This is a genomic window from Paenibacillus sp. FSL M7-1455 (assembly GCF_038004655.1).
Lineage (GTDB): Bacteria > Bacillota > Bacilli > Paenibacillales > Paenibacillaceae > Paenibacillus_AQ > Paenibacillus_AQ cookii.
Window position 1 is genome coordinate 4,721,848 of sequence record NZ_JBBORO010000001.1, and the last position, 57,671, is coordinate 4,779,518.

A 57,671-nucleotide genomic window follows, 5' to 3' on the forward strand; every position below is an offset into this window, starting at 1 on the left:
CGTGCCTGAACCCGTCATCGCAAGAGCAGACGGCGCAGCGCATGCCGGATTGCCTCGTTTTCCTCGCCTTATTCGCAGCCGTTTCCCCTGCTTTGGCCGCTCCGCGCCCAGGCTCGTAATCCGGATCTTACCGTCCAAGGCCGCCCGCGCGGGAGAGGTGCACGCCCGCTTTCTTGCTGAGCAACATGTCGCGGCCTTATTCGCAGCCGGTGTCGCCGTGGATGATAACGCTTCCACGTTTCCGCAGGAAACGGATGCCTTGATTGATCAAGCTTTCGCTGCGAATGCTCGCATCGATCAGCACCGCATCATAGAGAATCATCGATGCGGACCTTGACGTGCTGCGGTTGTGCGCCGGGTTCCGGCAGCTCCGCAAACACCGCTTCCCCGTTCGAGCTTTTGGCCGCTTTCATGATCGGCCTCCTGATTCCCGTCTGATCGACAAATACAGAAAAGTCACGTTACCTCGTTTTCTATTGATGTATTTCTGATGTATCGATTATACACACCCAATTTTTGGGATGTCAATATGAAATCAGAAAGTTCTGATGACGTTTATCCCTTGTTCGCCGGGATGCTCCCACCATCCATTTTTAATTTTTTGTAGGCTAACGGGGTGACCTTCTTCAACTTCCTGAATCTTTCGATAAAATAACTCGTGCTGTTAAATCCGACCTTATAGGCGACTTCCGTTACGTTGGATTCCGTTTGCTGCAGCAAGACTAAGCTTTTTTGAATCCTGTAATCGATCACGTAATTCAGCGGAGTCGTATTCAACATTCGTTTGAAATACCGGCAGCATTCCGAACGGCTCAATCGGCCAGCTCTTGCGATCTCATCCAATGTGACTTTTTCGGCGTAATGCGTATCGATCCAGCTTAACATTTCCTTCATCCGCCGATTCTTTGCCGCTTCCATCGGGTCGTGCTCGAGTTGAAAGCCGTTCATGACAAGGTTTTTCCAAATGAGCGCCAGATTTAGCGTCATATCGATTTCAAAGTAAGGCGGCTTTTGTTGAAGCCACTGATGAATGTTCCATACGGCATCCAAAATGTTTTTTCCCCAAGACGTCTTGGAATCAATATATAAGTAGGGCAAATTGGTCGCTTGAATATAAGGGACTACATACGTGGCGTAAAGCTCTGGCGATACGACGAAATCGGGGGACACGTTCAAACAGATATAAACGCAGCCCGATTCATTCAGCTCCTCCGCCATGTGCAGGCAGCCGCTATTGATAAAGAGCCCGTCGCCTTGTCGAACGACCAATTTCTCTTCATTGATTTGAAAGCTTGCTTCCCCTTGGACCATCCTGACAAATTGAAGTTCATCGTGCCAATGAAGCGGAATATATCCGTGTATATTTTGATGGATCGTCGTTTCGTAACAGGCAACCGGCAATACGACCGTCCGATGCTCGGTGAGTTCCTTTAAGTTTTGGCCAATCTTGAAATTTTTGATCTGCAAACGACCACAACCTCAATATATTTATATTTTTTCATTCAATATCGATATATTTAAACAGATTTTCCACCTATTATATCACTATCATTATATTTAAGGTGGAGAATCCCGTTCATGGACAAATCATCAGGAAAAAAAGGATTGTTTCTCGTGACCACGGGAGCGGTATTTTGGGGGATCAGCGGCACCGTTTCCCAAAAACTCTTCCAACAAACGGCGGTCGATATCGATTGGCTTGTAACGACGCGTTTGCTCATCGCCGGCGTGCTGCTTTTGGCCGTTCAATGGTTGGCGAAAGACCGCTCGCAACTATTTGTCGTATGGAAAAATAAAAAGACGGCCCTCCAGCTCGTTGCCTTCGGATTGCTGGGCATGCTTGCGGTTCAATATACGTACATGGCATCGATTAAATACGGCAATGCTGCGGTCGCTACGCTGTTGCAGTATTTAGCGCCGGTCATGATTATCATCTATTTAATTCTGCGAAAACAAACGGATTTCACGCGAAAGGATTTGCTGACCGTCCTCCTCGCTTTAGCCGGCTGTTTCTTCTTGTTGACCGACGGCTCCGTTTCCCGATTATCCGTGCCGGCCGCTGCCGTCTTTTGGGGTGTTTTGTCGGGAGCGGCGCTGGCTTTTTATACCTTGTACGCCGGTCCCCTTTTGAAGCAATACGATTCCCTCGTCATCGTCGGCTGGGCGATGGTCATCGGCGGTTTGGGACTAAGCGTGATCCATCCCCCTTGGCAGATCGATTTGAACAGCTTTACGCCGGAAACCTATGCATGCCTGGTATTCGTGATCCTGTTCGGCACCATGATCGCCTTTTGGTTTTATATCGAAAGCCTGCAAAGTCTTTCGCCCAAGGAAACAAGCCTGCTAGGCAGTTTGGAACCGCTGGCCGCGGTTTTAACGACGGTGTTTTGGCTGAAAGAGCCCTTTGGACGTTTCCAATGGTTGGGGGCGGCATGCATCATCGGACTGATGTTGGTTTTGGCATGGGATAAAAAGCCGCCTTCAACGAACCAAACGAAAAGAGCTCGGCAGAAGCGCTAGCCAGTTGACCGCGAACGAATCCCTCCGGATCAGCAAAAAATGCCCCTTGCCTCGTAGGCAAGGGGCACAAACGCGATGTCTCCTGCGTTAGTCCGGTTTTTGGGCCTATCGCTGCTTCACGGCAGCATTCCTGATCCTCTCGTGATCGGCCGCGGAGCCCAACCATTGTTCCAGTTTGCCGTACAGCTCCCGCACGTCGATCATGCCCGACCAATACTCCTTCAGGAACCGGCTGAACGTTTTTAACTCATGGATTTTCAGCCCGATTTCCTGGTGATAGGCAAAAGACGGAAACATTTCGCGGTACATGGAGTACCGGGACGGGCGATTCAAACCGCCGGCGCCGTCCGCGGTTTCGGCCGCTTCCTTGCGGGCCGGGATGCTGATCGTTTTTTGCCTGATCAGCCTCTGCGCATCGGACGAGGATAAAAACTCCATGAACCGAATCGCCGCTTCCTTCGCCGGGGAATGGCGGACCACGGCGGTGCCGATGGTCAGCATGAGCGTTTTTTGCGGATCGCCCAGACGGAGCGTCGGGAGCGGACAAATATCGTATTCCAAATCCATGTGCGCAAATTCGTTCAGGTTAAAATACGTCGCGAGGATTGCGGATACTTGCTCTTCCGCGAAGAGACGGATCGTTTCGTCGTTTCCCTGCGCCCAGTAATTCGGGAAGATCAGGCGGTTGTCGATCAGCTCGTGAAGCTTATCCAAACCTTCAAGCATATGCAGCCGGCTGGTGCCGTCCGGCAGCTCCTGCCTTCCCTTCCCCCCCTGCAGCAGGAAAATGGAGTAGCGGTTTTCGGAGGCGGGCAAAAAGTAAATGCCGTGCCGTCCGCGTTTTTCGGCGAGCAGCGACGTGACGCCGATCAGGTCGTCCCAGCTCCAGTAGCTGTCGGGTTCGGGAATGCCCGCTTCGCGGAAATGCCGCTTATTATAGCAGAGGACGACCGGCGAAAAAGACACGGGCCGTGCATATACCTTGCCGTCTGCGACAAAGGCCGCTTCCGTGATCGGGTACAGCCCTTTGTCGGGCGCCAGCCCCTCCAGCAGCGGCGTCAGCCCAAGCTCATGCCACTCCTGAAACTGCGGGCTGTTCAGCGCCACGACGTCCAGCAGCCCGTTCTGGATCATTTCTTCCGCGGAACGGACGTAATTTAACGGATTCAGCGTGATTCTCCGCACATGAATGCCCGGATTGTTTCGGCTGAATTCGGCAATCAGGTCGTCGATCATAAAATCGGTCGTCAGCGACAGCGGACAGCCGAAATGGATGGTGATGGTTTCCTTCGAGTGCGGCGTGACCATGCTTCCGACACGGTCGATTTTGACGATCAGCCCCTCCTCTACAAGCTGGTCCAGCCCTTTGCGGATCGATTTGTTGCTGAGCTGGAACTGCTTCGCGAGCGCGCTTTCCGAAGGAAGATACGTCCCTTCCTGACGAATTCCGTTTAATATATCCGTCCGGATCACGTTCACGAAATGGTCCAACCGTTCCTGGAACGTCGGACGATCTGATTTATAACTCATGTATATTTCTCCCATGTTAGTTCAAATAGACATCAGCTTCATTTTAACGGATTTACATTCATTGTCAACTTTTGGTTGAATGGAAGGAAGCTTGAGGCTGAGTGGAAAATGCTTCAAAATGTATATATGCAAGTTAAAACGGGAGAGGCAAGACACCGCCCGTTTCAGTGGTTACTGGAAAGCGATCCCCGTCAGGAGGCGTTGGTCCCGATGAAACTTCATATCACGTACGACAACCCCATTCCCATCAATGCTTTCGAATGGACGCCCGCGGCGCACAGGCAGCCGCCCCATGTGCATGAAAGCCTGGAAATCGGCCTCTGCTTGTCGGGCAAGGGCATCTTTTTCTTCGGCAATAAACGGTATGAGGCCGGCCCCGGCGATTTGTTTCTGGTCAATGGCGAGGAACCGCACATCGCCCAGGCGGATCCGGCGGACCCGAGCCGCTATCTTTTCATTAACTTTGACGCTGCATTGCTGCTGCAGGAAGAACCCTGCTTGCTGCTTCCTTTTTCTTATCGTGCCGCGCATTTTTGCAATCATATCCCAGGCGGGTCGGCGCTAGCGCGGCAGCTTGCCCCCTGGATGCTTGCCGTTGCGGAAGAATTTCAGGAGAAAGCCCCGGGCTATCAGGCAATGGCAAAAAGCGCGCTGATTCAGTTATGCGGCCGCCTTCTGCGCCATTATAACGACCAGCTTACGGATGAGGAGCGGAGCGGCATGGTTCAGTCTGCGCGCCATGCGCAAGCGCTGGCCGCTTTGGTCGAGCAGCGTTATCGCGAACCGGTCAGCCTGAAGGAACTGGCCGCTGTACTCGGACTGAGCGTCTCGCGTGTGAGCCGGGCGTTCCTGGAAGCAACGGGTTATCATTTTTCGGAATACGTGTCGCTGCTGCGCGTTCAGTCGGCCAAACGGGATTTGGCCGGCACGGACAAAACCGTCGCCGAGATCGCATTCGACTGCGGCTTTCAAAGCTTGGCAACCTTTTACCGGATTTTCAACGAAAAGGTCGGCATGTCCCCGAATGCTTACCGGCAATCGGGCGGAAACTTTTCCGAAAGCAAAAAATGAGAGGGGCGGCTGCACAATTTGAGAAGTCACGGCTTCCGGATGTAAGTTATAATGAGTGCAAATTTCGATTTGGCTGGCCGCCAATGAAGGAGGAGCACGCCCATGACGAAGTGGCATGGATTACGGGAATTGGCCTCGGCGGAAATAACGCAGCGCCGGGAAGAGGGATGCGACGTCGCAGGGTTCCCGGAGCATCTTGACGCTGCAGGCACCGATGAAACGCGGTTGATGGATGTCTACCGCGAGCTCGCGAAATTAGAACCAAGCACGGATTTTAAATATGATGAGCCGAACGATCTGGAATCGATTCGAAACGAACGCCCGACAGGCCCGCGAATGCTTGCCGCCAACAGGGGCGAAGGAGAATGGCAGGACAAGTTTTACGGGGCTTGGCTCGGCCGCGCGGCAGGATGCGCCCTGGGCAAGCCGCTGGAGGCTCCCGTCTTCATGAACGGGTCGGGCGGCAGACCGGGCTGGCACAATATTAAACTGTGGTTTGAAGGTGCCGGACAATGGCCGATTCGCCATTATACGCCGAGTGAATCTGCCGCCAAAGAGCAGTACGGTCTCGAAATTGCCCGCTGGAGCAGTCTGGGCAGCTGCGGGGACCGCATCCGTTTCATGGAAACCGATGACGACATTCGTTATACGGTGCTTGGCCTGCTTATGCTTGAGCGGCACGGTCTGGATTTTAATTCATGGGACGTCGGCAAGCTGTGGCACCGGCATTTGACATTTGGTCAGGTGTTTACGGCCGAAGCGCAATCCTACTTGAATTTTGCCCGCGTCACTGCGTATATTAACGGAGAGCAGCCGGAGGATTGGGAAAAACATATCCGCTGGTGCCGTTCCTATTTGAATCCGTTCCGCGAATGGATCGGCGCCCAAATCCGTGTCGACGGCTATGCTTACGGGGCCGCCGGCCGGCCCGAGCTTGCGGCTGAGCTGGCTTGGAGGGATGCCTCCTTCTCTCATGAGAAGAACGGTATTTATGGCGCGATGTTCTGTTCGGCTATGATTGCTGCCGCATTCGTAGAGAACGACGTGAAACGGATCGTTGAGATCGGATTAAGCGAAATTCCGAAAAACTGCCGTTTGGCGGAAGATGTGGCCTTGGCGGTACAGATCGCAGAGGAAACGGAAGACACCTTGGAGCTGGTCGCCAAAATATGGGAGTCCTTCAAGCACTATCACGCCGTTCATACCAACAATAATGCAGCCTTATGCGCGGCGGCGCTCATCCATTCCGGAGGCGATTTCGAAAAGGGGATTACGACCGCCGTGCTTGGCGGCTGGGATACGGATTGCAACGGTGCCACGGTCGGCTCGATTCTAGGCGCATTGCATGGAGCGGCAGAGCTGCCCGAGTCATGGACCGCGCCGCTGAACGATACGTTGTATGCGGATGTCAGCGGCTTCCACCCGATCGCCATCTCGGAATGCGCCCGCAGAAGCTACGACGTTTTTCGGAAAATTCAAGCAGAATAAAAGGCCCGCTTTTCATTAAACCGGCTTCAACAGGTTAAGTCCCTTCCCCTACAAAGGATCCGGAATGCCGGGCGACATGCAGTGTATTTATTTTACTGCGCCTCCCAAAATAAAACCCCCGTATGACCACATGTCATGCGGGGGTTAATGCGTGCGCCCGAACTAGAACAATTGCCGCTGGAATTCGGCGATGGCTTTATATTCTTCTTCCAGGTTCCGCGAAATTTTAATGAAAATCGGCAGCAGCCGGTGGTAAATTTGCGCGTGTTCCTTGATCGGCTTGTGCTGGTGGGTGGACCCGATCATGCCGGAAACGATGTCCAGCGTATCGGTTTTGCCGAGCGCGTACAGGCCAAGGACCACGGCGCCGAGGCAGGAACTTTCGTAGCTTTCGGGAATGACGACTTCCTGATCGAAAATGTCCGCCATCATTTGGCGCCAAAGCGGGGAACGCGAAAATCCACCGGTGGCGTGGATTTTGGTCGGACGCCCGATGATTTCCTCCATCGCCAGCAGCACCGTGTACATATTGAAAATAACGCCTTCCAGCACGGCGCGGATCATGTGCTCCTTGCGGTGATGCATCGTCAGCCCGAAAAACGAGCCGCGCGCGTCCGGGTTCCACAGCGGCGCCCTTTCGCCCGTTAAGTATGGATGGAACAACAGCCCGTCCGCCCCCGGCTTCACCTGCTCCGCGATCCGGGTCAGCAGGTCGTACGAATCAAGGCCGAGGCGTTTCGCCGTCTCCACTTCGGAGGCGGCAAACTCGTCCCGTACCCACTGGAACAGCATGCCTCCGTTGTTGACCGGTCCTCCGATGACCCACTTCTTGTCGGTCAACGCGTAACAGAAAATACGGCCCTTCGGATCGGTCACGGGCCGGTCCACGACGGTGCGGATCGCGCCGCTTGTGCCGATCGTCGCCGCGACGACGCCCGGCTGGGTGGCATCCACGCCGAGATTCGACAGCACGCCGTCGCTTGCTCCCACGATAAAAGGAGTGGAGGCCAAAAGCCCCATCTCCTCGGCGTAAACGGGATTCAGCCCCGAGACGGCATGGGTCGTCGGAACGGGAACGGAAAGATTGTCCGGCTTGACGCCGGCAAGCTCCAGCGCCTCCTTGTCCCAATCGAGCTGCTCCAAATTGAACATGCCAGTCGAAGATGCGATCGAATAATCGATGATGTACTGGTTGAACAGCTTCGCGAAGACATATTCCTTGATCGAAATGAATTTGTCCGCTTTGTTATAAATATCAGGTTCGTCATGACGCAGCCAAATCAGCTTCGACAGCGGCGACATGGGATGAATGGGCGTACCCGTGCGCAAATAAATCTCATGCCCGTTCATGTCCTTCTTCAGCTTCTCCGCCCATTCCGCGCTGCGGTTGTCCGCCCACGTAATGCAGTTCATCAGCGGCTTGCCGTCCGCGCCGACGGGGATCACGCTGTGCATCGCCGAGCTGAAGGACACGAACATGATCTGCTCGGGGGCTGCCCCGCTTTTTTCCATCGCCTGCTTCACCGAATGAATGACGGCGGCGAAAATCAGGTCCGGATCCTGCTCGGCAATCGATGACGTCGGGGTATGGAGCGGATAGCCTTCGCTGCCCTTGGCCACGACCTTGCCGTTCTCCTCGAAAATGACGGCCTTGGTGCTTGTCGTGCCGATATCGATGCCGATCATCATGTTATTGCTCATGCTTTAACCTTCTTTCTTGAATCGATGAAACTTCTTGTTTCATTATTATACAAACATACTGATGACGAGAATGAACGCAAGCCCCGCCACCGACAGCAGCGTTTCCATCACGGTCCAAGATTTCAGCGTCTGCGGAACGGACATGTTGAAGAACTCTTTGACCATCCAGAAACCGGCGTCGTTGACATGGGACAGAACGAGGGAACCCGCGCCCGTTGCCAGCGCGACAAGTTCAGGGCTCGCCCCGGGATTCAGCGCCAGCACCGGAGCGACGATGCCTGCGGCCGTCGTCATGGCCACGGTAGCCGAACCGGTCGCCACGCGGATCAACGCCGCTACGAACCATGCGAACAAAATGATGTTGATATTCGCGGAAGTGGCGATTTGCGCGATCGCGTCGCCGACGCCGCTGTTAATGAGCACCTGCTTGAACGCGCCGCCTCCGCCGATGATCAAAATGATCGTTGCCGTCGGAGCCAGGCATTCGCTCGTGAATTTGGAAATCTGGTCTTTGGTGAAACCGCGCGAGAAGCCGAGCGAAAAGAAGGAAAAGACGACCGCGATCAAAAGCGCGATCACTTCATGCCCGATAAACTCGCAAAATACGGTAAATCCATACTTGGCATTCGGATCGATAATGGTGGCGATCGAACCGATCAGCATCAGAATAACAGGAAGCAGGATCGTAAACAAGGTAATGCCGAAGCCCGGCAGCTTGCGCTCGCCGCTGGACGAAAACTGCTCCGCCAGCTCCGCCGGCGGCTCGACCTTGATCCGTTTGCCGATCCATTTGCCGAAAAGAGGTCCTGCCACGATCGCCGACGGCAGGCCGACGATCAAGGAATATAATATGGTTCTACCCAAATCGGCTTTGTATGCATCAATCGCGATCATGGGTGCCGGATGCGGCGGAACCAGACCGTGCACGGTGGAAAGCCCCGCCAAAATCGGAATCCCGATTTGCAGGAGCGACATTTTGGTTTTCCGCGCGACCGTAAACACGATTGGAATGAGCAGAATGACGCCCACTTCAAAAAACACCGGAATCCCGACGATAAAGCCGACGATCATCATCGCCCAGTGCACGCGTTTTTCGCCGAAGCGGTTAACCAGCGTCGTGGCGATTTGCTCGGCACCGCCGGACTCGGCCATCATCTTGCCGAGCATCGTGCCGAGGCCGATGACGATGGCGATCGTGCTTAACGTTCCGCCAAGCCCTTTCGTTACCGAGTCGACGATATCAAGCGGTTTCATGCCCGTCAAAAAGCCGAGGATCAGCGCCGACAGCAGCAGCGTAACGAACGGGTTCCACTTGAATTTGGCGATAAATACGATCAAAAACGCAATCGCGACAAGCGTCCAAACGATCAGCGTCCAATTATGGCTCATACCGAAAATACTGGACATCAAGACAACCTACCTTTCTTCACCTGGTTTTTCTGGATGATTTATGAATTCCCTTCAAATTATCATGCCCATTTGCCAGCATTTAATTTAAGTATTGGTATACTTGTCGACAACTTTGAGCGGCAACGTCCGCGTAGGGACATGTGCCGACCGCTTCAGGATGTACGGCCGGGGATGCTGCTGTGAAGCGTTTTCCTGGAATCCGCGAAATATTCCCTGACCACCTGTTCGATGACGTCTCTTTTGCGGGATTCCAAGCCTTTCATGATCGTATAATGTTTGTCGATGACCGAGTGCAGCTTTTGTTCGCCTTTCGAAAAAATTTCGTCGGTCGTGAGCAGCATGACGGTCATGACGATCGGCCGGATGCTCTTCCAAAGATGCAAAATCCGGTTATGGTTCGCGGCCGTAATGATCGTTTCATGAAAGGATAAATCCTGGTAAGAAAATTCCACGGCGTCGTTATGTTTCATCGCCAGCTCCATTTTGTCCACGATCCGCTGGAGGCAGCCGAGCAAACCGGTCACATCCGATTGGGCCAGCCGCTGCTGGGCGAAGCTTTCAATCAAAAAACGAACGTCGTACAGCTCTTCGACATCCGTGACATCCAGACCGACCACGACGGCCCCCATGCGCTCAAGCCGGATCAGTCCTTCGCTTGAGAGCGTTTTTAAAGCCTCCCGCACCGGGGAACGGCTTGTGCCGAACTCGGAAGCCACCCAATTTTCCGAAATGGTCTCGCCCGTCTTGATCGTTCCGTTGATGATTCGAAGCCTCAGCTCGCACGCGATGGTTTCCCCAAGGGATGCGTTCTGCAGCCAGGCTGAAGGATACTGCAACATCAGACAACTCTCCTATTTCAAGGATTGTTTATCAATCCCGATTCGTAAGCATACTAATAGGATTTTATCATATCCGCGCAGTGCCGTTCCAACCTTTCGCAGTTTTTCATCCTGAACCGATTTTCAATATCACAAGTATACTTGTCGACAACTTAGAACCTTTTTTATTTTAAATCAGAACCCGGCATCTGTAAACCTTATTTTGAAAGCGCTTCAAAGCAATGTTTTCCAGCTATTTTGACCATGAAATTTCCTTCCGTTTCTTGATCTGCGCCGGGTTCGGGCTTCGTCCCCCTCCTTTCATGCATGCTTTTAGCTGGAATATTTTAGCCGTCATCAAAAAGAAAGCTGCTAAAAAAATTATTTTACGTTTCGTTTTCATAGCTGTTTTCAAGGAATTGATCGCATAAAAACGGAAATGATTCGCAGTCCAGGCAGCCGTTATATGCAGGGATAGAGCCCGGAGATTTGCTCCGGCTCCATCCTTGGTTCGCGCAAAGCCAAGCTCCTTCCTACGACCCCAAATCCCAGGCCGAGTGGATTTTCGGGACGTCGTTGATGAGCTGCCGGGTATACCCGTGCTGCGGATTCAGGATCATGTCCTCGGCGGGGCCGCTTTCGACGATTTTCCCCTTTTCCATAATGTAGATCGTATCGCTTACGTAATAAGCCAGCCCTACGTCATGCGTAATGAAGATGATCGTCATTTCGTTTTCGTCCCGCAGCTTCAGCAGCATATCGAGAATCGTCGAACGGGAGCACGCGTCCACCATGGACGTCGGCTCGTCGGCGATGAGCACCTTCGGGTGCAGCATGAAAATCCGGGCGATCATCAGCCGCTGCATCTGGCCGCCGGACAGCTCGAACGGGTATTTGTTGTGCAGCTCCTCGAATTTGAGATTGACGAAGGAACAGGCTTCCTGCATTTTGCGGTACCGCTCTTCCTTCGTCAGCTTGAGCCCCTGCAGCTTAATGCAATCGAGCAGCAATTTTTCCACCCGGTAAAACAGGTTAAACGACGAAAACGGATCCTGAAAAATCGCCTGGATATCTTTCCAATACCGTTTCCGGTCGGCATGGGACTTCAAACGGCGGGGCTGCCCTTTATATTCGATGACCCCGGAGGATTCCTTCAGAAGGCCCATGATCATTTTGGCCAGCGTCGTTTTGCCGCTTCCGCTTTCGCCGACGATCGAAATGATTTCCCCTTTATGAAAATCGAAATCCACCGCATCCACGGCGGTCGTCTTTTGGCTGCCATAACCGAACACTTTTGTGAGGCCTCTGCCGCGGATCAACAGATCACGATGGTTCATTCGCATACCACTCCTTCAGCGTTTCCGTTTCAAACAGGCAGCGGTACAGATGGTTCCCGCTCGCGCGAATCGGCACCTTGCCGGTTTTGCATTCGCTTTGCGCAAAGGAACAGCGTTCCGCAAACCGGCAGCCGGGCGGCACCTGCTTCAGATTCGGCGGAGCTCCGGGAATCGCGGCCAGCTTTTGGCCTTTCATGCCTTCCTCCGGAACGAGGATGGAACCCATCAATTTTTTCGTATACGGATGGACGGGATCAAAAATCATCTGCTCCGCCGTGCCCCGCTCGACGATTTCGCCCGCGTACATGACCATGATTTCGTCCGTGACATGATAAAGCAGCGGCAGCTCATGCGTGATAAAAACGAGCGACCGGATATACTTTTTGTCCAGCAGATCCTTCAGCAGCTTGATGACCGCTTTCTGCGAAGTGACGTCCAGCGCGGAAGTCGGCTCGTCGGCGATCAGCACTTTCGGATTCAGGATGGTGGAAATGGCGATGACCGTCCGCTGCTTCATCCCTCCCGACAGCTCGCTCGGATACGATTTCAGCACCTTTTCCGGCAGATTCAGCGTCTTAAACCGATCCGCCGCCAGCTCCCATACCTGCTTTTTGGACAATTCGGGCCGGTGCTCCTTCATGATGTCTTCGATAAACCGGATGATTCGCAGCGTCGGATTAAGCGCGTTCATCGCCGCCTGCGGGATATAGGCAATTTCGCGCCCGGATACTTTCGACCTCAGCTGCTCCTTGCTCAGCTTCATAATGTCGTTGCCGGAGATTCGGATGGAACCGCTGCCGTAATGAAGGGGCGGGAAATAAAAGCCCATCAGGCTGAGCGCAAGCGTCGATTTTCCGCAGCCCGATTCTCCCGCGATGCCGAGCGTCTTCCCCTCCTCCAGATTAAAATCGACGCCGTCCACCGCAAACACCTTTTCCTTCAGGCGGGTTTTATAATAGGTCTTCAGGCCGCCGACCTCCAAAATGTTCGTGCTCATACGCCTTAGCTCCTTATTTTCGGATTAAAGATCTCGTCCATGCCCGTGTTCATCATGTAGAGGGAGAACGTAATCAGCGCGATCGATAACGCCGCCGGGATAAAAGCCCACCAAGCCCCCGCCACCGGCGCCTCGAACACGAGCGCCCAGTTCATGATGATGCCGAGCGAAATGGTGTTGTACGGCCCCAGGCCGAGCATGGAGATCGACGCCTCCGACAGGATGCCCGAGGCGGTTTGCAACACAAACGCCATGACGACGTACGAAGCGATATACGGGAGAATTTCGAAAACGATGATTTTGGGCGTGCTGTGGCCGGATATTTTGGCGATATGGACGTGATCCCGGTTTCGCAGCGACGTGGTCTGCGCCCTGACCGCCCTCGCGGTCCACGGCCAGCTCGTCATGCCGATGATGATTGCGGTCACGAGCGAGCTGCGCGAATTGATACTGACCGAAATGAGGATCAGAATGACGAATGACGGGATGACGATAAAAATGTTCGTGACGGCGGTCAGCAGGTTATCGATCATGCCGCCGACGTAGCCGGAAACCAGACCGATGAAAAGGCCGATGACGGTGGCGAACACGCCGGCGATCAGCCCGACGCGGATGGAGGTCCGGATGCCGTACATCAGCTCGAGAAACAAATCGCGCCCGAAATTGTCCGAGCCAAGCCACAAGTTTGCGTCCGGGGGCTGGAAGGCGAGGGCGATCATCTCCAGCGGGTCCTTGCGGTTGATTTGCGGGTAGATCAGCACGAGCGCAAGCATCAGCAGGAACAATACGGCGCCGATCATGAACTTCGGCGATTTCAGAAGAATAGCGAACGAATTTTTCATCTCACTGTTCCTCCATTTGCGAGGCTTTGATTCTCGGGTCGATCAATCCGTAAACCATGTCGATCGTAAAATTGGCGAGCAGCACGGTGATGGCGATCAGCAGCGTGCAGCCGGAGATCAGCGGATAATCCAATTGGCGGATCGCCGTGAACATCCATGTGCCAAGTCCCGGGTAACTGAACACGATTTCGCAGATCAGGGAGCCGCCGACCATCGTCCCGAGGGACAGAGCCAGTCCCGTAATTTGCGGAAGCATGGCGTTGCGGAACACGTACCTGGCGATTTTCGAATCCCGGATGCCCAGCAGCTTCGCGTACAGCACGTAATCGGCGTTCAGCTCGTAAATGGACATTTCGCGCATCCCGATGGCCTGCCCGCCGATCGTCACGAGCACGATGGACAAAAACGGCAGCGTATGATGGCGGAGCACCGAGCCGATAAATTCGAAGCTAAGGCTTGGCACCATCTGAAAATCGTAACCGCCGGAGAGCGGAAACCACCCCAGGGTGAGCGCAAACAGGTACAACATGATGATGGCAAGCGTAAAAAACGGGATCGAGTTGATAAACAAGGCCACCGGAAAAATCGCTTTGTCGAAGACGCCTTTTTTATAAGCGGCTACCGCCCCGAGGACGTTGCCCAAAATCCAGCCGACCAAAATGGCGGGAAGCTGAAGCCCGACCGTCCACGGCACGGCGGAAGCCAAAATGTCGGTCACCTTTTTCGGGTACAGTCCGAAGGAGGTTCCCCAGTCCCCGGTGAACAGGTTTTTGACGTAGATGAGAAACTGCATCCAAATCGGCTTGTCGATCCCGAATTCGGCCATAAACGTCTCATAGACGCGTTTGATCGTGTCGCTGTCCGTCATGCCCTGGGACATTTGCGAAACGATCATGCTTACGGGATTGCCTTCGATCATCCGCGGCAGGAAAAAGTTCAGCGCGATGGCGATCGCGAGCGTCAGCACGTACCAAAACAGCTTTTTCACGAAATATCTCGAATAGGCGTTCACGAAAAGCTCCCCCCTTCGGACTTGCGCGGCGGAATATCATGCTGCCGGTGACGGAGAGCCCGCATAGGAACGGCCCGGAAAGCCGTCCTTATGCAGGCTGCGTGCATGTTTGCTTTTGTCCGTCGCCCGAACATGATCGGGTTCCGGATGCGCGGTATCCTCAGTTATGAATCTGGTACAAGGCCCGGATGCCCGCGCCGTCCATGGCGATTTGCGGCGGAATGTTGCTGCCGTCCCCGTCGACGGGGAACCCCTTCCATACGGATTCGTTGACGGTGTGGAACACCCACGGGCGGTACATCAGCGGAACGGAAGGGATATCCGTCAGCCAGATTTTCGTCAGCTCGGTATACAGGTTTTTCAGCTGCGCTTCGTCGGTGACGGTCGGGATTTGGTCGATGATTTGGTCGGCCTTGTCGTTTTTGTAGCGTCCCCAGTTCCAGAACGCCATTTCTCCGGCAGGCGCCACGCCTTTCGAGTACATGATGTCATGGGCCCGGCTCCAAGGCTGGCTCGGATTGACGCCGCCGGCCGGCGTGTTCATGATGATGTCGAATTTGCCTGTTTGCAGGTCGTTCGTCCATACCGGAGCTTCCGGGAATTTCGTGCGGATTTCGATGCCGATCGCCTTCGCGCTTTGCGCGACGATTTCGAGCGCCGCGTTCCAGTCGGACCAGCCGTACGGGCATTCGATTTCATACGGACCGAGGCGGGTGCCGTTCAGGACGCGGATGCCGTCCTTGCCTTTTTGGGCCCCGATTTTGTCGAGCAGTTCATTGGCCGCTTTGACGTCCGTCGTCCACTGGAGCGGTTTGATCGCGTCTTTGTCGACGTATTTGGATTCGGCGTCGGTATTCAGCGTCAAGGAAGGTTCCATCGCCGCCGAGTAGCCGCTCATCGCCAGATCCGATATTTTTTTGTAGTCGATGGCCATCGCGATGGCGCGGCGGACGTCGGCGTTGTCGAGCCCTTTTTTCGACATGTTGAAGAAGATGGACGGCATGGAACCCGGCACGTAATACGGAGCGTCCTCCAGGAACGTCTTGATCGGCGCTCCCTTTTCCCACATGTTCCAGACCTGCGGAATGAACTGCTGCGATACGTCCACTTGGCCGCTCTTGAACGCCAGGTCGCCGGCCGCGTTATCCTTGTAAATGACGTGCGTGATGTATTTCGGGGCCGGCAGTTTGCCGAACAGCGATTTGCCCCAATAATTGTCGTCGCGTTCGATCGTGATTTTCTGGTCGTTGTAGAAATACAGCTTGTATGGGCCCGTGCCGACCGGGTTATCGTTGACTTCTTTCCGGATGGCGGACAGGTCGTTGCCCGCTTTCTTTTCGATTTCCTCCCAAATATGCTTCGGAAGCATCGGGATCAGTTCAATGCTGTCCAGCACCCTCAGCCGGTTGGGATTATCCTTGTTCAGCTTGATGTTGACGGCATTCGCCCCGTCGGCCGTTACTTCGGAAATATTCGTCCAATAGCTGCTCCAGTTGATGTCGTATTTTTTGCCGAGCTCGTAAGTATAAACGACGTCCTCCGAAGTGAACGGCTTGCCGTCGTTCCATTTCGCGTCCTTGTTCAGTTCGACATGCAGCGTATCGTCCTTCCATTCGTATTTGGTTCCGAGCAGCGGCTCAAGCGCCCCGTCCAGCTGGTTGATCATGAACAACGTTTCGTACACCAGCTCCCGGGAATTGCCGTAATTGATCGGAAAAGCCGGATTGCCGCTCAGCAGGTTGAAGTTCGTCGGTGCTCCCCACTGCAGGCCGTTGACGTACAACGTTTCGTTTCGCGGCGTTTCCTTGGCGTCGCCTTTGGAGGTTCCGGTCGCGGGTTCTTTGGAAGGCTCCGTCTGATTGCCCGAAGGCGGTTTGTTTCCTTCCTGCGTTTTCGGCGTTTCCGAAGCGGACGGCGGCTGCACGGTTTGGCAGCCTGCGATGAGAACTCCCGCCATCAAAAGCGCCATCAGCGGTTTCGAAGCGAATTTCAGCCTCATGAACATTCCCCCATTCGTCACATTGACACGTTGGATCTTGAATCTTAAATTGCACCGACCGTTTCTAAAACGTATTCTGCAAGCGCTTTCTAAAACCTATGATCGAAGGGATCAGGTTCATTCCATCTTATTATCAAAATTCTCAGGAAGTTTTGACCTTCGAGAATGTACGATTGTTTTTTAGATGAGGATTTTGCAAAAATCCAATACATCCCTGGAACTTATACCGACTGGTATAGGATAAATACGGTTATTTATGTAACAATTGACAGTTAATGAAGTTTTATTTATGGTTGTAATACGGGTGGTGGAATATGGGGAAAAAGATAGGAAACAATTTGTACATTCCTTGCTTTATCTTATTTTTATCAATGATGTCACTGTTTATAGGAATAATGAATAAATTCAATCTAGCAAACAAAATAATTACACCCAGTATAGTGTTTTTAGCCGTCTTAATCAGTCTAGTCATATTGAGAGTTACGCTTCCTTACTTATAAAATTGTTAAACAATCATAAAAAGGAACGGGGAATCGGTAGATTATTCAAACGTTTTCCAAACATCCTTTATTGCCGAAGATGGATCGCAAAAAGGCTGCTTTGCAGTAAAGAATATCTTTACCGCAGAGCAGCCTGTATTTATCTTCAGGAGAACATTGTAAATAGATTACGCCTCGCTTCGGCGCGATATGATGAACAGGACGGCCCAGATCAGGACAAACCCGCAAATTTGGTGGAATTTCACGACCTCCTGGAACGCGATCCAGTTGATGAGTACACCCACCATCGGGAAGCTCAGCTCCGCGAGGGTCGCCACCGACGCTTTGGTCGTTGTCAGGCCCTTATAATACACCATGAGGCTGAACAAGCCGGGCAGCAGCGCTTGGCCAAGCAGGTTGATCGATACGGCCGTAATCGTGCCTGCGCCGGTAGGGACGTGCCAAGGATCCCCTTGATTGATCGTAATGGCGATCAGGAGCGGCAGCGCCAAAATGAAACGAAGCGAAGTGACGGTTTCGTACTCCATTTTGCCGACCATCAAACGTCCCATAACGGTCGAGCCGCCCCACAAAGCCGCCGCGCCGAGGGAAAGCAGGCTTCCTACTTTGACGAAGTCGTTGACATGGCCGAATGGGAACGTAAACCCGAAGGTGAGCAGATACGTGCCTGCCAGCGCCATGATCATCAGCCAGCCGAACTTCTTCGGCAGCTTTTCCTTCAGCAGCACACGCGCCATAAGGATGGCGAAAATCGGCTGCAGCTTCTACAGCAGCAATACCGCGTTCAAATTGCCGTGGGTCAGCCCCAGCGTAAACAAAATGGTCGCGATTGCCGAGCCGCCCCAGGACAGGAACAGCAGCGCGCCGATATGGCGCAGCTTGAGCCCTTTTAATTCGGAGCGGTGCTTCCAAAGCATCGGCCCCACGAACAGCGCGATGATGATATGTTCGAGCAAAACGATCTGCGTCGGCGTGATCTGCTCGCGCAGCAAAATGATCCGGAAGAGCGGATCCGCTCCCCACAATGCCGCCCCGAGCACGACCAGCCAAAAGCCGGTTTTCGGACGGACCGCCTGCTTGCGCATGGCGGGATTCAGCTTATACTTGTTGCTTACGTTTTCCATATTCCTAATCCCCTTGCCTGAATACGGAGTCAACATTGGAAAACCCCCGTATATCGACCGAAATCGACAAAACGGGGGCTGATCAAATAAGCCTGCGGAAATGTTACGAAAAAACAATTCCGGCAAACCTGCTCTATTGATCTTCTCCCATCCGGACTTTACCGTCGGCCCTGGAATCCCACCAGGTCAGTCGCTGCCTTTCAATCGCTTGAAAAGCAGGAGTCGCGGGCTTGACGTCGCTTTGGCGTTCAAGGACGTTCACCGCCGGTCAGGAATTTCACCTTACCCCGAAGATCCATATTCATATTTTTAGTATTGGTTTAAGTTCGTTCATACCATGATACTGCGTCATCGTATGAAAAAGCAACCCGAATGGTTACTTACATAAGTATAGCACATATCTTCGATTTAGCGGAAGCTTCTTTCGATAAAGAATTTTTTCCATGCTATCGATATTTTCAATAGCATTATTTCTGCTGCAGCAATGCCGAAATGACGACCACCGCCTCGGCGCGGGTCGCATGGGCGTTCGGCGCAAATAAGCCGCCGCTTCGCCCGCTCATGATGCCCCGCTGTGCCGCCGTCTCGGCGTAAGGCTTGGCCCAGGCGGGGATTTGCGCGCCGTCGGCAAAAGCAGGATTGCCGCCGCCCGCCGGCGCTTCGCTCGAAGGCAGCGAACGGACGGCCATAGCTGCCATTTCCGCCCGCGTCATCTTCCTCGCCGGCCCGAACGATCCATCGGCGTAACCGTTCATAATCCCCCGGACTACCGCCTCTTCCACGAAAGGCAGTCCCCATGCCGGAATGTTCTTCGCATCCTTAAATTGGACAGGCTGGCGGGCAGCGTCGTCCGCCCCCAGGGCCCGGATCAGCATGGCGGCCCATTCGATCCGCGTCACTTCCTTGCCCGGTTGGAACGTCCCGTTCGCGTAACCCGTCACCCAGCCTTGCTGCACGGCCTGCTCGATGGCGTCCTTGGCCCAGTGCCCGCCGATATCTTTCAGGGCAGCCGGTGCGGGGACGCTTCCTTCCTTGATCGAAATGGACGCGGCAACGACCTGGCTTGCGGCAGCATTCAGCCTGGAGTCCACCAGTTTGACGTCATGCAGCGAAACGGCGGCGCTTCCCTTCTGCAGCCTCGCGAAATCAACGGCGGCCAATTGAACGGTGCCGTTGTCGCCGGCCGTTTTGCCTACCTTGGTATGCGCGATCCGGACCGTCCCGTTGCGGACGATCGGATCGACGGAAAAACCGTTCGGGCCTGCTGATGCGCTTTGATAGGAAAGCTTCTGCGCATCGTATTTCAGCGTGAAATCGTAAGCGTACAGATCTTTAAGATGTTCCCCCGTCACGACGACCGTAATCTGATTCCCGCTGGACGTTGATTGCAGAGAGACGAAGGGGGTGGCGGCGTCATCCGCCGACGCCTGCGTTTGTGCGGCAAACCACCCGAATACGAGCACGAGTCCGAGAATAGAGGCTAACTTTTTCAGCAATGGGCTTCATCCTTTCGAACATGCCAATCGCAGAAAACGGCATACGGCCGCCTCCTGCGATGGGTGTTGGATTCATCCTTCGTTGGTTTATTTGCCGTACCAATCGCCGATAATCATTTGGGCGACGCCGGCCAGCGCGCGGATCGTGATTTCCCCTTCATTGAAAAGATCGGCGGAGGCCACGCGGCTCCAGTTGCCGTCGGCCGATGTGATGCCGAAATATTTGGCCATGATCGACAGGTCCTGCACCGTAATGTTGCCCGTTCCCGGCACCAGCGTGATCAGCTTCGTTTTGAAGACCGCCACGGCATTGCCGAGCGCCGTTGTCGCTGCGTCAACCTGTGCCTGGGAAACCCCGGAGCTGTTTTTCACCGAAACGGCGGACTGGATCGCGGTTAGAAGCGCCGACTTGGACGAAGCCGGATACTGTCCGATCTTTTCGCCTGCGGCGGCGCGGTCGTATACGTTCTGAGCCGAAGCGATGGCCGCGTTTAAGGCGGACTTGTCCACAGGAACGGACGGCACCGGAATGACAGCGTTTTTGAAAGCATTGACGGCGCTCGTCAAAGCGGCCAATGCCGCATTGATTTGCGTTTGGGTAGCGGATGCATCGTTGTAAACCGCGGTCGCCGCTTGAATGGCCGCAAGCAGGTCGGACTTGGCCGCAGGCGGATATTGCCCCGGTTCGGTGCCCGTTACGGCTTGGTCCGCAAGTTTTTGCGCATCCTGGATGGCTGCATGAAGCGCGCTGCGGTCAGCCGTTGCCACTTGGATCTGAACGGCTGCGCCGCCCGTGTCGATGTCCTGCGAAGCGCCGTCCGAGGATACCGTAAATGCCGTCACCGACAATTCCGCGCTGCCGGCCGCATCCTCCCTCAGCTTGCCATGCAGTTGAAACAATTCGCCGCTTTCTTTGACCGCATTCGCCTCCCCGGTGCTTGCCAGCAGCAGCCGGATTTGTCCCGCTTCCGGCTTGATGCCCGCCGCCAGCAAATTCAAGCCTTCCCTGGAAGAAGCGACCGCCCCCTCGGCGAGAACGGGACGGCCTTCCTGATCGGTTTGCGTTTCAAACGCCATCTTGGACGGATCGTATTGGATCGTGACGTCCATTGCGGTAAAGGAATACGTCAACGCGCTGACGCCAACCGCCACGTCGACGGGAGCCCCCGCATAAGCGGAAGCCGGCCCCGTCATCGTTGCCGCATTGCTTTTCTCCGGGCCCGCTCCCGCCGGCCGGATATCTTCCAGTTTCAGCAGCTTCAGCTGGTAATTGTTTTTGAAGATGGACGAAATGCCGGTGATGTCGACCTTCGTTCCTTCCGGAAACGACTGCTTCAGCCTATCCGCTTGAACCCCCGTGCGGCTGTCCACGCGCACACGGTTGGTCACGCTTCCGTTGACCAGGTCGAATTCCAGCGAACCGGTAACGGTCTGGTAATTCCGTACAGTCATATTTTTCAGGGTAATCAGCTGCCCTTGATTGCTGTCGTTCACCGTATCTTGAACGATGGGGGCCGGCGCCGGAATGCCCGCCGAATCGTCCAGCTTGGCAACCTGAACTTCGTTCATCAGCTCGGCCTCGGAGTTGAAGACCGTTTTCTGGGCGGTTATTTTGATTTTGTCGCCTGCGTGGAATCCCGTTGCCGCGCTTGGATAGACATAGATGCCGGCGGTTCCGTCCTGCAGGTAAAATCCCGATCCGCCGAATACGCCCGGTTCGGACGTGATGACGCCTTGTACCGTCACGTAGCTGTTGTCCGCAGCGGACCTGGCGTTTCGGATCGTGGTCAGCTCCGGAATCGTCACCACCGGACCGCTACCGCCGGAACCGTAAGAGCCTGCTTTATAGGTTGTAGGATCGTACCATTTATAGCCTGCCGCCGGTGTCGTCCAGGGCTCCGTGCCGGGGATTTCGGCCGAAGTCGCCGGTTCCTCGAGCGCTCCGAGCAGCGGCGTCGGCTCGTCCAGCGTAATGCCCCGGTTTTCAAACGTCTCGTAATCCTCGTGAACGGCCAGCCATTTTACGGTTTGCACGAGGAAGACGCCGTCCTGTGCTTCGCCTTTGAATCCGTCATAGGTTTTTTTCTTGCTGCCGTTGTCTTCGCGGACGTATTTCGGGCTCGCGTCCTCCACCGGCGAAGAGTCGCCGATGAACGCGGCTTTGCCTTTTCCCAGCTTGGCGATGGCCGCATACGGTCCTTCGGCTTTGCCGCCGTTTTTGTATACGCCCCCGGTCGGGAAATTTTTCTTGTCGCTGTTTTCGACCGCGTTGTTCCAGCCGGGCACGTTTTGCGGCAGGTATACGATCCCTTTGACCCGCTTCGGATCGAGGATGACCAGCGTCGAGCCGCTGTGCATTTCGACGTCGTTGACGCCTGCCGTGATGCCGAAGGATTGGTCGTATTTGACCGCATCCGTTTTGGTCACGTCGCCGACCGAATTATAGCGGAAACGGACCCCGAAGTTTTGCCCCAGCCAATCCGTGCTGGTTACGTCCCTCATCGCTCCCGACGCGGCTTCGGCGGCAGCCATGCCTTTGATCGGGTCGCCGAAAGCTCCGCGGCGGTATCCGTTCATCACTTCGGAGGAATCCCAACGGTTCAGGTTCCGGTCGGAATTGTAATGGTCAGAGATGAAGAAAATGCTGCCGCCTTCCTTGACGTATTGCAGCATCGCGGCTTGCTCCGAAGCTTTAAAAGGAATGTTGGCTTCGCCGATGATGAACACGTCGTACGGCTTCAATTTGTTCAACGTAACGGTCGGTTCATCGTAGGCTTGGGCACTCATCGGGAGCGTCCGTTCCAGCGCATCCACCTGAAAGTTCGCTTCCCTTAAGCCGTCCGCAAAATCGGAAAAGGCTCCGTCGATCACCCAATCGGCGGCGCCGGCCGTCTGCCCGTGGCTTTGGTCAAACAGCACCTTTTTGCCGGTTCCGTCGGGAAGCGTCGTAGGCACGCCGATATTTTCGCTGCCGGGATCGGACGGATTTGGCGTTCCGCCCCCGCTTCCGGGATCCCCGCCGCCGGACCCGCCCGATAACGTGATGGCCGTCGGGCTTTTGACGCCGAACATGCCGCTGTATGCCGTCAGCGTTCCGGTGACCTGAATCTTTTTGCCGAGATTGCCGGGATTGGTTTTGAGGCCGATCTGCGGGCGGTAGCTCGCCGTCACCTGGACGTCGATCAGCTTGTCCTTGCCCGTTTCGCCGGGGGAATCCGCGATCAGCACGTTTAAGTCGTCCTGAAAACCCGAAAAAAGGAGCTTCGAATTGTAGACCTCGCCGACGATATACCCTTCGACCGTGGCGGTTTCGCCGCTGTTGTTTTTGGCGATGGCCTCGGCCACGGTAAGAACGGATGATGCCGCCTGCGCAGGCAGACTGCCAAAAAGGGCGGACAACGTCAGTATCAATGCAAAAAACGCACCGGCAAGCTGCCTGCTCCGGAATTGGAACGGAATGGCCGTTTTCATTTTCCTTACCTCCCCATGTTTTCTTGTCAAAATCGTTTTCCCCTTAAACGTAGCACCCCTGTATTATTGCAATTTGCTGAAACTGTAAAATTTTACACCTCATTCATAACATCGCCCCCAACCGATTGGTAGTTGGATTTTATATTAAAAATGAACGCCGCATAAGCGCCTTAATCCTTATCTTTGCAAAAAAAATACAGAGGTCTCGGGACATCCGAAACCTCAGCATGTCGATGAAATCTGGGAGGGGATCACTATGGCAAATATGAAAAGCGGCGCAATCCGTCGGATTTCGTATGTTGTTGGCGAACCGGCTTTGGCCCGGCAGGCATGGACGTTTCCGACGGATCCGCGGCCAAATCGATGCGGTATATGCCGTACCCGCGAGCGTCGGTCCGCCCCGTATGCGCGATCCCCGGGAAGTCCTTCACGTATCGGGCCGCCTCGGGCGAACCTGCGAAGATGACGTTGACCGGTTTCCCGATAGGGCTGAAACTCCAGTTTTCCTCCGGTTCCGCGACGAGACTGCCTTGCTCCGCAATATAATCGATCAGCGCCTGACGGTTTTCGTCCGCCGAGTCCAGCACCAGCTCCGCTTCGCGCAGGCCCGGCACGATGCCGCTGGACACGCGGTAATTGCTTGTGACCACGATCAACGGCTGCCCCGGGTCCACCGGGACCCCTTCATGCCGCAAGTCTTCGATCCGGCTCGCGCCCGGGTTCAGCAGCGTGCCGTCGGGGCCGTATTTTGCCGGCCGGGCGACGTTTACGCGATACGTAACGCCGCCGATCACGTCAAAGTTGAAGGCGGGAAACGCCGGGTTCAAAAGAGGCTGCTCGGAGGTTTCGTCCGGGTCGATGCGATTGTAGATCCCTACCGAGAACTCAAGCCATTCTTTCAGGGCGGCTCCGCTCAATTTGACGGCTTTGACGGTATTTTCGAACAAATACAGCTCCGAAGCGCTGCGGATGGCAATCGGTCCGGGCGGAATCTCCGCATAATCGTTCGGGCCGTTCCGTCCGGCTTTGAACGGCGACGAGGCCGCAAGCACGGGGAGATGCCGCAGATCCGGCGCAAACGAAGCGATCCACCGGCGGGCGTAATCCCTTTGGGCATGATTCAGCAGTTGCACGGAAGCATCCGCATGCACCAAGGAAAAATACGTATGCAGGGGAACCTCGGTCCGGCCGATGGGGGCGTTGGCATAAGCAACCGTTTGTTGATGCGCCTGCTGCAGCAGCGCGGCAATTTCGGCATCGGGTTCCGCGAACTCGCTGCCCACCTTCCCGTCGCAGATCTCCCGTACCATCGCTTTTCCATGCACCGCCTGCCATTTTCCGTCCAGCCGCCGGAGCGTCAAATCGATGATTCCGAGCATCGCCCCGCTATAGCCGGCCTGCACCGCCGGCAATCCGTTGATGGTCCCCTCCTGCCAGTCGACCGCCGGCAGCGGCGTTCCGTCCGCATGTTTAAAGGAAGCGTCCAAGGAAGCGAAATCCCTTGCCGGGAACGTCCGGTGCGTATGGGAAAACGCGATGGCGTCAATCCCCGGCACCAGGCTGAGGGGCAGCACCGCGTTTTCGGCATCGTGATCCTTCAAGGATACGCCGGCGTCAAAGCCGGTATGCGCCAGCGCAACAATGACGTCCGCTCCCTCCTCTTTCATGGCCGGAACCCATTCAAGCGCGGACAGGACCATGTCTTTGACCTGCACTTTTCCGGCCAAGTGGCCCTGGTCCCAGTCCAGAATTTGCGTCGGCGCGAATCCGATGAAGCCGATCCGGATCTCATGCGGCCGCCCCATCCCGTCGACGCAGGTTTTCGTCAAAATGACGTACGGCCGGTAGCGGTTGACGGCAAATTTCCTTCCCGCTTCCGCTTCATGCACGTATATATTGGCGTTGACGTAAGGAAAGGAAGCTCCCGCGACCACTTGATCCAAATATTCCAACCCGTAATTGAATTCATGGTTGCCGAACGTGGCCGCATCATATCCCATCGCGTTCATGGCGCGAATCGCCGGGTGAATCCAGTCCCCCGCCTTGAGCCGGTCCGGATCGACCCGTGCGGCAAACGTGCCGAGCGGCGTGCCTTGAATCAAATCCCCGTTGTCTGCCAGCAGCGCGTTTGCTGCTTCCGCCCTGGCCCGCTTCACCAAGGTCGCCGTCCGGACCAATCCGACCGCTGCATCCTTCCGGTCCCGGTAATAATCGTAATCCATCAAACAAGCATGCACGTCCGTCGTGGACATAATCCGCAGCTCGATGGACGGCTCGGCGTTTCTCCCTAAGCCGTCCGCCTGCGCATTCGGAATGCCATTCACGTTCACCACTCCTTTTCGCCTCTCCATTTGATCCTGGCTACGCCCATTATACCGTCCGCATATTAAACGGGGGTAAAATCGCCGCTTCCGGTTTTCTACCATATATAGGGACAGATTCGCAACCGCCCCGAGACCGGAAATGCGGCGGATCGGACGGATATTTTACGGCCAATCAACAAAAGTCGCCCTTTCCGTTAACCCTTGTTTCCCGCGCCTATGTTACGCTCATTCCTGTCGGACGGCATGCTCCGGCCGAAAAACCATAGAAAAATTCTGGAGGGGACCATCATGTTTAAAAAAGTACTTTCGATCGGCATGACGCTGGCGCTTGCAGCCAGCCTTGCCGCATGCGGCTCCAAAAGCGCCGGCAACGGCAGCGGAGACGCGGCTTCCGGCACCGCGGAAGCGGCCTCTTCCGGCTACGTGCCGAAAGAGCTGAACGTTCAGTTCGTGCCGTCCCAAAATGCCGATACGCTTGAAGCCAAAACCAAACCGCTCGAGAAACTGCTCGGGGACAAGCTGGGCATTCCGGTTCACGTTACCGTATCGCCGGATTACAACACCATCGTCGAAGCGATGGCTTCCAAGCAGGTCGACGTCGGCTTCCTGCCGCCGAACGCTTACGTGCTGGCCCATGACAACAAAAAAGCGGCCGACCTTCTGCTGCAAGCGCAGCGCTACGGCATCAAGGACGAAACCGGCGAGGACACGACCGAAAAAGTCGATTTCTACAAAGCGATGATCGTCGTGAAAAAAGATTCCCCGATCCAAAGCCTGAAAGACCTGAAAGGCAAAAAAATCGGCTGGCAGAACGTCACTTCCTCCGCAGGTTACGTCTTCCCGGCGGCCGAGCTGAAAAAAGAAGGCATCGACCCGGACAAGGACGTGCAGGGCGTAACGATCAAAGGGCATGACGCAGCCATCATGGCGCTTTTGAACGGTCAGGTAGACGCCGTCGCCGTCTTCCAGGATGCCCGCAATACGGTGAAAAAGGACGTTCCCGACGTATTCGAGAAAACCCGCGTCCTCCATTACACCGCCAAAATCCCGAACGATACCGTCAGCGTCCGCAGCGACATGGACCAAAGCTGGAGGGATAAAATCAGCCAGGCATTTATCGATATTACGAACGATGCAGAAGGCGCCAAAATCATCAAGGACATCTATACGCATGTAGGTTACGCCCCGGGCGACGACAAAAACTTCGAACCGGTCCGCGAATACGCCGAGGTCGTAGGCCAGGAAATCAAGTAACGCCGACTGTTCCGGCATATCCATACCTTTCTATCGGGCAGCACCGTCCATGAAGTCGATGGCGGTGTTGTTTCCCATTGCAGACGCCGGAACGCATTTCCATTCAAACCCATTACAGAAAGTTGGTTCGCCATGATCGAATTCGATAACGTAACGAAGGTTTATGCCAACGGAACGGTTGGACTCCGCAATATCAACCTCACCATCCGCGAAGGAGAACTTGTCGTCATCGTCGGCCTGTCCGGCGCGGGCAAATCCACCTTTTTGCGGAGCATCAACCGTCTGACGGATATTACCTCGGGAGACATCCGGGTGAACGGCCAATCGGTGACCCGCGCCTCCGGCAGCCAGCTCCGCCGCATCCGGCGCGACATCGGCATGATTTTCCAAAGCTTCAATCTGGTCAAACGGTCGACCGTCATCCGGAACGTCTTGTCCGGCCGGGTCGGTTACCATTCCACGCTCCGCACCCTGCTCGGCTGGTTCCCGAAACAAGACGTGGAGTTGTCCCTCGACGCGCTGCAGCGGGTCAATATCCGGGAAAAAGCATACGTGCGCTCCGATCAGCTGTCGGGCGGGCAGCAGCAGCGCGTCTCGATCGCGCGGGCGCTTGCGCAGGAAGCCCGGGTCATTTTGGCGGACGAACCCGTCGCTTCGCTAGACCCGCTCACCACGCGCCAGGTCATGGAAGACTTGAAGCGGATCAACCGGGACATGAACATCACCACGGTCATCAATTTGCATTTCATCGACCTCGCCCGGGAATACGCGACGCGGATCATCGGCCTTCGCGCGGGGGAAGTAGTGTTCGACGGCACGCCGGAAGAAGCGACCGACGAAGCCTTTGCCGAAATTTACGGCCGTCCCGTGCAGCAGGACGAGCTGCTGGGAGGAGCATGATGAAAACGACCGTTTCTCCCGCTTCGCTGAATCCGGCCGCTTCCGGCATGGAGCCGCCGCGCAAATACAAGCAAATTGCCGGATGGATCATTCTCGTCGCCGTCATCGTCGCCTGTTCGGTGCGGACGGAAGCGACCCCGTATCAGCTGATCGTCGGCTTGCCCCAAATGGGGAGCCTCCTGCAGGAAATGTTTCCGCCGGACTGGAGCTACCTGCCCACGATCTGGGGACCGATGATGGAAACCTTGCAGATCGCCATTCTGGGCACGACGCTTGGCGCTTTGCTCGCCGTTCCGGTTGCCCTGCTCTGCGCTTCCAATTTGGGCGTCAGCCGCTGGGTTTCCCTGCCGACGCGGATGGTGCTCAACTTGGTCCGTACCATTCCCGATTTGCTGTTTGCCGCCATATTCGTTGCGGTATTTGGCATCGGGCCGTTTGCAGGCATGCTGGCGCTCGTGTTTTTCTCGTTCGGAATCATCGCCAAGCTGACCTTCGAGGCGATCGAAGCCATCGATCCCGGCCCGCTTGAAGCGATGACCGCCGCGGGCGCCAACCGGCTGCAGATCATCATGTACGGCGTCGTGCCCCAGGCTCTGCCTTATTTCATGTCCTACCTGCTTTATACCTTTGAAGTCAACGTGCGGGCGGCAGCCGTTCTCGGACTTGTCGGGGCCGGAGGCATCGGCCTGCTGCTCGACCGTTCGCTCGGCTTGTTCCGTTATGACCGGGCCGCGATCATTATTTTGCTGACGCTTGCGATCGTGCTCGTCATCGATTACGGAAGTACGATGATCCGGAGGAAACTGCTATGAAATCAAACACGACGCCCGTGACCGGAAAAGCTTCCGGCTCCGCGTTCCGTGCGCGGATTCGTTTCGCGCTGACCGCCTTGATCGTCATCGCGGTTTATTACTGGTCGATTCAAGGAATTCGTTTTGAAGGTATTCAGGGTACGGCGGGGACCGTGTCCAAGTCCATCCTGCAGGGTTTCCTGCACCCGGACTGGTCCTTCGTCTATATCCCGGAGGGGGAGGATTTGCTTCGGGGGCTGCTGGATACGCTGGTCATTTCCATTCTCGGGACGGTGGTCGCCGCCGTCGTTTGCATTCCGTTCGCCTTTTGGGCGTCCACCAACATGAGCAGGCGGCTTGCCGTCTCCGGCAGCGGCAAAATCGCGCTGAGCGTCATCCGCGTGTTTCCGGAGATCATCGTCGCGATTTTGTTCATCAAAGCGGTCGGCCCCGGCTCCTTTGCCGGCGTCCTCGCGCTGGGCATCCACTCGGTGGGCATGCTCGGCAAGCTGTATTCGGAAACGATCGAAAACATCGACCGCGGGCCGCAGGAAGCGTTGATCGCCTCGGGCGCCAACCGCCTTCAGGTCCTTCGTTACGCGGTGCTGCCGCAGGTGATCCCGCAGTTTCTTTCTTATTCGCTGTACCGGTTCGAAATCAACATCCGCTCGGCCACGACGCTTGGCCTGGTCGGCGCGGGCGGCATCGGGACGCCGCTGATCTTTGCGCTCCAGGTTCGGAACTGGAACCGGGTCGGCATCATATTGCTCGGCATTATCGCGCTTGTCGTACTGACGGATCTGGTATCGGGCTGGCTCCGAAAACGGATTACGTGAGCCCGCATCCGCACGTTTTTTGCAATCATAGGGCAATCCCCGAAATCCCGGCCCTAAAAAGGACTGTTCCAAGGAAAATCTCCGGAGCAGTCCTTTTTCGCGTCTCGTAACCTATTCCGAACGTCATTTATTGTCCTGCGCAGTAAGGCTTCGGGAATGTTCCCGTGCGCAATTCGGATGGAATAAGGGATATATACCGGGGGACTTTTACAATTTTATCCACCCGAATAAAAAAACGAACGCCGCACTCCCAATGGAATACGACGCCCCCTCTTCCCGTTATCTCATTTGATCCGTTTGCTTCATGACCTGCATGTACCGGATCAGCTCCGCTTTTTGCTGCTCGATCGCCCGGACCCGGGTGGCCAAACCGGTAAAAAAGGCTTCCACGTATTCGCGCGTCACGTTCGCCGATTGCCCGTTCCAATCGCTTAGCCTGGCGTACAGGCTCCGGGCTTCCTGCTCGTCGGCCTGAATACGGGCAAGCAGCCAGCTCAGTTCCCGCTCCGCCTGCTCCAGATCGGCCAGCTCTACAAGGATTTCGCTCATGTTATCCCTCCGCTTCGAAAGCTTATTGCATCAATTGCGGGCCGGAAGCATCGGCCTGGTGGAATTGCTCGGCCTTCGATTTGATGAACGTGAGAAACTGCGTCGTCTGCTCGACATGCCATTTCGTCAGCCCGCTGACCGAAGCGTCCAGCTGCGCCACGATCGGCTGCAGCCTGCGGCTGTGGCTGGACTGGGTATATTTCATCAGCTTTGCCCTGACCGCCTGCATGTCGGAGCTGATCTGCTGGGCGTTTTGGCTCCATTTTTCGGCGACGCTTTTCAGCTCCTCCGGCGTCAGGCGGATCATGCCTTTGCCCGCGCTCATGGCCGCCGCGAGTCCCGTTTGCATCGCAAGCCCGATCGGCGCCATAAAGGCGCTTGGAATCCCGAGCGCCTCGGCCAAAGACAGCGGCGCCCGCGGCGACCCTCCGACATATTCTCCGGTTTCTCCGTCATACAGCTTGTTTTCGATATATCCGTTCTCGTCGAATTTGTAGCGTTTCAGGCCATGGTAATAAGGACCGCCCAGCGTGTTTTTGATCTTGTCGATGACGCCGACCCCCTCGTTGGCATCCTCGTAGTTGGAGTCGATGTAATACGTCGAGCCGACGTGCCGGTCGTAACCTCCCAAGGTGCCGCTGGCGATGATATCGCCGGGATGGGCGTAATTGATGATTTGCGAATCGAATTCCCCGTTTTCCGCTTTGCGTCTGGCGCTGCTGGTCAAGCTTCCCATGACGGAAGGCGCGCTGAACGTAACCGCCGATAATCCGGTATAAGCTGCGGCGTACTGCGCATTGGCGCCTCCAAGCGAATGTCCCGTCAACGAAAAATTCAAGTCTTTGTATTTGCTTTTCATTTCATTGGCGTAATCTTCGGCCTGATACAGCTGCTTGTCGCCGTCAAAAAATTTGTCCACGGCTTTGCCGGCGTCGCCCAACCAATCTTTGGCCTTGGTAATGCCCAGATTATCTTCGATTTGCTGCACCTTGTCGTCCCACGGCATTTTCACCTCGAAGCTTTTGTCCAATTTCCGATCCAGCTCCCGCAGGCCGATGCCCCCGTCGGTCACGTAGTCAGGCAACGCATCCTTTAACGGTTTGCCGCCTTCCGTTCCGCGGTAAGCGATGACTGCCTGCTTCGTTTCCGGGTTGTAAAACGTGACCGCGTCAAAACCCGAAGAATCGTCGTTGGCCGCATCCTCCAGCACTTCCCAGCCCGGCAGCTCCTGCGGCTTGCTCCCTTTTTTCAAATCGGAGTAGGCGAGATCCGACATGGTTTTATACATTTCGTCCGTGATTTCAGATCCTTTGCTCAAACGTGCTCCTCCCCCCTCGGTTCATCCGAACGTGCCCGCGTCCTAGTTGGACGCATCCTTTTTCGCGAAGGGATCGATCCCTTTGGCGCGAATGGCCTTTTCAAGCTCCGGGCTCATGACGAAGTTGGTCGTTTTTTTGTCCTCGTAATCGACCGCGATGTTGAAGCTTTCCTCCGGCTTGCCTTTGACGTGGCCTTTCATCGTAATTTTTGGCGTTATGTATTCGTCCAATTTTTCCTGATCCGTGATTTCCACGTCCAGTCCGTATTCATCCTTGAAATACTGGATGGCGAGATTTTTGGCCTCCTGCATTTGCCCGTCGTTTTCCGATTTGTTCACGCTTTGACAACCTCCCAATAAAACGATCGTAAACAGCATAAGAGCGATAGACCGGAATAAGCGAGAAATAACCATCAGTCCCCTCTAACCCTTTTTCTAAAAATTAAACATGATTCCCTACCATTAATCCAGTTTCTTGAAAAAATCAGGAAATTATGACCACTCGCAACCGAAAAACATGACCTAAAGTCCATATTAAAATCGGCCTAATTTCCATAATATGAACCTATGGGCGGCCGGATGACATTTCGTAAAACCCCTTGCGCAAGGCCCAAAGCCGCCGATCGGGCAAACCGTAAAGCAGGTTTTGCTTGCAGCGCTCCCGCTTCCGCACAAAAAAGCCGAGGAAACGATTCCTCAGCTCATGTTTTTTCCGTAATAGATTTCATCCATCTCCTGCGTGATCCGTTCCGTGATTTCCTTCTGCTCCCGTTCGCTTAATGCGCCTTTGGTATATCCGAACAAATAGTTGTCCAGGTCGAACTTTTTCAGCTTGCATTTGGTATGAAATATATGCTCCGGGTAGACGTTGACGTCGATCATGTGGTAGAGGTCTTTGACGTTGTCCGGGATGTAATTCTGGATCGAATTGATGTCGTGGTCGATAAACAGCTTATGCCCCGTAATATCCCTCGTAAACCCCCGCACCCGGTAATCGATCGTCATGATGTCGGTGTCGAAGGAATGGATCAAATAATTCAGCGCCTTCAGCGGGGAAATTTCCCCGCAGGTGGATACGTCGATATCGGCACGGAACGTGCTGATCCCGTCATCCGGATGATATTCGGGGTACGTGTGGACCGTAATATGGCTTTTGTCGAGCGACATGACGACCGATTCGGGCAGCGGCCCCGGCGATTCCGCATACGACTCCTTCGGCACCTCCACCACGGGCCCCTCCGATACGAGAATCGTGACGCTCGCGCCTTGAGGGACGTAATCCTGTTTGGCGATGTTCAGCACATGGGCGCCGATAATGTCCGAAACCTGTTTTAAAATGGCCGTCAAACGTTCCGCGTTATACTGCTCGTCGATATATTCGAGGTACGCTTCCCGCTCATCCTTGGTCCGGGTATAGCAGATATCGTACATGTTGAAGGCCAACGACTTCGTCAGATTGTTGAATCCATGCAGCTTGACGTGCTGCTCCGGTGCTGCCATGCATCATTCACCTCGCTGTTTCTTTTCAATGCCTAATATTCCCTGATCCAGCCCGGATATCCGTGATGGATGGTCCTTCTATTACATTTCATTACCCGAATTCCTCCGTTTCAACCCTTCCGGCCGTCTCGTCCAACGCCAAAAACCGCCCCGCAGTTCGCGGGACGGCTTCGATGGCGCCGTATTACGGGGCAGGTGCATTGCATCCGCCTGCTTCATCGACGGGAGAGAAGGACGGAATGCAAGGGCTGCTCTTTTCGTTACGGCAGTTTCGGCGTGTTTTTCGGAACCGTTCTTGCTTTCGTTGCTTGTTCGAAGGCATAAGCCAGGTTCAGCAGCTTTTGCTCGCTGTATGCCGGTCCGAAGAATGAAATGCCTACCGGCACGCCCGCTTCCACGGTACCCGCAGGGACGGTGACTTCAGGGAATCCGGTTGCCGACGCGACGTAACTTGCAGCGTAGGTGTCGTACGCCGTACATACGTAGGTCGGGTCTTCTTTGTCGAACCGGTTGGATGCCGGGCAGGACATCGTCGGGAATACGATCGCATCCAGCTTGTTCTTTTTCATGATGTCCATGATTTCTTTGCGCGTTTTGGGAATTTCTTGGTGCACGATCTTTTTGTATTCTTTCGAATTCAGCGTGTCGGCTTTGGCAAGCGCCGTTTTGAGGCCTTCAAGACGTGCCGGGTTGACCGGCGTCGCCGAATTCATCACTTCGGGCGACTCGCTGATGGCGATGACTTCCTGCAGCGTTTTCGGCCCGCCGGCAGGCAGCATGCCCAAATATTTTTCGAATTGGGTTTTGAATTCCGCATCGCCTACAGGCCCGAGAATCGGCGTCCACAAATATTTCGTCTGGGCGGAATACGATACCGGCACGGCGACGGCTCCCATGCTTTGCATTTTGGCGATCGCTTGTTTCGTGATGGAATCGACCTCGGCATTGTCGCCGAAGAAATCGGTGGCTACGCCGATGCGCGCATGCTTCAGCGAGGAAGCATCCAGGGACTTCGCGTAATCCTGCACGGCACGATGGGCGGTTTGGGTTGCTTTGTCGTTTTTGTCCGTTCCCGCCATGACGCTCAGCACGATGCCGGCGTCCTTCACGCTTCGCGCCAGCGGTCCCGTCACGTCAAGCGACAGGGCGGACGGCACGACGCCGCTGCGGCTGGTCAGCCCAAGCGTCGGACGAATGCCCACAAGACCGGTAACGTTGGCCGGGCCGCGAACCGAACCGGACGTATCGGTTCCCAGACCGAAAACGGCAAAGTTGGCCGCGACCGCCGCGGCGCTGCCGCTGCTGGAACCGGAAGCGTCGCGGTTCAGGTTATACGGGTTGAGCGTCAAGCCTCCCATCGAGCTGTATCCCAATCGGCCGTAGGAAGCGGCAAGCTCGGACATGTTCGTTTTGGCGATGACGATCGCCCCTGCGTCGATCAATTTTTGCACGGTAAACGCGTTTTTGGACGGGTAGTCGTTTTTCAGCGCTACCGATCCGGCCGTCGTCGGCATGCCGACCACGTCGAAATTGTCTTTGACGACGAACGGAATGCCGTGAAGCTGGCTTCTCGGCCCTTTCGTTTTGCGCTCCGCATCCAGCTTTTTGGCGGTCTCCAAGGCTTTGTCGTTGACCGTAATGATGGAGTTGATGGCGGGACCTTGCTTGTCGAAGGCCTCGATGCGTTTCAGATAGTATTCGACTAGCTCCTCGGAAGTGATTTGGTTCGTATCCAAAGCGTTTGCGATTTCGTCGATGCTTTTTTCGAACGGATCAAACGCCGGTTTTTCTGAAGCTTCCGCATGTGCTTGGTTCCATGGCAGCAGGGCCGCCACGAGCAAAATGGCCAGCAGCGCTTTGAAATGAAAATGCTTTTTTCTCACGTTGTCATACCTCCTGATGTCTTTTGTCATTGGCCGTAGTTCTTACAGCATGATTTCTCTCCCAACCTATTTATCGTTATTTACCTACGTTTATTGAATAGCAATAGACAAAAGTCCCGATTATCCGATGCTATTTCGACAAAATTTAACAAAACTTCGATGCCTGCCGATATATATCCCAGAGAGAAAAATATTTATGCTTAAAACACAGGGATGTTGCAAGATTCGAAATTTGCGGCTTCCTGCACATGGAGGAGAGAAACAACTTGAGAAAGAAATTGCAGTGGAATTTAAAGATGCAGTTCCTGGTCACGATGGTGGCGCTTGTCCTGCTGTCCACGTTGTCGCTGGGTTTTGCCATCAACCAGAAAGTCACGGGGGACATGGAGAAGAATTTCTACGACGCGACCCGGAAGGAAATCATGCAGGTCAGCGGGGCCATGAACCTTTATTTCAGCACCGTCAACGAATCGGTCGAATATTTCGCCAAGAACCCGCTCGTGCAGCAAATCGACGGTTCGATCACTTCATACGTCAACGCCGTAGGCAAAGACGGAACGATCCAGATGACGCCTTCGCAAAAGCCCGGGATTGAATCGGAAATATACAATCTGTATGTGAACTACGCCAAGACGCATCCGAGCATCTCCTACATTTATCTGGGCACGAAGGAGGGCGGATACATCCAATGGCCGGAAGGGACCTCCAAAGACAAATACGATCCGAGAACGAGAGCATGGTATACGCAGGCGATCGAAAATCCGGATAAGGTCAAACGTACGGGCGCATACGCTTCGTTCACAGGCAACGTGCCGATCGTCAGCTCTTCGGTGACCATTAAAGACAAAGCGGGCAACGTCGTGGGCGTTCAAGGCGTGGACGTCAGCCTGGAGGCGCTCACCCAAACGATCAACAACATTAAAATCGGTGAAACCGGCTACGTCATTCTAACGGATGAAACCGGAACGATTCTGGCGAATCCTAAAAACCCGGAAACCAATTTCAAAACGCTGAAGGATTTGAACGTCAAAGCGTTCGCCGATATCGACAAGATGGCGGACAAGCATTTCGAAGTCTCGTTGAATGGCAAAAGCTACACCGTCAACGTCTACGTTTCGCCGGAAACGCACTGGAAATACATCGCAATGATGGACAAAAGCGAGATCGCCGAATCCACGAAGGAGATCCAGCGCATCATTTATCTGGTCATGCTCATCATCGTGGTCATCGTCATTGCGATTTCGCTGTTTATTTCGAGGGCGATCGCTAAACCGCTGAATGCGTCGATGCATTATTTGCAGCAAATCGGCAGCGGCAACCTGGCGACCGAAATTCCGGAGTCGATGCTGAAAAAAGGCAACGAAACGGGGGCCATGCTCAGGGCAATCAATGCGATGAAAACGGACATTCAAGAGATGATCGGCAAAATTTCAGGTTCGGCGCACATCGTTTCTCAATCGGCGCTCAACCTGAAGGACAGCATGGACCAGACGCAAAAAGCCTCTGCGCAAATTACCGAATCGATCATCCAGCTCTCTTCCGCGGCAAGCGACGAGGCGAATACGGTAATGATGGGATCCGAAAAAGTCGAAGAGCTCGGGGGTGCCATCGATCGGGTCACCGCCTCGACTCAAGAGATTCTCGAATTATCCCGCCGGACCGGAGAACTGAATCAGCGCGGCATCGTTATTGTTCAGGAGCTTGTCGGCAAATTCAACAGCACGCTCCAGTCTTCGGAGGAAACGGCCCTAGCCATTTCCCAGGTCAGCGGCAGCGCCGGCGAAATCAGCACGATCCTCGACACGATCCTGGAAATCTCGGCGCAAACGAATCTGCTGGCGCTGAACGCGGCCATCGAAGCTTCAAGAGCCGGCGAACACGGCCGGGGTTTTTCGGTGGTCGCCGCGGAAATCCGCAAGCTTGCGGAGCAGTCCGCCGCAGCCGTCAAAAATATAAGCCATATCATTTCGAGCGTAAACGGTCAAATCTCGAATGCGGTGGAAGCCATCGGCACCTCGCGCGAGCTGTTTTCCGATCAAGAGCAGGCCGTGAGGGAAACCGAATCGATCTTTCATGAAATCATGGTTTCGGTCAACAGCCAGATGAATAAAACGACGGAAGTGGACGAACATATCCAGGTCATGGTGGAAAAACGCCACGAATTGACCGACGTCTTCACCAATATTTCGGCCATTACCGAAGAAAACGCGGCCATTACGCAGGACGTATCCGCCGCGGCCGAAGAGCAGCTTGCCACGATCGAGGATGTCGCCGGCTATCTGACCCAGCTTAAGGGCCTGTCCCGCGACCTTGAAGAAAATATTAGAAAATTTACGATCAACAAATAAAGGATTTTCGCTTCGTTTTCCATAAAAAAGGCCCGGTTCGAGCAACGCTCGATCCGGGCCTTCATATTTTTAGCCGATCACGTATTCGCGGTAGCGATCATAATCCTTTTGTCTGCATTCAAGCGTGAGGCGGGTCCCCTCGTTTTCATATTCGGTCGCTTGAATGTCCGCGTGCTCGTTTAGATAAGACACCACTTGGCCTTGGTCGTAAGGAATCAGCATTTCGCACCGGACGTAATCCTTGAAAATGAAGCTTTTGATAAGATCGACCAGCTCGTCGATGCCGATTCGCGGTTTGGCCGCCAGATATATCCCGTTTTCCTGCACCTCCGGAATGTCCCGGCCTGCCAAATCGCATTTGTTGTAGGCAAAAACGGTCGGAATATCCGTAACGCCGATGTCCTTCAGCGTATTTTCCGTGATCTCGATCAGCTGCTCGTATTTTTCGTTGGCATAATCCACGACATGGATCACCAAATCCGCCTCGGCGACCTCCTCGAGCGTCGAACGGAAAGCTTTGACGAGATGATGCGGCAGCTTGCTGACAAAACCGACGGTGTCGGTGAGCAGAAAGCTTTTGTTGTCCTCAAGCTGAATGTTCCGCACGGAGGTTTCGAGCGTGGCGAACAGCATATCCTTTTCGAACACGCTTTTTTCTTCGGCGCTTCCCGCCGCCCCGAACCGCTCGATCATGGCGTTCATGATCGTCGATTTGCCCGCGTTGGTGTAACCGACAAGCGAGACGACCGGCAGCTCGTTTTTCTTGCGCTTTTTGCGCTGCGTCTGGCGCTGGAACACCAAAGACTCGAGTTCTTTGTTCAGCGCCGTTATTTTTTCCTCGATCCGGCGGCGGTCCAGCTCCAGCTTCGTTTCCCCCGCACCTCTGTTTTTCAGGCCGACGCCGCCGCTTTGCCGCCCCAGCGATTCGCGCAGACCCACAAGCCGCGGCAGCATGTACTGCAGCTGGGCCACCTCGACCTGAAGCTGAGCTTCGCGCGTTTTGGCGCGTTTTTCGAATATGTCCAGAATGAGGATCGTCCGGTCGATGACCTTGCATTCCAGGTCGGCTTCGAGGTTGCGCAACTGGGAAGGGGAAAGTTCGTCGTTAAAAATGATCAGGTTGGCTTCGAGCCCTTTATACAAACCCGCGAGCTCCTCCACTTTGCCCGTGCCGATGTAATGGGATTTGTTGACCCGCTCCATGTTTTGCGTCAGTTGGCCCACGACCTCGACGCCGCAGGCTTCGGCCAGGTTGCCGAGCTCTTCCATCGAATAGTCGAAATCCCGCTGGTTGTTCAAATTGACGCCGACGAGCACGGCGCGTTGATCGATCGTTTCAAGCAGTTCAGGTTGTTTCATATAGGAATCCCTCCAAGTGATTATTATTGGCGAAAAAACGCAAAAAACCGCAGGCTGCTGCCTGTGGTTTGGGACGAACGGAGAAACAAGCGGCTGCCCGGCGGTCTGCCGCATGCCTAAAAAAGCCTAAAAGGCCTTGGATTCGCATCGATCCGTTAAGTTCAGGAAAACAGCCGCGAATGCAGCCGTAAAGCGTACCTGAAAACAGCAAAGGAGGGGCTTTCGAAGCCTCTCCTTTGCAACCCTTGCGCGCCTCAGCCTGAAACAGCCTAGACGGCACGCGTATGAAGATATTGGGTTCATCCGAAGATATGCATACCAATCCCGTTCGCCCTGCACAGCGCAGAGCCTTTGAGCACTATTCAATTAGCGGCACAAAGAGAAAAAACGGAATTTAATATTAATCATAACTTCGCGAACCCTCCGATCATTGTAATTGTTTCCATCTTAACACATGATGGCCGTTTTCACAATCACAAAGTTTTGCGGCAGGTAAGCCGGGCCTACGCCCCCCGGCTCACCGTGGTCCGGTCCCTGCCGTTTTCTTTGGAATGGTACAGCGCCTCATCCGCCCGCATCACAAGCTGTTCGGCCGAATGGCCATGGGCCGGAGATGCCGAAATGCCGGCGGATATCGTAATCGGTTGTCCGGTCGGGCTTTTCGTCATGGCCAGCTGCTCCCGCAGCCGGTCCGCCAAAATTTTGGCCCGGCCCAGGCCGCAATGCCTGATCAGGATGCCGAACTCCTCGCCGCCGTAGCGGAAGCAAACGTCTTCTTCGGAGGCGACCAGCTGCATCAGGCGCGCCAAATAGCGGAGCACTTCATCCCCTATGACATGTCCGTATGTATCGTTCACCTGCTTGAAATGGTCGATATCGATCAAAATGAGCGCAAACGGCACGTTGCTCTTCAGCCAGCCGGCCATCACGCTATCAAATCCCCTGCGGTTGACAAGACCGGTCAATTCATCGATGTTGACCTCATGCCGCAAATGCGTCAAATCCTGGTTCATGTTTTGCAGCGCAATCTTGACGCTTTGCGATAACAACCTGACCTCGTAATAAGATGAATCTATATCGGGAATGTCTTCGGCAGGCACCGGCTTCAAGGTCGCCTCATCCGAAAATTTCGCCAGCGTATGAAGCGGCTTGGCAATCCGGCTAGCGACCCACCAAGCGAGGACCAGAATCAAAATCAGGAAAGGCAGCGAAAACAGCAGCATTCGGTTGACCAAATAACGCAGCGGCTTGTCGATGACTTCATACGGCGTTTGCGAAATGATCCCCCAGGAGCTGCTTGGCTCGTGTGCATACCCCGCCAGAAAAACCCGGCCCAAGGTATTCGTGACCTTTTGGGAGCCGCTCTCGCCCGACACCACTTTCCGCACGACTTCATTTTGAAGGACCTGCTGCCCGACGCGCCTTTGTTCCGGATGGAAAATCAAATCCCCGTTTTCCTCCACGACGTACACGTAAGTACCGTCGCCGAAAAAATGCTCCTTGAGCATCGTGCTCAGCACGTTTTTTTCCTCCAGGTAGATGGTTCCTCCCACGAATCCTTTATAGTTCCCGTTCTTATCAATGATCGGGGCCGATATGAGAATGATCAGCCGCCCCGTCGTTGCGCGGTAAGGTTCGGAAACGAAAGTTTTTTTCATGGTTACGGCCTTCATGCTCTGTTCGGAGGTAAGCTTGTCCCCCACGATGACTCCCGTCGTGTGCGGACTGATGGCCCGGACCACCCGGTTGTGGTCGGCAATGAGGATCGAGTTGAAATATTGGGTGTTTTCCTGGAACAGATCATCGAACATCTGGGGAGTGATGCTGCCATCGCGGCCGGAAATGTCGGCAATCGCCCGGATGTTTTCCTGCATCGTATTCAGCAGCTCGCTCGTATTGGACGCAAGCTTCTTCGAATACGCTTCGTTTTTGCTCAAATAATTGTCGATCAAGGAAGTACGGTTAACCTGCACGGCAGACGTAATGCTTGTCAGCATCGTAAGCAGAATCGCCGTGATGACCAGCAGCGAAATGGTAAACCGAAGTGTGATTCCTTTTTTGATAACATGCCTCAAAGTGTCTCATCCCGCCTGCTTCTTAAATGTGGAAGATCCGGTCTTCCGTGTCCTAAAGCACATTATACAACAGAGCGGCGGCGCGAATATATAAGAATCGGAAATTGCTTTACGGGATACGGAAAAAAGCTTTGGTCGTCTGGAGCGTGCCGCTGGCGACCTCTTCCACGTCCTTTCCCATGCAGGAGGCGATCACCTGGGCAATATGGGCAAGAAAAGCGGGTTCGTTCCTTCCGTCCTTCGGCTTCGGTCTGAGGTCCCGCGGCGTAAGATAAGGCGCATCGGTTTCGATCATGAGGCGATTCAGCGGAATTCGCTGCACAAGGTCGCGCAGATGCCGGCCGCGCCGCTCGTCGCAAATCCAGCCGGTAATCCCGATATGGAAGCCCATATCAAGATAAGCCTCAAGCTCTTCCCCCGAGCCGGTAAAACAGTGCACCACCGATTTGGCGATCATGTCCGGATAATCCCGCATGATGGCGGCAAAATCGGCATGCGCATCCCGTTCATGCAAAAACAGCGGCATTCCCAGCTCTTCCGCCAGTTCGACCTGCTTTCGGAACCACTCGCGCTGCACGTCCCGCGGCGAAAAATCCCGGTTGTAATCCAGGCCGCATTCGCCGATGGCCACCACTTGGGGCAGCGCCGCCAGCTCGCGCAGCCGGTCCAGCGTGCCGCTTCCGCATTCCTTCACGTCGTGGGGATGGACGCCCGCCGTCGCATACAGCTTCCCGGGACGAAGTCCCGCATACCGCGCGGCTTCCTCGCTGCTTCTGACGCTGGTTCCGGTGATGATAAGCGGGAAAACCCCCGCCTCCTCCGCCCGTGCGACGACTTCCTCGCGATCCTTATGGAACGAGCGGTTCGTCAAATTGACTCCGATATCTATCATTTGCGGATGCATGTTTGATCACTGCCTTTTTCGATGTATTTTCATTGCCGTCCCCCCGTGAAAACGGGGCTTCAGCCGTTGCGTACCGCCGCGCTCCCGCTTTAAGGCGCCGGCCGCTCTTCGGTTACAGAATACCACCGGGGGCAGGCTTTCACAAACCCCGGGCGCCGATGGCCCGGTTCCTCCATTTTCCATAACATTTTCAAAACGGGTTGAGGTATAGTATATTATATAAGACAAGAACAAACGTTCGCAATCGGGAGGTGGATATCCTTGGCCAAAAAAATATACGAAACCCAAACCGTCAAACAAACGCTGAACAAGGTGCAGGCAAAAAGCATGCCCTTCGACTGGTCCATCAATCCTTATCGCGGCTGCGCCCACGGCTGCAGCTTTTGCTACGCCAGAGCTTTCCAGTCCTTTATCGGACGGGAAGCGGACGATGATTTCCAAAACCGGATCATGTTAAAAACCAACGCGGCCGAAGCTCTGGAGGCCCAGCTGTCCAAACTGGCCCAACGTTTCAGCTACGATATCGGCCAGCTGCAAAACCATGTCGGCCTCGTCGTGTTAGGGACGGCGACGGACCCATATCAGCCGGTGGAAATCAAGGCGAAAATTACGCGGGCTTGCCTCGAGGTCCTGGCCAAATACCGGATCCGCACCAGCATCACCACGCGTTCGCCGCTCATTTTGCGCGATCTTGACCTGCTCAGCCGAATGAATATCGATTCGGTCAACATCAGCTTGAATTCGCTGGACCCGGCGGTCATCCGGATGATGGAACCCGGAGCCCCGCTGCCCTATAAAAGGCTGGAAGCGATGCAAAAGCTGTCCGCCGCCGGCGTGCGCGCCGGGCTGTTTATCGCCCCCATCCTTCCCTTCCTGACGGATTCCCGGGAAAGCCTCGAGCAATTGATGACGGCGGCCAAGGATCACCGCGCCTCGTTTGCGATGACCTCGCTTCTTCGGTTGTCCCCGGACGTGAAAGGCTGGTTTCTGCACATGCTGCAAAAACATGAACCGGAGCTGGTCCCCCGCTACAAAAGCTTGTTTCAAGGCGCCTATCCCGATCCCCGCTATGCGGATAAGATCAAGCTGCTCGCAAGGGAGCTCAAGCAAAAACTTCAGCTGTACGACGATGAGCCGGAGAAGCGGGGCGCGTCTTCCCCTGCGGCCGAAGCGGCCGTCCCGGCTTCTTCACGGATGCCAGGCTCGCCGCTGCCCGGGCCTGAAGTGGAACAGCTCAGCTTCCCGTTCTGAATGCACGAAAGGCCCCGTGCAGCGCACAGGGCCTTTCTTTCGTCCCATCTAAGGTCTCTGGCCGGAATCGATCCGTTCCAATTGTCGCTCCAGCTCGGCCTGCTCGTATCGTGACAATCCCCCATTGGAGGAACCGATATAGAGCTCGCCCCCGGCGCTTTGATTGACAAGTCCTTCGATTCCGTTCCGGTAGCGGGCTTCGGCGAAATCGACGCGCTGGTTCGGCAGCCGGCCCAGCACGCCGCCATCCTCTTTGCGCAGCACGAGCACATCGGAGCCGTAACCAAGCAGGAGATGCTCCGAAAGCACGGCAAAGCGGGTTTTGGCCATCTCATCCATCGCGTAGGGGCTTGAGGATTCGCGGGAGGTGACGGGCATCTGCCACAAAAGCGTCCCTTTCTCCCGGTCGACGGCCGCAGGCCTTCCGTCCAGCACGACGTACAGCCGGTTTCCGTCGATCATGCCGTTTGCCGCCTTGCCGGGCAACGTCCATAAGCTGCGCCGCAGGACAGCGTCATAAAAAACGGTTTCCTTGACTTTGGAATGGTCGAAATCCCCGGTGCCCTCCGAACGCTGCACCAAAAGATATCTTGAGTCACTGGTTGCTTCGAAGCGCTCCTGCGGTTTCCACGGATATTTGCCGAGCACCTTCCCGTTTTCGGTATTCAGCAGCATCCACTCGCTGCCGATCAGGAACCAGCGGCTCGCTTCATGCCGCAGCGGCTGCCGGAGATTTCCGTAACCGAAGTACGGATTCCCCTGAGGATCCTGCTGCACGGCTCCGGCTCCCTGCACGCTCCACTTTTCTTTTCCGCTCAGCGGATCCAGCGCCTTCAGTTTCGAACCGTCCTGCAGCAAAATGTAGGGATCTTCCGCACCGGTTTCAAGGACTTGCCGTTTGCCCGTCAGCGTTCGGTTCCATCGCTGTTTGCCTGTCGCGCGATCAAGCACGCTGAGCACCTCGGAAGCTCCGTTCGAAGCTGTCTGCTGCAACAGAATGGCGCCTTTGACTGCATGCATCCGAATCTGGCGTTCCTTCGGCAGGCTTTTCTCCCATACGACCTTCCCATCCCGCAAACGGAATTCACGGATGCGGCCTTCATACTTTTCCCGTCCGGGGTCGTATTCGGTATACACCGCAGCCGTGCCGCGGGAGGCGTCAAGCGATGCTCCAAACATCCCGAATCCCGCATCCGCTTGCCACAGCTTCTCCCCCGTGTCCCGGTCAACGGCATAAATGGACGATGCATAATGCATGCCGCTGAATCCGCCGTCGTCGCCGTTGACAAGCAGCACGTCGCCGGTTGCGCCGATCAGATAGGCATAATTCAAATTCCCTTGGTTGCGCCATGTCGGCTTGACGTCCATCGTCGACGGAATCGGCATCGTCAGGAAATCGTATGTAAACCGGTAGTCGCTGCCCGCCGTCCTGTTGAGCTCCAGCCTCCCGTTTGCCGGGAGCATCCACTTCCAAGCCGCAAGCTTGCCCTCGGGAGAGAAGGTGACCGTGAACCTGGCCTGCGGAAGCTCGTAGCGCCAGGTCGTTCCCAGCCGCATCGGTTCGTGCGTTTCCGCGAGATTGGCCGAACGCTCCCTCACGTCGGGTGTCCCCAGCAGCTGCTGAACTTTGGAGGCGTCATCGCCTTCTTTCAGCAGCATTTCGGTCAAATTCCTTGCAAGGTCAACCGGCACGGCGGACCCCCGGCTTAAAATCCCTTTCGGGATCGCGCTTTTGGAAGCAACCGCTTTCGCGTTCACCCATAGAAGCACGGGTCTGTACATCTGATCTTCCCCATGCCATGCCCGGGGACTGGCCATCACGGCCGTCCAATCCTTCCACCCGGCCAGCGCAATGAACCGCGCGCCTTGTCCGGGAGGCGCCCATTTCAGGCTGCTCCCCGGGGCGAGCGACAGCTTGGCATCGGGATGCAGGGCGACGTAAGCCGGCTCCGTTTCCACGATGGACTTGGCCGCGTCGGTCGTGTACCAGCGGGGAATCCAGCGGCTGTTCTCGGAATCCGTGGCTGCCGCAACCAGATCCCCGCCCAGGGAGTCGGCCGGTTGGCCGTCGCGGCTTTCCGCGGGTTCGACGTATACCCATTCTCCGGCGAGCCCGTAATCGGCCGCTTTCAGATCCTCCCACCGGGAAGCAGAGGTCGGCTTCGCGTCAAAATAAGGCGTTTTATACCGAAAAAACAGCTTGACGGCAGGCTGATCCTGCGTTGCCGCATAGGCTTGAGACGATGCCCACCAACCCGCACGGCCCGGCACGCCCGGCAGCAGCGCGGAAGATACGGCCAGCACCGCAGCGCCGGCCAACAGCTTCAAAGGCTTAAATCGCATCATCGGAACCACCTTTTCCCATAGATTCCCATTGCCATTGAGACAGCTAGCGAATGACGCATGACGAAAAAAACGCTCCCGCGCGACGATTCAGGACGAACGTTCGCAAAGTTCCGCCAAAGACCGGAGCACGTATTGGATCAGCTCAGGCAAATCTCCCATCTGCTCCTCGTCGATTTTCCGCTGGAACCTCAATTCCGCCTTATTTTCATAGCCGCGGTCAGCATCCCCGTAAACGCGGGTCAAGGTTTGCACGAGCGGAATATCCGGCCAGATCGTTTTCAAAATCCGTTCGATCTCCCCGCATTCCGTCTCCGCTTCCGTGACGTTCATCCCGAAGCGGATCTTTAGCCGGCATCCCGGCCGGGCGTCTTCGATCTCCAAAATTTCGGCGGACAAATCGGCAAGGGAAGCTTCCAGGCGGATCTCCGCACAAACCTCCGGCCTTCCCGCCAATTCGAACCTGATGGCAAACTCCCGGGACATGACGGACATTTCAAGCCGGTCGTCGCGGCCGATGATCCGGATCAGGCCGTCGATGTTATCGAGATCGTACAGCTGGTTTTCAAGGGCCACCTTAAGATTCTCGAAAATCGTCGGGTCGAACATTACCATTGGTCGGCCGCGTATTTCAGTCCAATCTGCTTACGCGCTTCCTCCATCACCTCGGCGACCGCAAGCGACGTTTCGTGGGAATTGATTTTGCTGCTGCGCTTGCCGCGGCAAATTATGCGGATGAACTCCTCCAGCTCGTAATACATCGATTCATGGATTTGCTGCTGGGTCAGGTTCTCCACGCTGCCGTCCCGGTACTGGATTTTGACGTCGTACGGCTGGTTGATCCGGTCGATCACCATCGTTCCGTTTTCCCCTTGGATTTCCGCAGGCAGGAACGAGTCCGAAATTTTCGAATACATGACGACCGCATCCATTTCCGGATAACGCATAATGACGCTGCCTTCCCCGTCCGCGCCGGAAGAAAGCATGACGCCGAACGCTTTGACTTCTTCCGGTTTGCCGAACAAGGACACCAGCGGATAAATGCAGTAAATGCCCAAATCCATCAACGCGCCGTTCGAAAATTCCGGATTAAACGCGTTCAGCACCGTTCCCTGCTTAAACGCGTCGTAACGCGAAGAGTATTGGCAGTAGCTGGCAAAATAACGGCGCACTTGGCCGATTTTGTACAGATTGTCTTTCATGATTCTGAAATTCGGCATGAGCGTGGATTTCATCGCTTCCATCAGCACCACGTTATTGGCCTCGGCCGCCGCAATCATCCGCCGTACCTCGTCGCTGTTCGAGGCAAGCGGTTTTTCGCACAGCACATGTTTGCCGTGGTTCATGAATAAAATCGCCTGCTCCGCATGCAACGAATTCGGGCTGGCGATATAAACCGCGTCGATGCAATCGCTTGTCGCCATGGCCTTCAAATCGGTATACACCTTCGGTTCGCCGAACTGGGCCGCAAACTCGCGCCCCTTTTCCTCCGTGCGGGAATATACCGCCGTCAATTCGAAATCGTCGTTCTCCGCCGCCGCATGAAGAAAACGTTCCGTAATCCAGTTGGTGCCAATCGTTCCGAATCGGATCAATCCAATCATTCCTTTCCCCAAAATATATCAGGATATTGCATGAATCATTCCCTTTAGCAGCCTTAGGTAAAGCCTCCGCCGATCTCCGGGCCCCCCGCATCGTCCCAGCCGGACGTTTCCTCGTCCGCCAGGCTTTGAATATTTTCGGTGCTGATGCTCAGGAAACCGTATCCTTCCTCCTGCTGCAGCTTTAAAGCGCGTTCCTTGTAAAACCTGGCGCTGCTGCCTTCGCCCGTCTCCTCGTCGTAGACCAGAAGGATGCCGTCGGTTTTGCGGAACAGCAGGTCGTCCCGGGCCCTGAATTGCCATGGCCCGCTGTAAGGCTGGCGGCTGACCGCCCCATAGTAATCGATTCCCTGCAAAATCCGGTTGTAGTATTCCTTTTTGTCTTCCTTCCAGTTCTCTTCGGGATGTTCAAAAGCCGTTATGATGGCCACTTTCAGGTCGGGGTAGTCCCGCTTCAAGCCAATCGCCGCTTCGCAGGCCCATAAATCGACGCCGTATTGCCCGGGCGAAATGACCCATTCCAACCCTTCCTCGGCCAGCTGGACGAGCTTGGCGGTTACGGCTTTTTGGATATACGCGATTCCCGGATGCTTTTGCCCGAAAATGTTCAGCTCATGCGCGCGATATCCCGTAACCAGCACATTTTTCATCATAAACCCCTTAATTTCCGCGTAAATTCTGCCTTGCTGCGGGATTTCTGCAAAATCCTCTATGATTGCTTTCCTCCTATCATACCCCGATTCTTTTGGTGATTTCCACTGGTATATCGGAGAATGAAGCAAAAAGAGCCCTGCATTTCCCTATGGAAACGCAAGGTTCTTGAAAGATCAGATCGAGATTTTCACTTCGGCGTTCATGCCCGGCAGCACTTTGGACGAAACTTGATTGATCGAGATTTTGACGGGAATCTTCTGCGTCACTTTCGTATAGCTGCCCGTCGAGCCCTGCTGCGGAAGGACCGAAAACACCGAATTGGTCGCATATCCGATCGTTTTGACCACGCCTTCGAATTTGGCGCCCGGGTCGCCGTCGACCGTAACGTCCACGCTTTGGCCGATTTTAATGTCCTTCAGCCGGTTTTCTTTAATGTTGGCGATGATATACAGATGATCCATGTCCGCTTCCTGCGCAAGCACCTGGCCGGCTTGCACCGGCTGTCCCGCGCGCGCGTCGTTTTTGATGATTTTGCCCTTCATCCGCGAGCTGACGGGGATCGTCTTCGTGCCGTCGGAAACGCCGCCGACGATGCTTTTGTCGCTTACGTCGACCCCCTCCTGTATGTTCCAGCTGGCCAGCACCCCCGGGGCGGGAGCAACGACGGGCATCATGTCGGCAGCCACGACGGCATCCTCCGTTTTGATGAAATTGCTTTTTTCGTAATAGAAGTAGGCGCCTGCCGCAATAAAAAAGCAGATGACGAGCACCCCTGCAATATTTGCGATGATTAATCGGCTACGGCTAATCATATCCATCGTTCTCCTTATTTCTTATTTCGTAAAACGTGCGGCGCTCGGCGCCAGATCCGTTTGTTCCGGCTTCGGCATCATGAGCCGCTTTTCTTTCTGGACCAGCGATCTTCCTTTGCCGGTGACGATTTTCCCTGCCGAAGCCAGCAGCATGATCGCGCCGACGCAGGCCATGATCGTAAACAGGTTATGGTACGCGCCCAAAATGGCCGCCTTTTTCGTTTGCACGATCAGCTCATACGAGGCCATGCTCTGAGCTTTGGCGGCCGGAAGCCCTTCATTCATGAAGCTGCGGGTCCATCCGGCGATTTCCGCCCTGGCCTCCCCGCCGAACAAGCCGAGACGGCCGCGGATTTCTTCATAATTGACGGCGTTTTGCCGCGTCAAATACCATCCGAGCAGCGGCGTGGCGATTGCCCCCGCAAAATTGCGGATCGAATGCAAGGTAACCGATCGCATCGAAGCCTGGTGGATATCGCCCGCAAGCGCCGTCCCCAGCGCCCCGCCGACAAGCACCATGCTGACGCCGGCGCCGAGCAGCGCGATTTGGAAATACAGCGTCTGCAAGGAAACGTCCGGACCCATCGCGCGCCACTGCAGGCTGACGTAAATGACGGCAAGCGAGCCGGCAAAACCGAGAATCCCCGCCCCCAAACGGTCAAACAGCCACGTTTTCAGCATGGCGGTCACGACGATGCCGACGAAAAACCAAACGTAAAAATGAACGAGATACCGGTACGGCAGGTTCAGGTTGTTCCGCAAAAAGCCGTTGATTCCCGCGATGGCCAATATGAGGCAGACATGCGAGGCGATCGCCATGACCGTTCCCGAGACCGGTTTTGGCGCCTTCAGCGTTCGGAACGGAACAAGCGGCGCCGGGGATTTGAGATCCATGATGATAAACAGAACCAGAAGTATGCCTGCGACGGCCAAAAACGGCCAAACGTACAGCGAGGCAAAGCCTTTGTCCACCAAATTGCACAGCGGCACCGTCAGCGAAAGCATCAGCGCCACGAGCAGGAACAGGTTGACCCTGCTTCCCGGCCGCGCCTCGCCGGCGGCCTCTTTGCCGTGCGGCAAGCCGATAAAGCCGACGAGCAAGCACAAGGCCGCGGAAACGATGTTCAGCAAGAACAGCCAGCGCCATGCGCCCACGCTCAGCGATACGGAGCCGAAGATGGCCCCGACGGCGCTTGCCCCGAACAAACCGGTGATGACCATCAGCAGGAAATAGTTGCGGATTTTATTGGGAAACGATTTTAAGCTGACGGGCAAAATGGTCAGAAACAAACATCCCGCGCTTAACCCCTGAATGGTTCTCCCGATCGTTAAGGAAACCGAATCCCCCGCGAACGCGTTGATCACGGAACCGACGAAAAATATCGCGACGAACAGGAGATAATTGCTCCGCAGCCCCCATTTCCGGGTGAATGCCGGGCCCAAAGGGACGCCTAAGGCAAAGGCGATGTTGGACAGAGTGGAGGGAAGCAACAGATCGTTCGAACCCAGATCGAGCCCGTTCTGAATGATGGCCTGGTTCATAATGTAAGACAAATTGATAAAATACTGCGGACCGATCGCAAAGATCGTCAAAATCGAAATGATCAAATACGGCGGCAGCGGTATGTTGACCGATTCCGAGATGGCCGCTAGACGGCCCGACGTCGTTTTCATCGGACTCCTCCTTTCTTGTTGGGATCCGCGGGAAATGATCCGCTGTCTCAGCGATTTCTTTCGGAAATGATTACATATTGCAAACAGCAAGTTGTATTATACAATATGTAATTTTGAACATGCAATAGCCAATTTTTGTTTGGAAAAGGAAAAACCGCCCGAAGGCGGCATATCTCGTTTGTTGATGAGCTATAAGTTCTGTTTCCCGTGAAATTCCGTCATGAGTTCATGGATCAATTGCGCTGCCGGAATCGCCCGGGCCATCCGGTACCCCTGACCGGCCCACAGCGACATGTAGTCGGCTTGACCGCGCGCGGCGGCTTCTTTTCGGAGGCGCTGCGTCAGATGATGCACTTGGGGATATGCGGCCGGGGCCTCCGCGTCATAGGTTTCCATGAACCTGTTCACGAGCCCCCTCGCCCTTCTGCCCGTAAATGCACGCGTGATGCGGGTAGCGGTAAATTCGGGATCGGTTAACGCTTTCCGGTAAGCGGCGTTCGTTCCGCTTTCGGGGCACAACAAAAACGCCGTCCCCAATTGGGCCGCGTCCGCGCCGGCAGCAAGCGCCGCCCTTACGCCCGCTCCGTCCATGATGCCTCCGGCCGCGATGACCGGTTTGTCCGTCAACGTTCGGACGAGCCGGATCAAAACCAGCAGCCCAATATCCTCCCGCAGGTCCGGATCGTTCGAAAAAGTCCCCCGATGGCCCCCGGCTTCGGCCCCTTGGAGGCATAACACATCCGCTCCGGCATCAAGAGCCAACGCCGCTTCCGCCGGATTCGTAACGGTGACTGCCACCTCGATGCCCTTCTCCTGAAGCGTTTGCACAGTTTCTTTGGCAGGGCACCCGAACGTAAAGCTGACGACCGGCACCCGTTCGGCTTGCACCAAGGCGATTTTGCGGGCGTAATCATCGTCGTCGAAGTCCGGGGCTCCAAGGGATACGTTCAGCGTTTCCGCTTCTTTCAGAAGCTTTGCCCGATACGCTTCCAGGGCTTGGGGATCCGCGGTATCCGGACCGGGCACGAACAGGTTGACGCCGAAGCCCGCCGCGGTTCGCCCGCGAAGCTCCCTGATTTCTTTTTCAAGCTCTTCGCTCGTCTTGTAACCTCCGGCCAAAAAACCGAGTCCGCCGGCTTCCGACACCGCCGCAGCCAATGCGGGGGTCGACACGCCGCCTGCCATCGGAGCTTGTACGATCGGATATTTTAGCGCTTTCAACATATCTTCCGCCTCCTTTAGCCAAATACCGCCATATTCATATGGCCCTTATTTGTTCCATGCTTTGAAATCCCGGTTCAGCCGGGTCAAATGATCCCGCAGCTGCTCAAGCTCGGCCGGAGACCAGCCGGAAAGCATGTCGGCATAGGCCGCGTAACGCGCTTGTTGAACCTTGCGGAGAATGTCCCGTCCTTCGGGCGTGATTTCCACCAAACTGATCCTGCCGTTGTTCGAATCCGGATAACGCCGGATATAACCTTTCCCCTCAAGCGCAGCCACCTGGCGGCTCGCCGTGGACAAATTCAGCAGCAGCTGGTCGGCCAGCGCGTTAATGGCCAGCGGGCTGAATTTTTCCAGCTCGCTAAGCAAAAGATATTCAGAGCGGTCAAGACTTCCAAGCTTGGGGCTGTGTGCCGTCGTAAGCCTCACCAGCAAAGCGATTTCGTATTCGATCAAATGAATCGGAGCATCCATTTTCCGTCATCCGCCTCCTTATACTGCCCGGTTTCCATGCCAAAAAGCGTCAGAACCAGTATAACATACAGGCGGACGGGTGCCGAAATCAGCCGGTGGTCCCGGGAGCCGGGCCGCCTCCGATCAGATGGGCCGACACGGGTTTTCTTCCGAATTCCCGCGACCATACCGACAGCTGGCCGACAAGCCGGCCAGGACAGCCTGCATTCTTCCTTAGATGCGGGGATACTCGGAAAAACATCCCCCTATCGGCAGGATCAGCGGGAACCGCGTCGCCCCCAGGGAGTTTGATGATACCGATTGTTTCCGGATATTTCGTTTTAGCCGGCATTTCGTGTACAATTTAAGAGAGAGAGGTGTTGCGATATGTCCAATGAAAATGAAGAAATCATTTTGACTCCCGAAGGGCTGGAAGAACTGAAGGCCGAGCTGGAGGAGTTAAAAACCGTAAAACGCAAAGAGCTTGCGGAACGTCTGAAGGTAGCGATCAGTTACGGCGACCTGAAGGAAAACAGCGAATACCATTCCGCTAAAAACGACCAGTCGTTCATGGAAACCCGGATCATCATGCTGGAGAAAATGCTGACCAAAGCCCGGGTCGTCAAAAGCACCGATGCTTCGATCGTCAGCGTGGGCGCCTACGTCAAGCTGAACGACCGGGAATTCAACGAAGTCGTGGAATACCGGATCGTCAGTCCGGCGGAAGCCGACGTGCAAAGCAACAAAATCTCCTACGAAAGCCCGCTCGGCAAAGAGCTGATCGGCAAGTCCGTCGGCGACGTCATCAGCGTGACGGCGCCGATGGGAGTCATCCAGTACGAAGTCCTGGATATCCGCGCCAAATCATAACGGCATCGGTAACGGGATGCCTGAAACCGTGAAACGAACGCCAAGAACCCTGTTGCTTCCAGCTGAAGGAAACAGGGTTCTTTTTTGCGCTTCAGGGCCGGATTCCGGGTGTCACGCGTTCGTTCGCGGGTCGGCCGATCCTATTTTTTTCATCGCGTCCCATAATGGCTTGATCTTCAAAGGGAAGGGCACATGGGCAAAGATCCAGGCTTCTTCCCGCAGCATCAAATCAACCATGAACCTGCAAGCTTGTTTATGATGTTCCGGCGTCATGTGGGCATAGATCCGTTTGACCGCGGCCAACGGTTCTTCGGGCAAGGAGCGTTCCATATCCTTCATGCCAAGCTGCGCCCGCTCCGGCTTGTATTTATGCAATAACGCTTTGGAGAGATTCGTCATCGCGTTGTGAAGCGTTTGAATGCTCCACAGATCGTTTCCTCTGCGGGAGGCGGCGTGATATTGATACAAAAACCATACCGCGTCGTCGACGGCATCCTGAAACTCCGCCGGCTCCAAAGCCAGGTTTTGCTTGGCGGCCAATGGAGCCAGCCTTCCGTCCGGGTCATGCAGCACCTTGATAAAATCTTTGGCGACGTAGTTTTCTTCCGTCACGGTGAACAGGTCGAGATGAACCAGGTTTTCGTATACGGCCAATATTTGCGGCGCAACGATAAAGATTTCGTCATAAAACAGCAGTTCTTTGTACGCCCTTATATGCCGCATGCGGTTCGGAAGAAACAAATCCAGATCCTCCGCATTCACAAGACAATACAAATCGATATCGGAAAATTCGTCATGTTCGTTTCTGCCCATCGAACCTTTTAAAAATATCGCCTGCACGTATTCTTCTTTCGTCAAACTGGAGACGACCGTATCGACGGCTTCTTCGAGGATCACCGAATCCCCCTCCTTCATTGGATCGACCTGCCGGTCGCCGGATGCTGCCGTTAAGGCAGCCATTGCGGTCATCCGCGGACGTGCGAAAGCACGGCGGCCGGAGTTCGCCCGACGATCAGCCGTTCGCCGTCCGAGTATCCCTCTTCGCGATCCTTCAGCTCCTGAACCAACACCGATCGCCAGTGCCGGATCCGTTCCCGGCAGGACTCGTCGCGGATGGCGTTATGCAGCTCCTGCGGATCTTCGCCGAGCAGGAAAAACTGTTCCTCGCCGGTTTGGGAGAACCAGACATATTTTTCCTTGCCGTCCGTAACCCAATGATTGGACTGGCTGCCTTGCGAATGTTCTCCGTGCAGGTAGGAACGCCAAGCAACGCCTTGACGTTCGGCAGCCCGTGAAGCCAGCTGTAGCACGCTGCCCCCCTCCACCGAATCGGGGATCGGCACGCCTGCGGCATCCAGCAACGTCGGCATAATGTCCCGCATTTCCACGACCTCCTTCACCACTTTGCCCCTTTGAAGGCCCAGGCGGTTTCCCGGATCATTGACGATAAACGGCACCCGCGCGCTTCCTTCATAAGGCAGCGACTTGCGGAACAGATGATGGTCGCCCATCAGTTCCCCATGATCCGAGGTAAACAAAATGACCGTGTCGTTCATCTCGCCGTATTCCGCCAGCGCCTGCATAAAGCGGCCGATTTGATGATCGATATGCGTGATGAGCGCGTAATAGGCGGCCGTCGCTTTTTTGAGCCGGCGTTTCGGGACGATGCCTCGGCTTGTCGTCGGATTGTACCCTTCCAAACCGGGATCGGACGTCATCGCCCAATCGCCGACCGGCGGATCGGGGATTTCCGCGTCTTCGTACAAATCGAGATACGCCTGCGGCGGATCCAGCGGCGAATGGGGCCGGACGAAAGACATCCACAAGAAAAACGGCTTGCCCGGGTCGCGGCGGCGCAGGAAATCGATCGATTCGGTGACGACCCAATTCGTCGGGTGGAGCTTTTCCGGAAGATGCCACGGGCGTGCCACCGCCGAGGCGTTGCAGTCCAATCCGGAATCGATCAGGTCCGCGCCGGGTTCCTGCCGGCGCAGCCAATGCAAGTAATCGTCCACTTCGTCGTAATGTTCGGAGACCGGAATGCTGTACTTATTCCGGTTATGATGCAGATACCCGTCGTGCAGCACGACATGGTGAAAACCCATCAGGTTTCTGGCCGGGTATACGTGCATTTTGCCGACGCATTGCGTGTGGTATCCGGCCTTCGCAAATTCCTCCGGCATCGTGCGGTCGTAACGCCACGGCACGCGGTCTTGATACCCGACGCGCCCGTGGCCCGTCTGGGACTTCCCGGTAAAAATCGCCGCCCGCGCCGGGATGCAGGACGGCGTCGCGGAGTAGGCGCGGTCGAAACGCACGCCGGTGCGGGCCAGCTCATCCAAATTCGGCGTCTCCACCACGGGATGGCCTGCGATGCTCAGGCAATCGTAACGCATTTGGTCCACGGTAATCAGCAAAACATTCGGTTTGTTCCGATTCAAGGACGTTCCCCTCCCCAGGAGATGAATTCAAAAACATGGTTTCGAAATTATTTCCATTTAACCTCCATTTTGATCGAAAGTAAATGGATTTTCCTTCGTTATCTTGATTTCGATCCCGGTTTGTTCCTCTTTTCCAGCAAATAAGGGCCTTTCTTTATTCCAAAAAGAATTAAAGTACGATATACTGGAAGCGAACACCTCAGGAAGTCAAGGAAAGAAGGAAGCAAAAATCATGGAAGCCAACCGAGAACGCAAGCTTCGCTTATGCGGAAAGCTTTTTGTTTCTTTTTTGAAAATCGGACCCACCACCTTTGGCGGCGGCTACGCCATCCTTCCCGTCATCGATAAGGAAGTCACGGAACGCCGCGGATGGCTGGGCTCCAAGGAAATGAGCGAGATGACCGCGCTTTCCGGCGCGGCTCCCGGGGGCATCGGAGTCAACGTCGCCGCGCTGGTCGGCTACCGCGTGGCCGGCATTCCCGGCCTCCTTGCCGCCGTTGCCGGCATTTCCCTGCCGACGATCCTTATCATGCTCGTCTTATGCGCAGCTGCGGCGGGCTTCAGCCATAACCGTTACGTGCAGGCCGCGCTGCACGGCATCAAACCCACCGTCGTCGCCTTGATCATCTACGCGGCGGTCCGGATGCGCAAACAGGCGCTGAACCATCCTTTGGCATGGGGCGTCGCCGCCGCCTGCCTCGTCCTGCTGCTCTTTTTTCCGATTCCGCCCCTTTTCGTCCTGGCGGTCGGCGTCGTGATCGGCATCGTTGCCAAGGCAGCGTCCCCCGTGGGGGATCCGCAAAAAGCCTCCCCCGAGAACAAGGGCGACCATCCTCCCATGTAAATTCCGTGAGGATCGCGTCGGGCCGGGCCCATATGGACCATGAATATTCAATTTTTATATTTCGGATTAAACGGCAGCTTCCGGAACGTCCGGAAGTCCGAGAATAGATACCCGCTTGGGGAGAAGAGGAAGAAATCATGCTGCTGGAGTTATTATGGACTTTTTTCAAAATTGGATTTATGTCTTTCGGCGGAGGGTACGCCATGCTTCCGGTCATCGAACACGCCGCGCTGAAGGAAGGCTGGATGACGGCGGAGCAATATACGGAAGCGATCGCCATTGCCGGCATGGCGCCGGGGCCGGTGGCCATGAACAGCGCCGTCTATGTCGGTTATGCCGCGGGCGGATGGATCGGCAGCCTGGTCGCTTCGCTGGGCATCGTGCTGCCTTCCGTCATCGTCATGTTCCTGGTTGCTACCGTTTTTTACCGTGTGTATGATAATCAGTGGATACAGGCGGCGCTGAACGGCATGAAGCCGGCCGTGATCGCCTTGATTGCATACGCCGCTTACACGATGACGATCCACTCCAGTTTTATTACCGGATTTTCCTTCAGCACGTTTGCCAGCATCGCCATTTTTATCGCTGCCCTGACCGCCATGATTCGTTTCCGCGTGCATCCGCTGGCCATGATTATCGTTTCAGGGATTGTGGGGATTGTGATTTATGCCTAATATGCCTAATGAAAAGAACCAACGAATCGATGCGCAAAGCCGCATCCCGTCGCCCAAGGCGAAGGAGCTGTTCCAGGACATCCGCCGGATGCAAGAGATCGCCAAAAACGATTTGCTCGCCGCAAGCGGGCTTACGGTCAGCACCTTAACGCGCGTACTGGATGAGCTCGTCTCCATCGGGGTCATCACCGAAAGCGGTCTTGGAGCCTCCACCGGCGGACGGCGCCCGATTCTTTATCGGGTGAACGCCAGCTACGGTTATGCCTTCGGGCTCGACATATCCCGGGTGTCCTCCCGGCTTGTGCTGCTTGATCTAGCAGGCAACAAAATCGATGCCATAGAATGGCGCATGACCGAAGAAACCACGCCCTTGGCCCTTCTGCAGCAGGTGTCCGGGCAAGCCGGCGAATGGATGGACAAACACCGGATCGCCCGGGAGCGGATCATCGGGATGGGCATCGGCGCCGTCGGGCCGCTGAGCAGGGAGGACGGCATCATCGAAGAACCCGAATGGTTTGCCGCTCCCGGCTGGAACCATGTGCCGATCGTGAAGCTGCTGGAGGAACGGCTCGGCTGTCCCGTCATGCTGGATAACGGCGCCAATACGGCGCTCATCGCGGAATCCTGGGCGAACCGCACCAAAAATTTCCGCCACATGTTATACGTCCATGCCGGCACGGGCCTTCGCCTCGGCATGATGACGGACAACAAGCTCATCCACGGCGCCGTCGATATGGAGGGTTCCTTCGGCCAAATGATCATCCAGGCGGACGGCCACCCCTACCGCACGCCGCAGGGCAATTACGGGGCGCTTGATTCGTATGCGTCGGTCTATGCCATTGAACGCGAAGTGAACTCAAGGCTGCGCCTCGGCCGCGGCAGCGTTTTGCGGCAATGGCTGCCGCCGGGGGAGCCGGCCAAATATCCGGACATTATGGAGGCGCTGAAGCAAATGGACCCGATGGTGACCGAAATCGTGACGCAAGCGGCGGCGTATTTCGGCGTCGGCCTTGCGAATCTGCTGAACATTTTGAATCCGGAAAAGGTTATTTTGGGCGGCCCGCTCATGACCGAATCGAATCTGTTTTTTTATACGGCCACCCAAACGGCCATCCGCAAAACCTACCATTATCCGAAATACCAGGTGATTTTCAGCAGAGGCACGTACGGCGACGAAGCCATCGCCATCGGAGCCGCGTTAATGATGCTGAGCCAGTTGACCGTCTAATCGGTTTGAACCTTCCACCCAGAGAGGAGTTTTCGCCATGTCAGCCGCATCCACGTTTGGAATGCCCGACAAACCTGACCACGAACCGCATCAAGACCGCAACGTTTCTCCCTGCTGCGCGGCAAAAAGGAAGGCCGTCGCCGGATCGGCCGGCTGCGGCACCCCTGCCATGGAGTCGGCACGAATACCAGCCGAAGCCCAAACCGCCGCGGCAGCGGCTCCCGCAAGCGAATCGCAGGCACCCGGAG

Annotated in this window: 46 protein-coding genes, 1 pseudogene and 1 riboswitch (1 of these 48 running past the window's edge); of the genes and pseudogenes, 14 read left to right on the forward strand and 33 right to left on the reverse strand. The window is 55.3% G+C overall.

The window, feature by feature from the left end:
- Positions 1-196 precede the first annotated feature (196 nt).
- Together NYE48_RS21765 and NYE48_RS21770 are read right to left on the reverse strand one after the other, a co-directional pair.
- Entirely contained in the window at positions 197-322 is a 126-nt protein-coding gene (locus NYE48_RS21765; RefSeq protein ID WP_340999941.1) for a hypothetical protein, read from the reverse strand.
- Positions 323-555: 233 nt separating this feature from the next.
- Positions 556-1,467 (reverse strand): AraC family transcriptional regulator, encoded by a 912-nt coding sequence (locus NYE48_RS21770; protein WP_340999942.1) that lies wholly within the window; start codon positions 1,465-1,467, stop codon positions 556-558.
- Positions 1,468-1,578: 111 nt separating this feature from the next.
- On the opposite strand from NYE48_RS21770, the gene NYE48_RS21775 reads away from it, so the two are divergent.
- The gene (locus NYE48_RS21775) at positions 1,579-2,520 is read left to right on the forward strand and encodes a DMT family transporter (protein WP_036713949.1); all 942 of its coding nucleotides are present in this window, start codon (positions 1,579-1,581) and stop codon (positions 2,518-2,520) included.
- Positions 2,521-2,625: 105 nt separating this feature from the next.
- Here the strand turns inward: NYE48_RS21775 and NYE48_RS21780 are convergent, their stop codons facing one another.
- Positions 2,626-4,050, reverse strand: a complete 1,425-nt coding sequence (locus NYE48_RS21780) for an extracellular solute-binding protein (protein WP_036713957.1) — start codon at positions 4,048-4,050, stop codon at positions 2,626-2,628.
- Between the two features lie 210 nt (positions 4,051-4,260).
- On the opposite strand from NYE48_RS21780, the gene NYE48_RS21785 reads away from it, so the two are divergent.
- Together NYE48_RS21785 and NYE48_RS21790 are read left to right on the forward strand one after the other, a co-directional pair.
- On the forward strand, positions 4,261-5,121 hold the full coding sequence (locus NYE48_RS21785; RefSeq protein WP_212948305.1) for a helix-turn-helix domain-containing protein: 861 nt from the start codon (positions 4,261-4,263) through the stop codon (positions 5,119-5,121).
- A gap of 102 nt (positions 5,122-5,223) precedes the next feature.
- Positions 5,224-6,609, forward strand: coding sequence for an ADP-ribosylglycohydrolase family protein (locus NYE48_RS21790; RefSeq protein ID WP_340999943.1), 1,386 nt, complete (start codon positions 5,224-5,226; stop codon positions 6,607-6,609).
- 162 nt (positions 6,610-6,771) lie between these two features.
- Here the strand turns inward: NYE48_RS21790 and gntK are convergent, their stop codons facing one another.
- From gntK to NYE48_RS21850, 12 genes and pseudogenes are all read right to left on the reverse strand, one after another.
- A complete protein-coding gene (gntK, locus tag NYE48_RS21795; protein ID WP_212952107.1) occupies positions 6,772-8,310 on the reverse strand; it encodes a gluconokinase in 1,539 nt (512 codons plus the stop codon).
- 45 nt (positions 8,311-8,355) lie between these two features.
- A complete protein-coding gene (locus tag NYE48_RS21800; protein WP_212952106.1) occupies positions 8,356-9,717 on the reverse strand; it encodes a GntP family permease in 1,362 nt (453 codons plus the stop codon).
- A gap of 155 nt (positions 9,718-9,872) precedes the next feature.
- The gene (locus tag NYE48_RS21805) at positions 9,873-10,556 is read right to left on the reverse strand and encodes a GntR family transcriptional regulator (protein WP_036712253.1); all 684 of its coding nucleotides are present in this window, start codon (positions 10,554-10,556) and stop codon (positions 9,873-9,875) included.
- Between the two features lie 515 nt (positions 10,557-11,071).
- A complete protein-coding gene (locus NYE48_RS21810) occupies positions 11,072-11,875 on the reverse strand; it encodes an ABC transporter ATP-binding protein (protein ID WP_212952105.1) in 804 nt (267 codons plus the stop codon).
- On the reverse strand, positions 11,862-12,872 hold the full coding sequence (locus NYE48_RS21815; RefSeq protein ID WP_036712170.1) for an ABC transporter ATP-binding protein: 1,011 nt from the start codon (positions 12,870-12,872) through the stop codon (positions 11,862-11,864). Before NYE48_RS21815 ends, NYE48_RS21810 begins: the two co-directional genes overlap by 14 nt.
- Before the next feature lie 5 nt (positions 12,873-12,877).
- A complete protein-coding gene (locus tag NYE48_RS21820) occupies positions 12,878-13,714 on the reverse strand; it encodes an ABC transporter permease (RefSeq protein ID WP_036712173.1) in 837 nt (278 codons plus the stop codon).
- A gap of 1 nt (position 13,715) precedes the next feature.
- On the reverse strand, positions 13,716-14,726 hold the full coding sequence (locus NYE48_RS21825; protein ID WP_036712176.1) for an ABC transporter permease: 1,011 nt from the start codon (positions 14,724-14,726) through the stop codon (positions 13,716-13,718).
- Positions 14,727-14,886: 160 nt separating this feature from the next.
- Positions 14,887-16,725, reverse strand: coding sequence for an ABC transporter substrate-binding protein (locus tag NYE48_RS21830; RefSeq protein ID WP_212952103.1), 1,839 nt, complete (start codon positions 16,723-16,725; stop codon positions 14,887-14,889).
- Positions 16,726-17,392: 667 nt separating this feature from the next.
- Positions 17,393-18,349, reverse strand: a pseudogene (locus NYE48_RS21835) (DMT family transporter).
- A 135-nt stretch (positions 18,350-18,484) separates the two neighbouring features.
- A riboswitch (FMN riboswitch) is annotated at positions 18,485-18,648 on the reverse strand.
- A 168-nt stretch (positions 18,649-18,816) separates the two neighbouring features.
- Complete coding sequence (locus tag NYE48_RS21840; RefSeq protein ID WP_340999944.1) at positions 18,817-19,845, reverse strand: S-layer homology domain-containing protein; 1,029 nt, start codon at positions 19,843-19,845, stop codon at positions 18,817-18,819.
- Positions 19,846-19,932: 87 nt separating this feature from the next.
- Positions 19,933-23,316, reverse strand: coding sequence for a DUF6359 domain-containing protein (locus NYE48_RS21845; RefSeq protein ID WP_340999945.1), 3,384 nt, complete (start codon positions 23,314-23,316; stop codon positions 19,933-19,935).
- A 254-nt stretch (positions 23,317-23,570) separates the two neighbouring features.
- Entirely contained in the window at positions 23,571-25,649 is a 2,079-nt protein-coding gene (locus NYE48_RS21850; RefSeq protein WP_340999946.1) for a bifunctional 2',3'-cyclic-nucleotide 2'-phosphodiesterase/3'-nucleotidase, read from the reverse strand.
- A gap of 279 nt (positions 25,650-25,928) precedes the next feature.
- Between NYE48_RS21850 and NYE48_RS21855 the strand changes: the two genes are divergently transcribed.
- The 4 genes from NYE48_RS21855 to phnE (NYE48_RS21870) all read left to right on the forward strand — a co-directional run bounded on the left by NYE48_RS21855 (position 25,929) and on the right by phnE (NYE48_RS21870) (position 29,421).
- Positions 25,929-26,894 carry a phosphate/phosphite/phosphonate ABC transporter substrate-binding protein gene (locus NYE48_RS21855; RefSeq protein ID WP_212952098.1) on the forward strand — a complete coding sequence of 322 codons (966 nt, stop codon included), beginning with the start codon at positions 25,929-25,931 and terminating at the stop codon, positions 26,892-26,894.
- A 132-nt stretch (positions 26,895-27,026) separates the two neighbouring features.
- Positions 27,027-27,794 (forward strand): phosphonate ABC transporter ATP-binding protein, encoded by a 768-nt coding sequence (gene phnC, locus NYE48_RS21860; protein ID WP_212952097.1) that lies wholly within the window; start codon positions 27,027-27,029, stop codon positions 27,792-27,794.
- Entirely contained in the window at positions 27,791-28,606 is an 816-nt protein-coding gene (gene phnE / locus NYE48_RS21865) for a phosphonate ABC transporter, permease protein PhnE (RefSeq protein ID WP_445324038.1), read from the forward strand. The genes phnC and phnE (NYE48_RS21865) overlap by 4 nt, the downstream gene beginning before the upstream one ends.
- Complete coding sequence (gene phnE, locus NYE48_RS21870; protein WP_052147120.1) at positions 28,603-29,421, forward strand: phosphonate ABC transporter, permease protein PhnE; 819 nt, start codon at positions 28,603-28,605, stop codon at positions 29,419-29,421. The genes phnE (NYE48_RS21865) and phnE (NYE48_RS21870) overlap by 4 nt, the downstream gene beginning before the upstream one ends.
- Before the next feature lie 279 nt (positions 29,422-29,700).
- Here the strand turns inward: phnE (NYE48_RS21870) and NYE48_RS21875 are convergent, their stop codons facing one another.
- The 5 genes from NYE48_RS21875 to NYE48_RS21895 form a co-directional block, all read right to left on the reverse strand.
- The gene (locus NYE48_RS21875; RefSeq protein ID WP_340999947.1) at positions 29,701-29,970 is read right to left on the reverse strand and encodes a hypothetical protein; all 270 of its coding nucleotides are present in this window, start codon (positions 29,968-29,970) and stop codon (positions 29,701-29,703) included.
- 22 nt (positions 29,971-29,992) lie between these two features.
- Entirely contained in the window at positions 29,993-31,258 is a 1,266-nt protein-coding gene (locus tag NYE48_RS21880; RefSeq protein WP_445324077.1) for a lipase family protein, read from the reverse strand.
- A 72-nt stretch (positions 31,259-31,330) separates the two neighbouring features.
- Positions 31,331-31,627 carry a hypothetical protein gene (locus NYE48_RS21885; protein WP_156124631.1) on the reverse strand — a complete coding sequence of 99 codons (297 nt, stop codon included), beginning with the start codon at positions 31,625-31,627 and terminating at the stop codon, positions 31,331-31,333.
- Between the two features lie 357 nt (positions 31,628-31,984).
- Complete coding sequence (gene speD, locus NYE48_RS21890; protein WP_036712195.1) at positions 31,985-32,788, reverse strand: adenosylmethionine decarboxylase; 804 nt, start codon at positions 32,786-32,788, stop codon at positions 31,985-31,987.
- A 260-nt stretch (positions 32,789-33,048) separates the two neighbouring features.
- The gene (locus NYE48_RS21895) at positions 33,049-34,671 is read right to left on the reverse strand and encodes an amidase family protein (protein WP_340999949.1); all 1,623 of its coding nucleotides are present in this window, start codon (positions 34,669-34,671) and stop codon (positions 33,049-33,051) included.
- Positions 34,672-34,937: 266 nt separating this feature from the next.
- Here NYE48_RS21895 and NYE48_RS21900 point away from each other — a divergent pair, with 266 nt between their 5' ends.
- Positions 34,938-37,019 carry a methyl-accepting chemotaxis protein gene (locus NYE48_RS21900; protein ID WP_340999950.1) on the forward strand — a complete coding sequence of 694 codons (2,082 nt, stop codon included), beginning with the start codon at positions 34,938-34,940 and terminating at the stop codon, positions 37,017-37,019.
- Between the two features lie 69 nt (positions 37,020-37,088).
- Here NYE48_RS21900 and hflX read toward each other — a convergent pair whose 3' ends face one another.
- The 3 genes from hflX to NYE48_RS21915 all read right to left on the reverse strand — a co-directional run bounded on the left by hflX (position 37,089) and on the right by NYE48_RS21915 (position 41,357).
- Positions 37,089-38,378 (reverse strand): GTPase HflX, encoded by a 1,290-nt coding sequence (gene hflX / locus NYE48_RS21905; protein ID WP_340999951.1) that lies wholly within the window; start codon positions 38,376-38,378, stop codon positions 37,089-37,091.
- Positions 38,379-38,881: 503 nt separating this feature from the next.
- On the reverse strand, positions 38,882-40,453 hold the full coding sequence (locus NYE48_RS21910; protein WP_340999952.1) for a sensor domain-containing diguanylate cyclase: 1,572 nt from the start codon (positions 40,451-40,453) through the stop codon (positions 38,882-38,884).
- Positions 40,454-40,562: 109 nt separating this feature from the next.
- Complete coding sequence (locus tag NYE48_RS21915) at positions 40,563-41,357, reverse strand: TatD family hydrolase (RefSeq protein WP_212952090.1); 795 nt, start codon at positions 41,355-41,357, stop codon at positions 40,563-40,565.
- A 261-nt stretch (positions 41,358-41,618) separates the two neighbouring features.
- Between NYE48_RS21915 and NYE48_RS21920 the strand changes: the two genes are divergently transcribed.
- A complete protein-coding gene (locus tag NYE48_RS21920; RefSeq protein ID WP_340999953.1) occupies positions 41,619-42,608 on the forward strand; it encodes an SPL family radical SAM protein in 990 nt (329 codons plus the stop codon).
- A 48-nt stretch (positions 42,609-42,656) separates the two neighbouring features.
- Here NYE48_RS21920 and NYE48_RS21925 read toward each other — a convergent pair whose 3' ends face one another.
- The 8 genes from NYE48_RS21925 to NYE48_RS21960 all read right to left on the reverse strand — a co-directional run bounded on the left by NYE48_RS21925 (position 42,657) and on the right by NYE48_RS21960 (position 51,387).
- The gene (locus NYE48_RS21925) at positions 42,657-44,954 is read right to left on the reverse strand and encodes an outer membrane protein assembly factor BamB family protein (protein WP_340999954.1); all 2,298 of its coding nucleotides are present in this window, start codon (positions 44,952-44,954) and stop codon (positions 42,657-42,659) included.
- A gap of 87 nt (positions 44,955-45,041) precedes the next feature.
- On the reverse strand, positions 45,042-45,560 hold the full coding sequence (locus tag NYE48_RS21930) for a hypothetical protein (RefSeq protein WP_341000706.1): 519 nt from the start codon (positions 45,558-45,560) through the stop codon (positions 45,042-45,044).
- Entirely contained in the window at positions 45,560-46,555 is a 996-nt protein-coding gene (locus NYE48_RS21935) for a Gfo/Idh/MocA family protein (protein WP_281422522.1), read from the reverse strand. The genes NYE48_RS21930 and NYE48_RS21935 overlap by 1 nt, the downstream gene beginning before the upstream one ends.
- A 53-nt stretch (positions 46,556-46,608) precedes the next feature.
- Positions 46,609-47,202 (reverse strand): DUF1273 domain-containing protein, encoded by a 594-nt coding sequence (locus NYE48_RS21940; protein ID WP_341000707.1) that lies wholly within the window; start codon positions 47,200-47,202, stop codon positions 46,609-46,611.
- Between the two features lie 177 nt (positions 47,203-47,379).
- Positions 47,380-48,015 (reverse strand): HlyD family secretion protein, encoded by a 636-nt coding sequence (locus NYE48_RS21945; RefSeq protein WP_341000708.1) that lies wholly within the window; start codon positions 48,013-48,015, stop codon positions 47,380-47,382.
- Positions 48,016-48,039: 24 nt separating this feature from the next.
- Complete coding sequence (locus tag NYE48_RS21950; RefSeq protein ID WP_340999955.1) at positions 48,040-49,692, reverse strand: MFS transporter; 1,653 nt, start codon at positions 49,690-49,692, stop codon at positions 48,040-48,042.
- Between the two features lie 189 nt (positions 49,693-49,881).
- A complete protein-coding gene (locus tag NYE48_RS21955) occupies positions 49,882-50,916 on the reverse strand; it encodes a nitronate monooxygenase (RefSeq protein ID WP_036712214.1) in 1,035 nt (344 codons plus the stop codon).
- Positions 50,917-50,961: 45 nt separating this feature from the next.
- Entirely contained in the window at positions 50,962-51,387 is a 426-nt protein-coding gene (locus tag NYE48_RS21960; RefSeq protein ID WP_036712217.1) for a MarR family winged helix-turn-helix transcriptional regulator, read from the reverse strand.
- 366 nt (positions 51,388-51,753) lie between these two features.
- On the opposite strand from NYE48_RS21960, the gene greA reads away from it, so the two are divergent.
- Positions 51,754-52,236 carry a transcription elongation factor GreA gene (greA, locus tag NYE48_RS21965; RefSeq protein ID WP_036712221.1) on the forward strand — a complete coding sequence of 161 codons (483 nt, stop codon included), beginning with the start codon at positions 51,754-51,756 and terminating at the stop codon, positions 52,234-52,236.
- Between the two features lie 111 nt (positions 52,237-52,347).
- On the opposite strand, the gene NYE48_RS21970 is transcribed toward greA, so the two are convergent.
- A complete protein-coding gene (locus NYE48_RS21970; RefSeq protein ID WP_340999956.1) occupies positions 52,348-53,196 on the reverse strand; it encodes an aminoglycoside 6-adenylyltransferase in 849 nt (282 codons plus the stop codon).
- Positions 53,197-53,201: 5 nt separating this feature from the next.
- Positions 53,202-54,677 carry an arylsulfatase gene (locus NYE48_RS21975; RefSeq protein ID WP_340999957.1) on the reverse strand — a complete coding sequence of 492 codons (1,476 nt, stop codon included), beginning with the start codon at positions 54,675-54,677 and terminating at the stop codon, positions 53,202-53,204.
- Positions 54,678-54,909: 232 nt separating this feature from the next.
- On the opposite strand from NYE48_RS21975, the gene NYE48_RS21980 reads away from it, so the two are divergent.
- The 4 genes from NYE48_RS21980 to NYE48_RS21995 form a co-directional block, all read left to right on the forward strand.
- Positions 54,910-55,521 (forward strand): chromate transporter, encoded by a 612-nt coding sequence (locus tag NYE48_RS21980; RefSeq protein WP_212952083.1) that lies wholly within the window; start codon positions 54,910-54,912, stop codon positions 55,519-55,521.
- 137 nt (positions 55,522-55,658) lie between these two features.
- Positions 55,659-56,195, forward strand: coding sequence for a chromate transporter (locus tag NYE48_RS21985; RefSeq protein WP_340999958.1), 537 nt, complete (start codon positions 55,659-55,661; stop codon positions 56,193-56,195).
- On the forward strand, positions 56,188-57,423 hold the full coding sequence (locus NYE48_RS21990; protein ID WP_445324039.1) for an ROK family protein: 1,236 nt from the start codon (positions 56,188-56,190) through the stop codon (positions 57,421-57,423). Before NYE48_RS21985 ends, NYE48_RS21990 begins: the two co-directional genes overlap by 8 nt.
- Before the next feature lie 61 nt (positions 57,424-57,484).
- Positions 57,485-57,671, forward strand: the 5' portion of a protein-coding gene (locus tag NYE48_RS21995; protein ID WP_445324078.1) for a formylglycine-generating enzyme family protein. The gene runs 869 nt beyond the window's last position; only the first 187 of its 1,056 coding nucleotides appear in the window; its start codon is at positions 57,485-57,487; its stop codon lies beyond the right edge, outside the window.

Excerpts from the sequence above, each read along its gene's own strand:
- NYE48_RS21765 (WP_340999941.1), bottom strand. The coding sequence starts at position 322 with ATGATTCTCTATGATGCGGTGCTGATCGATGCGAGCATTCGCAGCGAA.
- NYE48_RS21775 (WP_036713949.1), top strand. The coding sequence starts at position 1,579 with ATGGACAAATCATCAGGAAAAAAAGGATTGTTTCTCGTGACCACGGGA.
- NYE48_RS21780 (WP_036713957.1), bottom strand. The coding sequence starts at position 4,050 with ATGAGTTATAAATCAGATCGTCCGACGTTCCAGGAACGGTTGGACCAT.
- NYE48_RS21785 (WP_212948305.1), top strand. The coding sequence starts at position 4,261 with ATGAAACTTCATATCACGTACGACAACCCCATTCCCATCAATGCTTTC.
- NYE48_RS21790 (WP_340999943.1), top strand. The coding sequence starts at position 5,224 with ATGACGAAGTGGCATGGATTACGGGAATTGGCCTCGGCGGAAATAACG.
- gntK (WP_212952107.1), bottom strand. The coding sequence starts at position 8,310 with ATGAGCAATAACATGATGATCGGCATCGATATCGGCACGACAAGCACC.
- NYE48_RS21800 (WP_212952106.1), bottom strand. The coding sequence starts at position 9,717 with ATGTCCAGTATTTTCGGTATGAGCCATAATTGGACGCTGATCGTTTGG.
- NYE48_RS21810 (WP_212952105.1), bottom strand. The coding sequence starts at position 11,875 with ATGAACCATCGTGATCTGTTGATCCGCGGCAGAGGCCTCACAAAAGTG.
- NYE48_RS21815 (WP_036712170.1), bottom strand. The coding sequence starts at position 12,872 with ATGAGCACGAACATTTTGGAGGTCGGCGGCCTGAAGACCTATTATAAA.
- NYE48_RS21820 (WP_036712173.1), bottom strand. The coding sequence starts at position 13,714 with ATGAAAAATTCGTTCGCTATTCTTCTGAAATCGCCGAAGTTCATGATC.
- NYE48_RS21830 (WP_212952103.1), bottom strand. The coding sequence starts at position 16,725 with ATGAGGCTGAAATTCGCTTCGAAACCGCTGATGGCGCTTTTGATGGCG.
- NYE48_RS21845 (WP_340999945.1), bottom strand. The coding sequence starts at position 23,316 with ATGAAAACGGCCATTCCGTTCCAATTCCGGAGCAGGCAGCTTGCCGGT.
- NYE48_RS21855 (WP_212952098.1), top strand. The coding sequence starts at position 25,929 with ATGTTTAAAAAAGTACTTTCGATCGGCATGACGCTGGCGCTTGCAGCC.
- phnC (WP_212952097.1), top strand. The coding sequence starts at position 27,027 with ATGATCGAATTCGATAACGTAACGAAGGTTTATGCCAACGGAACGGTT.
- phnE (WP_445324038.1), top strand. The coding sequence starts at position 27,791 with ATGATGAAAACGACCGTTTCTCCCGCTTCGCTGAATCCGGCCGCTTCC.
- phnE (WP_052147120.1), top strand. The coding sequence starts at position 28,603 with ATGAAATCAAACACGACGCCCGTGACCGGAAAAGCTTCCGGCTCCGCG.
- NYE48_RS21875 (WP_340999947.1), bottom strand. The coding sequence starts at position 29,970 with ATGAGCGAAATCCTTGTAGAGCTGGCCGATCTGGAGCAGGCGGAGCGG.
- NYE48_RS21880 (WP_445324077.1), bottom strand. The coding sequence starts at position 31,258 with ATGTATAAAACCATGTCGGATCTCGCCTACTCCGATTTGAAAAAAGGG.
- speD (WP_036712195.1), bottom strand. The coding sequence starts at position 32,788 with ATGGCAGCACCGGAGCAGCACGTCAAGCTGCATGGATTCAACAATCTG.
- hflX (WP_340999951.1), bottom strand. The coding sequence starts at position 38,378 with ATGAAACAACCTGAACTGCTTGAAACGATCGATCAACGCGCCGTGCTC.
- NYE48_RS21915 (WP_212952090.1), bottom strand. The coding sequence starts at position 41,357 with ATGCATCCGCAAATGATAGATATCGGAGTCAATTTGACGAACCGCTCG.
- NYE48_RS21925 (WP_340999954.1), bottom strand. The coding sequence starts at position 44,954 with ATGATGCGATTTAAGCCTTTGAAGCTGTTGGCCGGCGCTGCGGTGCTG.
- NYE48_RS21930 (WP_341000706.1), bottom strand. The coding sequence starts at position 45,560 with ATGTTCGACCCGACGATTTTCGAGAATCTTAAGGTGGCCCTTGAAAAC.
- NYE48_RS21935 (WP_281422522.1), bottom strand. The coding sequence starts at position 46,555 with ATGATTGGATTGATCCGATTCGGAACGATTGGCACCAACTGGATTACG.
- NYE48_RS21940 (WP_341000707.1), bottom strand. The coding sequence starts at position 47,202 with ATGAAAAATGTGCTGGTTACGGGATATCGCGCGCATGAGCTGAACATT.
- NYE48_RS21950 (WP_340999955.1), bottom strand. The coding sequence starts at position 49,692 with ATGAAAACGACGTCGGGCCGTCTAGCGGCCATCTCGGAATCGGTCAAC.
- NYE48_RS21955 (WP_036712214.1), bottom strand. The coding sequence starts at position 50,916 with ATGTTGAAAGCGCTAAAATATCCGATCGTACAAGCTCCGATGGCAGGC.
- NYE48_RS21960 (WP_036712217.1), bottom strand. The coding sequence starts at position 51,387 with ATGGATGCTCCGATTCATTTGATCGAATACGAAATCGCTTTGCTGGTG.
- greA (WP_036712221.1), top strand. The coding sequence starts at position 51,754 with ATGTCCAATGAAAATGAAGAAATCATTTTGACTCCCGAAGGGCTGGAA.
- NYE48_RS21970 (WP_340999956.1), bottom strand. The coding sequence starts at position 53,196 with ATGGCTGCCTTAACGGCAGCATCCGGCGACCGGCAGGTCGATCCAATG.
- NYE48_RS21980 (WP_212952083.1), top strand. The coding sequence starts at position 54,910 with ATGGAAGCCAACCGAGAACGCAAGCTTCGCTTATGCGGAAAGCTTTTT.
- NYE48_RS21985 (WP_340999958.1), top strand. The coding sequence starts at position 55,659 with ATGCTGCTGGAGTTATTATGGACTTTTTTCAAAATTGGATTTATGTCT.
- NYE48_RS21990 (WP_445324039.1), top strand. The coding sequence starts at position 56,188 with ATGCCTAATATGCCTAATGAAAAGAACCAACGAATCGATGCGCAAAGC.